Genomic DNA, 57,671 nt, shown 5'->3' with positions numbered 1-57,671 from the left:
GGCTGTGGGTTGTGCTGACTGTCGTATTGGGAGTCGTATTATGGTAACGAATCAGGCAAGCATCAAACGTAATGGTGTGCAGGACTTCGTCTCTTTGCGTGCGAGTGCTGCAATCATCGCCGCGTTTACTTTTTTTATCGCATGGTTTTTCATTTTTACTGATGAGATTACTTTCGCTGTTTGGCGCGGGTTGTTCTCTGGTCTGGCAATGAAGGTTTTCACTCTGACAACCTTGGTTGCTGTGATGATCCATGTGCGCATTGGTCTTTGGCAGGTGTTAACGGATTACGTTAAGGCACCGGGTGTTCGTGCCGTTATTCAGTTCATTCTGAATCTTATTGCGTTTGTCTACGTAGCCGTTGGTCTGTTTGTTTTGTGGGGTATTTAACATGAGTTTACCAGTACACGAATATGATGCCGTCGTAATCGGTGCAGGTGGTGCAGGTATGCGCGCCGCGCTGCAAATTTCCCAGTCCGGTAAATCATGTGCATTATTATCTAAAGTATTTCCGACCCGTTCTCACACGGTATCCGCCCAGGGTGGTATTACCGTAGCGCTGGGTAATTCCCATGAAGACAACTGGGAATGGCATATGTACGACACGGTAAAAGGGTCAGACTACATTGGTGACCAGGATGCCATCGAATACATGTGTAAAACCGGTCCTGACGCCATTATTGAAATGGAGAACATGGGCCTCCCATTTTCCCGCTTTGAAAACGGTAAGGTTTATCAGCGTCCGTTTGGCGGTCAGTCCAAAAACTTTGGTGGTGAGCAGGCAGCACGTACTGCTGCCGCTGCAGACCGCACCGGTCACGCACTCCTGCACCTGCTGTATCAGCAAAACGTTAAAAATAAAACCAAGGTGTTCAGCGAGTGGTATGCCCTCGATTTGGTCAAAAACCAAGACGGCGACGTAGTTGGCTGTACTGCCATCGACATTGAAACCGGCGAAGTAGTGTATTTTAAATCCCGCGCTGTAGTGCTTGCTACCGGCGGCGCTGGCCGAATTTTCGCCTCCACTACCAACGCTCACATTAATACCGGTGACGGTGTCGGTATGGCATTGCGTGCTGGCGTCAGTGTCCAGGATATGGAAATGTGGCAATTCCACCCAACCGGCATTGCGGGAGCCGGAACCCTGGTAACCGAAGGTTGCCGTGGGGAAGGTGGTTACCTGTTGAATAAAGACGGCGAACGCTTTATGGAGCGTTACGCACCAAACGCCAAAGACCTGGCCGGTCGTGACGTTGTGGCTCGTTCCATGATGACCGAAATTCGCGAAGGTCGCGGATGTGACGGCCCATGGGGTCCACACATCAAACTGAAGCTGGACCACCTGGGCAAAGACGTACTCGAATCCCGTTTGCCGGGCATTCTGGAGCTGTCCCGTACTTTTGCTCACGTTGATCCGGTGAAGGAACCCATCCCGGTTATTCCAACCTGTCACTATATGATGGGTGGTATTCCTACCAATGTTCATGGTCAGGCTCTGACGGTGGATGAAAACGGCAACGACAAGGTTGTAAATGGTCTGTTCGCCTGCGGTGAGATTGCCTGTGTGTCCGTGCATGGTGCGAATCGTCTGGGCGGTAACTCATTGCTTGATTTGGTGGTATTTGGCCGTGCGACCGGCTTGCACCTGGGTGAAACCCTGAGTGAAATGGCTCCGACCCGCGATGCTTCAGAATCCGATTTGGATGCAGCGATGGCCCGTTTCAATCGTTGGGAAAACTCCGAAAAAGGCAAGGGCGAAGATCCGGTTCAAATCAAGAAAGATATGCAGCAATGTATGCAGCTGAACTTCTCGGTATTCCGTGAAGGCGATGCCATGGCTGAAGGTCTGAGCCAGCTTAAGGAAATCCGTGAGCGTCTTCAGCATGCCCGTCTTGATGACAAAAGCTCTGATTTCAACACCCAGCGGATTGAATGTCTGGAACTGGACAACCTTATGGAAACGGCTTACAGCACTGCCGTTGCTGCTAACTTCCGTACTGAAAGCCGTGGTGCACACAGCCGCTTCGATTACCCGGATCGCGATGATGAAAACTGGCTGTGCCACAGCATCTATCGTCCGCAAACCGAATCCATGCTGAAACGAGACGTGAATATGGCGCCGAAGTTGCGGGAAGCCTTCCCGCCGAAAGTGCGTTCATATTAAGAGAGGCCGACACATGCAATTAACTTTTTCAGTATATCGTTATAATCCGGAAGTGGATAATGCTCCTCGCATGCAGGAGTATAAGCTGGAGGTTGAAGAAGGCCGCGATATGATGGTGCTTGATGCACTTCTGGCCCTGAAAGAACAGGATCCAACCCTGTCTTTCCGTCGTTCCTGCCGTGAAGGGGTGTGTGGCTCCGATGGTATGAATATGAACGGTAAGAACGGTCTGGCCTGTATCACACCGCTTTCAGCTTTGGGTAAAGGCAAAATTGTTATTCGCCCTCTGCCAGGTCTACCGGTAGTTCGAGACCTCGTGGTCGACATGACCCAATTCTACACCCAGTATGAGAAGATTAAGCCGTTCCTGATTAACGACAGCAAACAGCCTCCAGCCCGCGAGCATTTGCAGTCCCCTGAAGAACGCGCCAAGCTCGACGGATTGTACGAGTGTATTCTGTGTGCATGTTGCTCTACTTCATGCCCATCATTCTGGTGGAACCCGGACAAATTTATCGGGCCTGCAGGATTACTGCACGCATACCGATTCCTCATTGACAGTCGTGATACGGCAACTGAGGAACGTTTGAACGACCTGGACGATGCGTTCAGCGTATTCCGTTGCCACGGAATTATGAACTGCGTCAGCGTATGTCCGAAAGGATTGAACCCGACAAAAGCCATTGGCCAGATCAAGTCGATGCTTTTACAACGGGCTGTTTAGCATTATATTTCTGTCACCCTGAGAGTTGCAGATTATAATGCGATAAATGGCCATCCGCTCGGGGTGGCTATTTTTTTGTGTAAACAGGCTGACTGGTTGGTTCTGCTGTTCAGAACCGTCATAATAGATGTCTGTTTTAGTAGCTTTATAAAAAACGTAGCAAGGCACAATAATGCAAGAAAGCGTGATGAAAGCGTGGTGGGACTCTTCGCATATGGCGGGCGGCAATGCCGCATACGTTGAAGAGTTGTATGAGGCATATCTGGAAAACCCGCAAAGCGTTGCCGAGACCTGGCGCCAGGTCTTTGACAGTTTACCTAAAGTTGACGGCGTTGAACTGGAAAGCAATCACACCAGCATTCGGGACCAGTTTCGTAAACTTGCGTCGCTCGGTCCTATGGCACGAATGGGCGCACCTGTTGCGACGACAACCGGCGTTTCCGATGACAAACAGGTAAAGGTACTGCAACTTATCAACGCATACCGCTTCCGTGGTCATCAGCATGCCAACCTTGATCCGCTCGGGCTTTGGAAGCAAGAACGGGTAAGGGATCTTGAGCTGTCTCACCATTCACTGTCTGAGCAGGATTTTGACACTGTATTTAATGTCGGTTCCTATGCCATTGGCCAGGAAACCATGTCACTGGGCGAGTTGTTCAAGTCTCTCAACCGTACCTATTGTGAATCGATTGGTGCGGAATACATGCACATCACCGATACCGAACAGAAGCGCTGGATCCAGCAGCGTCTTGAATCGGTGCAGGCTGACCCGACCATTTCCAGAGAAGACAAGCTTAATATCCTCAAAGGCCTCACCGCCGCTGACGGCATGGAAAAGTATCTGGGTGCCAAATTTCCTGGCGCAAAACGCTTCTCGCTTGAAGGTGGCGATGCCCTGATCCCAATGCTCAAAGGGCTGATTACCGAAGCGGGCAAAGGCGGTACCAAGGAAGTGGTTATCGGTATGGCTCACCGTGGCCGTCTGAACGTTCTGGTTAACGTACTGGGTAAAAATCCTTCCGTACTGTTTGACGAGTTTTCCGGTAAACATGATGAAAGCCTGGGTTCCGGTGACGTTAAATACCACGCAGGTTTTTCTTCTGATTTCGCCACTCCTGGCGGAAATGTTCACCTGGCGCTGGCGTTTAACCCTTCTCACCTTGAAATCGTCAATCCGGTGGTTATGGGTTCTGTGCGTGCCCGTCTTGAGCGCCGCAACAACGACGCCAACATGGTATTGCCTGTGACTATTCACGGTGATTCCGCGATTGCCGGACAAGGGGTTGTTCAGGAAACCTTCAACATGTCCGAGACCCGAGGCTTTGCTGTAGGCGGTACGGTACGCATCGTTATCAACAACCAGGTCGGTTTCACTACCTCCAAAACCGAAGATACCCGTTCAACCCAGTACTGCACTGATATTGCCAAAATGGTTCAGGCGCCAATTTTCCACGTGAATTCGGATGATCCTGAAGCGGTACTTTTCGTCACCAAACTGGCGTTGGACTACCGTAACAAGTTCAAGAAAGATGTGGTCATTGATTTGGTGTGTTATCGCCGTCATGGTCACAACGAGGCAGATGAGCCGAATGCAACTCAGCCGCTGATGTATCAGAAAATTAAAAAGCATCCGGTGCCGCGTCAAATTTATGCGGACCAGCTGGTTGCCGAGGGCGTAATTGAAGCACGTGATTCTGAGAAAATGCTTGATGATTACCGCGCGGCATTGGATCACGGCGCCTGTGTGGTTGAAGAGTGGCGCCCAATGACGGAGCATTCTGTTGACTGGAGCCCGTTCCTGGGCCATGACTGGGATGCGCCTTACGATTCCGCCATCAGCGTAGAGAAGCTTAAGGAACTGGGTGAAAAGATCACCAGTTATCCGGAGTCGCACAAGTTGCAGTCCCGGGTGAACAAGCTGTATCAGGACCGCAAAGCCATGATCGCCGGTGACAAGCTGCTCGACTGGGGGATGGCTGAAACTCTGGCCTACGCCGACATCGTTGACCGTGGCAACGCCATTCGCATGACCGGCCAGGACTCGGGCCGAGGAACCTTCTTTCATCGTCATGCGGTATTGCACAACCAGACCGACGCCTCAACGTACATGCCACTGAAGCATGTACGTGAAGGCCAGGGTGATATCGATATTTACGATTCTGTTCTGTCCGAAGAAGCGGTTATGGCCTTTGAATACGGCTATGCCACCGCAGAGCCTACCTGTCTGACTATTTGGGAAGCCCAGTTTGGCGACTTTGCCAATGGCGCCCAGGTGGTGTTTGACCAGTTTTTGAGTTCCGGTGAAGCTAAGTGGGGCCGGCTTTGTGGTCTGACTGTATTGCTGCCACACGGGTACGAAGGTCAGGGACCAGAGCACAGCTCTGCACGCCTTGAGCGTTTCCTGCAATTGTGTGCTGATCACAACTGGCAGGTATGTATTCCTTCGACGCCTGCACAGGTGTTCAATATGTTGCGTCGTCAGGTGATTCGCCCGATGCGCAAGCCGTTGATTGTTATGTCGCCCAAATCCCTGTTACGTCACCCGTTGGCGACGTCTTCACTGGAAGATCTGTCAGATGGCGTGTTCCACAACGTGATTGGAGAAATTGACGAGCTGGATCCGAAAAAGGTTAAGCGCGTCGTAATGTGTTCAGGCAAGGTTTATTATGACCTGCTGGAACAGCGCCGTAAAAATGAGCAAACCGACGTAGCCATTATCCGTCTCGAGCAACTGTACCCGTTCCCTCAGGAGGAATGTGCGCAGGTGGTGGCCAATTACAGCCACGTTAAAGACTGGGTATGGTGTCAGGAAGAGCCGCAAAACCAGGGTGCCTGGTACAGCAGCCAGCATCACTTCTGGCAGGCGATTCCTGAAGGAGCCAAGTTAACCTATGCGGGTCGCCAAGCGTCGGCGTCGCCTGCAGTTGGATATGTTTCCGTTCACAACCAGCAACAAAAAGCCCTGGTTGAAGACGCACTCACGATTAAATAAGGAACAATGATGACAATTGAGATAAAAGTTCCGGTTCTACCAGAGTCAGTTGCCGATGCCACCATAGCAACCTGGCACGTGAAGGCCGGCGATTCGGTAAAACGCGATCAGAACCTGGTTGATATTGAAACAGATAAAGTGGTACTGGAAGTCGTTGCGCCTGCTGATGGTGTGATGGGCGAAATCATTGATGAAGAGGGTGCGACTGTTCTGGGTGAACAAGTGATAGCCAGGCTCGAGGAGGGTGGTGCTGCTGCCAGTACTTCAGCGGTGAAAGCCCAGCCAGCGGAAACATCTGCTGCTGCCACACCGGCTGCTGGCGGAAAAACCAGCGATATTAATGTGCCGGTTCTGCCTGAATCGGTAGCCGACGCGACCATTGCCACCTGGCATGTTCAGGTTGGTGAAGCGGTAAGCCGCGACCAGAATCTGGTTGATATTGAAACCGACAAAGTGGTCCTGGAAGTGGTAGCTCCGGCAGACGGCTCCATTTCTGAAATTTTGGCCGATGAAGGTGCCACGGTCACAGCTGAGCAAGTAATTGCGAAGTTTGTTGAAGGTGCAGGTAGCTCCGCTTCTGCGGCTCAGCCTGCTGCGGTGGAAGAAAGTGATGACAACGACGTGCTGACACCATCGGTTCGCCGTCTGTTGGCCGAGAAGGGCATTGATGCTTCTAAGGTAAAGGGCACTGGCAAAAATGGCCGCATCACCAAAGAAGATGTTGAGCAGTACCTGAAAGCGGATACCGGCTCAGCCAAACCTGCAGCTGCAGGAGCCGCTGCTGCTGAAAGCCTGCCAACTGGTGAGCGTACTGAAAAGCGTGTGCCAATGACCCGTCTGCGTAAGACCATTGCCAACCGCCTTCTGGAAGCAAAGAATTCCACAGCGATGCTGACGACATTTAACGAAGTTAACATGAAGCCCATTATGGACCTGCGTAAGCAGTACCAGGACAGCTTTGAAAAGCGCCATGGTATTCGTTTGGGCTTTATGTCTTTCTATGTGAAAGCGGTCACCGAAGCGCTTAAGCGTTTCCCTGAAGTGAATGCTTCCATTGATGGCGACGACATTGTTTATCACAACTATTTTGATATCTCGATCGCAGTGTCAACTCCGCGTGGCCTGGTAACACCGGTACTGAAAGATACCGACACCCTGGGTATGGCGGGTATTGAGAAAGGCATCAAAGACCTGGCGATCAAGGGCCGTGACGGCAAGCTGTCTATGGCTGATCTTCAGGGCGGAAACTTCACCATCACTAATGGTGGTGTGTTTGGCTCACTGATGTCTACGCCAATCATCAATCCTCCGCAAAGCGCCATTTTGGGTATGCATAAAATTCAGGATCGCCCAATGGCAGTGAATGGCAAGGTGGAAATTTTGCCGATGATGTACCTGGCATTGTCTTACGATCACAGAATCATTGACGGTAAGGAGTCGGTTGGCTTCCTGGTTACTGTCAAGGAAATGCTGGAAGATCCTACTCGTCTGTTACTGGACGTGTAAGGGCACTTCTTACTGCATTGTGACAGGGGGGCAGGTGGTCAGTCCTGATGGAGTGGCCCGTGGTAGCCCCCTAAAGCAACGCTGACATTCGCCCTCAAATGTCAGCCAATTAAATCAAGTCGCGAAAGCGGCTTTTGTCTAAATAAAAATCGGATAGAAACACCATGAATTTGCATGAATACCAAGGTAAGCAGCTATTCAGAGAATACGGTTTGCCTGTTTCTGAAGGATACGCAGCAGATACTCCTCAGGGTGCTGTAGAAGCAGCAGATCGCATCGGCGGTAGCGAGTGGGTTGTGAAATGTCAGGTCCACGCGGGTGGTCGCGGTAAAGCAGGCGGCGTTAAACTTGTTAAAAACAAGGATGAAATTCGTGGGTTTGCTGAAAAGTGGCTGGGCAAAAATCTGGTGACTTTCCAAACTGACGAGAAAGGTCAACCGGTTAGCAAGATCCTGGTTGAGTCCTGTACCGACATTGAAAATGAGTTGTACTTAGGTGCAGTGGTAGACCGTGGCAGCCGTCGTGTTGTTTTCATGGCTTCCACCGAAGGCGGTATGGAAATTGAGACTGTTGCCGAAGAAACGCCTGAGAAAATTCTGAAAGCGGAAATTGACCCAATTGTTGGTCCACAGCCTTATCAGGCACGTGAAATGGCTTTCAAACTGGGTCTGCAGGGTGTACAAATCAAGCAATTCGTTCAAATCTTCCTGGGTCTGGCGAAAATGTTTGAAGAGCTGGACGTAGCTCTGATTGAAATTAACCCGCTGGTTATCAAGACCGACGGTAATCTGCACTGCCTGGACGCCAAAGTAGGCATCGACGGCAATGCACTGTATCGTCAGCCTAAAATCAAAGACATGCACGATCCTTCACAGGAAGACGCTCGTGAAGCTCATGCAGCTCAGTGGGAACTGAACTACGTAGCTCTTGACGGTAACGTTGGCTGTATGGTGAACGGTGCAGGTCTGGCCATGGGTACCATGGACATCGTGAACCTGCATGGCGGAAAGCCGGCTAACTTCCTTGACGTAGGTGGTGGCGCGACCAAAGAGCGCGTGGCTGAAGCGTTCAAGATCATTCTGTCCGACGACAACGTTAAGGCTGTACTGGTTAATATCTTCGGCGGTATCGTTCGCTGTGACATGATCGCAGAAGGGATCATCGGTGCGGTGAAGGAAGTTGGCGTTAAAGTACCGGTAGTGGTTCGTCTGGAAGGCACAAACGCAGAACTGGGTCGTGACGTTCTGGCCAACTCAGGTCTGGATATCATTGCTGCTGAATCTCTGACTGATGCAGCGCAAAAAGTGGTTGCTGCAGCGGAGGGCAAATAATGTCTGTATTAATCAACAAAGACACCAAAGTAATCTGTCAGGGTTTCACCGGTGGACAGGGTACCTTCCACTCACAGCAAGCCATTGACTACGGAACGCAAATGGTTGGCGGTGTAACACCGGGTAAAGGTGGCACCGAGCATTTGGGCCTGCCTGTATTTAACACCGTGCGTGAAGCGGTTGAAGCGACTGGCGCAACGGCATCGGTTATCTATGTGCCTGCTCCGTTCTGTAAAGATTCTATCTGTGAAGCAGTAGACGCAGGCATTGAACTGATTGTTTGTATCACTGAAGGCATTCCAACCCTGGATATGCTGTACGTGAAAGAATACGTAAATGCCAAAGGCGTGCGTATGATTGGTCCTAACTGCCCGGGTGTGATCACTCCAGGTGAATGTAAGATTGGTATTATGCCAGGCCACATCCACAAGCCAGGTAAAGTAGGCATTGTTTCCCGTTCCGGTACGCTGACGTACGAAGCGGTTAAGCAAACTACTGACGAAGGTTTCGGCCAGTCTACCTGTGTAGGTATTGGTGGTGACCCAATCCCGGGTTCTAACTTCATCGATATCCTGAAAATGTTCCAGGAAGATCCGCAAACTGAAGCGATCGTAATGATCGGTGAAATTGGTGGAACGGCGGAAGAAGAAGCGGCTGCGTTCATTAAAGCTAACGTAACCAAGCCGGTTGTTTCTTACATCGCTGGTGTTACCGCTCCTCCTGGCAAGCGTATGGGCCACGCCGGTGCCATCATTGCCGGTGGTAAAGGTACTGCAGATGACAAGTTCGCAGCACTGGAAGCGGCAGGTGTGAAAACCGTACGTTCACTGGCCGACATCGGTAAAGCATTGCGTGAAGCTACTGGCTGGTAAGCCAGTCTGAAGCGAAGTGTTTAAAGGAACCCGCCATTTGGCGGGTTTTTTTATGTCACACGAGTATCTATCCCCGCAGGTAAACTATGGAGTTTTGAACTATGGTTAAAGCAGTGTAAAAATAGAATGTACTTTAATGACTGTCCGAAGAATCCTGAATGCAGTACTTGTCATTGTTTCACTCAGCTGTAGCTTTTCAGGCCTGGGCAATTCATCAGCCCCCTATGAACCTCGCCCTTATGTTCAAATCACCCACCCGGACTGGGCTAAAAATGCCACCATTTATCAAATTAACACCCGCCAGTTTACACCCCAGGGAACCTTTGCTGCTGCGCAGGAGCAGTTACCGCGGCTTAAAAAGCTTGGCGTAGACATACTCTGGTTAATGCCCGTACACCCGATAGGTGAAAAGAACCGTAAAGGTAAATTAGGAAGCCCGTATTCGGTTAAAGACTATTACGGTGTGAATCCGGAATTCGGCAATTTAGCCGACCTAAAAAGTTTTGTGAATGCGGCTCACAGTCAGGGCATGTACGTGATCCTTGATTGGGTAGCCAACCACACCGCGTGGGATAACCCTTTGGCAGAGAAGCATCCTGATTGGTATGAAAAGGATCCTGCCGGAAATTTCCGGCCTACCCCTTGGTGGGATTGGTCGGATATCATCGATCTCGACTACAGTCAGCCGGGGTTGAGGCAATATATGACTGAAGCCATGAAATACTGGGTGAAAGAGGCTGACATAGATGGTTATCGGGCGGACGTGGCTGGGTTTGTTCCGGTCGACTTTTGGGAAAATGTTCGTCGTGAACTCGATTCGATCAAGCCGGTTTTTATGCTGGCCGAGTGGGAGAGCCGCGATTTGCACGCGCGGGCATTTGATATGACCTACGCCTGGAGCTGGCATGAAGCCGTTATGCATACTGTGAGGCATGAAGGTGACCTCAATAAGTTGTTTATCTACTATTCCTGGAATGAAAGTGCCTATCCCAAAGCTGCCTATCGGATGACCTATATCGACAACCATGATGCAAACGCATGGGAGGGAACCATGTATGAACGCTTCGGTGAAGGGCTTGAAGCTGCCATGGTGTTGTCAGTAGTCGGAGAGGGCATGCCGCTGATTTACAATGGCGTTGAAGCAGGAAATGATAAGGCTCTGGCGTTCTTTGACAAGGATCCGATCGAATGGCGGGAACACCACTTTTCGCAACTGCTGACTCGCTTGAATCAGTTACTCGAGGGCAATACGGCACTGTGGCATGGTGAGCACGGCGCTACCATGGTTAGGGTCTGGAATGACCAGCCCAACCATGTGTTCAGTTTCTTACGTGAAAATGACAGGGATAAAGTGCTGGTTTTGATTAATTTCAGTTCTGCTGCACATACCGTTACCCTCGAGGGACAAAGGGCTGTGGGGGAATACACAGAGTATCTTCAGGGAGAGAAGTTCAGTCTCTCCAGGGCCCAGCGAATCGAGATGTCGCCCTGGTCATACAAAGTGCTGGTGCGTTAGTAGTTAGGCCTGAAAATATGATCAAACGTATAAGTTTTAACCTGAGTTTTATATCTGAATTAGTAATACTTCACGGCAATCAATTATTTACATTTGCCCGTTCCGTCCACTTCAAAAAACATTGGCAACTTCAATTTCGTGCGTTAACTGAGTGTTAATTCCATATGTAACTATCTATAAAACAAAGAATTCTTTAATTATTACCAAGTTTGCATGGAAATGTTAACCCTCTGAATTAATGTTAATTAACTGTATATAAATTTGAATGAATACGTATGCAGATGATTGAGCATTTAGAGGCTAAAAGATAGGATGCTTTCGACTATCAGTACTGTCTTCTAAATGTAATAACAATAATTGACGGTTCTAACCATCTGAATGGGACACCCACATGACACAATTTAAACCAAATTTAATTAAAGCCGCTTTTATTACCAGTGGATTTGCATTTGCATCTGTACCCGCAATTGCTCAGGAAGCATCCGCTGACGTACCGGACGAAAACCTGGTAGAAGTGATCCAGGTCTCTGGTATCCGTGGCAGTCTGCAACGTGCTCAGGCCATTAAAATGGACAATACCTCGATTGTTGAAGCACTTTCCGCAGAAGACATCGGTAAATTGCCTGACACCAGTATTGCCGAATCTCTTTCTCGCTTGCCTGGTCTGGCCGGTGAGCGACGTAACGGTCGTACCAGCGGTATCGCCGTACGTGGTTTCAATGAAAACTACGTAGGTACCTCGTTAAATGGCCGTGAACTGCTGGGCATGGGCGATAACCGTGGTGTGGAATTCGACCTTTACCCTACAGAATTCATCTCCAACATTCTGGTATACAAAACCCCTGAAGCGGGCATGACCACCCAGAACATCGGTGGTTCCATTGACCTGCAGACCGTTAAGCCTCTTACCGCCAGCAGCACTTTCACGCTAAATGGTACGTATGAGCAAAACAAAGAAGATTCCCTCAACCCGGATTTCGATAACGACGGTCACCGTATCTCCCTGAACTACGTCGATCAGTTTGCAGACGACACCCTGGGCTTTGCACTGACAATTGCTTCGATGGAATCACCGCGTCAGGAAAAACAATTCCGTGGCTGGGGTTATGCGAACGTTAATTTGACTCCTGAGGGTACCTTCAATGATAACGGTGACCCTCTGTGGAACCCTCGTCGTTTTGATGGAATGGACACTGTTGATGTACCAGATGGAAGCGTAGTTCTTGGTGGTCACGATTCATTTGCCCGTTCCGCCATGTTGGAACGTGATTCAATTGCCTCTGTTATCCAGTGGGCCCCAAGCGATCAGCTAACGGTTCAGCTGGATGCGTTGTACATTGACTTCACCGAAGACGACGTTCGTCGTGGCCTGGAAGAAGGCGGTGCCGAGTGGGGTACTGGCGCTTACACCATTACCGGTGTTGAAGATGGCCTTGTGACTTCCGGTTATCATGACGGTTTCTACAGCGTTGTGCGCAACGACGCCCGTCGTCAGGAAGCGGAACTGAAAACTTTCGGTCTGAACGTCGAGTACGTGATGAACGACAGCTGGACCATGCATGCTGACATTTCCAGTGGCAAAGTTGACAAAAACATTACAGACATCGAAAGCTACTCCGGTGTCGGACGTGCAGGTATCGATGGCCGCCCGCTGACTGCCCGTTCATGGGAAATGACGTCCACCGGCGTTATGTTTTCTGACCATCCAACCATTGCTGGTGTTGATTTGACCGACGAATCCCTGATCCGTCTGGCAGGCCCGCAAGCTTGGGGTTCTTCTCCGGTCCCGGGTAACCTGGCGCAGGACGGATTCGTTAATAATCCCGATTTTGAAGAGCAGCTGACCACCTACCGTTTTGACGTAGAAGGCTTCGTTGAATGGGGAATGTTCACCGGCGTTGAATTTGGTGCCATCTACTCTGACCGCACCAAGTCCAAAGACAACAATGGTGCTTACCTGACCGGCCCAAGCTATCCGGCCGATGACGCCATTCCAGACGTACTGGGAGTGGTTTCTCTGGACTTCATCGGTATTGACGGTGTTCTGGCCTATGATTCTTTGGGACTTTATAACAGCGGTTACTACACTGCAGTAGAAGCGGAACTGGTGCAGAACGATCGCCTGGGAGACACCTACACCGTAAATGAAAAACTGACTACCCTGTACGGTAAGCTGACGCTGGATACGGAGTTTGGCGGTGTTTATCTGCGCGGTAACGTGGGCCTGCAGGTTGTTCGTGCAGATCAGCAGTCTACCGGCTTCAGCACTACCTCCAACGCTAACGGCTACACTATCGCGACTCCGGTAGTTGGCGGAACTGATTACACTGACGTATTGCCAACCTTGAACCTGAGTGCCGAAGTTGCCGATAGCCAGTTTGTGCGCCTGGGTATGAGCAAAGTAATTTCGCGCCCCCGCATGGACGATATGCGCCCCAATACGCAAGCCACTTTCAGCTTTAACGATAACCAAATCCTGAGCACCGATATTGCCAATGGTCCTTGGGGTGGAAGCTCAGGTAACCCTGAACTCAAGCCACTGGAAGCAAACCAGTTTGATTTGGCTTACGAAAATTACTTTGCCGATTCAGGTTATGTAGCCGTGTCTTTCTTCTTCAAAGACATCAAAAACTGGCATCGTGACAACGCTGTAGTGGCTGACTTCTCAGACGTTTACGTACCTGGTCTGCACCAGACTTCAGACGGCCGTCCTCCAGTGTTGTTCGATGGGCAGGTTACTTCTGTAATGGATGGATTCGAAGGCTTTGTACGTGGCTGGGAACTGCAGGGCAGCTTGCCAGGCGATGTTATCCACGATTCTCTGGAAGGCTTTGGTGTGTTTGCCAGCGCAACCTTTATGGACGGCAGTGCAGATCCGGCTCCGGGGTCTACTGAAACCCGTATCCCTGGTCTGTCTGAAGAAAATTACAGTCTGACTTTCTTCTATGAAAAAGCCGGCTTCGAGTTCCGTGTTGCTACTACCAAGCGTAGTGACTACCTGACTGAAGAGCGTGGCCTGAGCCTGGCATTGCAGGATGCAACCAAGCAGGGTGGTACTCTGGTTGATGCGCAGATTGGTTACGACTTCAGCGAATCTGGCATCGATTACCTGGATGGTCTGCGTGTGACTCTACAAGGTCAGAACCTGACTGATGAAGACGACATTCAGGCATCCGGTACTGATCCGCGCCAGATCACTCAGTACCAGTCATTCGGTGCTAACTATCTGTTGAGCTTTAACTACGAGTTCTAAAACCCTGAGCAACGCCTGTGCCTCTGCAGGCGTTGTTTCAAGTGGTTTAGTCTGAAGATAACCACTGCTATAGTGCTCTGTAGCAGTGGTTTTTTTATTGGTGTTTAACACGATGAACAAAATTCAAAACGTTGTGGTTTTAGGCGGCGGTACCGCAGGGTGGATGAGCGCGGCACTGATCAAAAAGGTATTGGGTAACAGTGTCGGGTTGACGCTGGTGGAATCGGATTCTATTGGTACCGTTGGGGTCGGTGAAGCGACCATACCGCCAATTCGGCTGGTGAACAAGGTACTTGGCCTCAATGAAGGGGAATTCCTAAGAGAAACCAAAGCCACCATTAAGCTGGCTATTCGGTTTGAGAACTGGAAGCAGCAGGGTGAAAGTTATTACCACACGTTCGGTGCGCCCGGAAAATCCATGGCATTTTGCCATTTCCACCATATGTGGATGAAAGGCAGAGAGCAGGGAGTTGCCCGTGATCTGTGGGATTATGATCTCAATTACCTGTGTGCTGAAGCGGGCAAATTTGCCCAGATCCAAAGTGCCGATCCGATGCTTGAACTGCCGTTTGCGTACCATTTTGATGCGGGTTTGTACGCACAGTATTTACGCAAACTCAGTGAGAAGGCTGGCGTTAAACGGATTGAAGGGAAAGTTGAGCGGGTACTGAGAAATGAACGGGACGGCACGGTCAAAGCGTTGCAACTGGAAGGTGGTCAGTTGGTTGACGGGGATTTGTTTATTGATTGTTCAGGGTTCAGTGCGTTACTTATAGAGAAAGCGCTGGGAACCGGCTATGACGATTGGTCACATTTACTGCCATGTGACACGGCCATTGCGGTCCCTTCGGAACGGCGCGAAACAACCCGGCCATTTACCCGCTCAATGGCTCACAAGGCGGGGTGGCAGTGGCAGATCCCGTTGCAACACCGAAACGGCAACGGGCATGTATTCTGTTCCCGGTATATGAGCGATGATGAAGCACAATCCATATTGCTGAATAATCTCGAAACCAAACCGCTGGCCGATCCCAAGGTGATCCGTTTTACTACAGGCCGCCGTCGCAAGCAGTGGGTAAAGAACGTGGTGGCAATCGGTTTGTCGAGCGGATTTCTCGAACCGCTTGAGTCAACCAGCATTCATTTGATTCAGTCGGGTATTGTGCGTTTGTTGCAACTGTTCCCACATAATGGTCTGCATCCGGCTTCGGTCAATGAATACAATGAGCAGTCAGAACGTGAGTTCCTGCAGATACGGGATTTTCTGGTTTTGCATTACACGTTGAATGAACGCAACGACAGCCAGTTCTGGAAAGATATGCGTGAACTTGAACTGCCGCCTTTGCTGAAGCATAAAATGGATTTGTTCCGAGAAAATGGCAAGTTGTTTCGTGATCAGAACGACCTGTTTCTGGAAAGCTCCTGGTTGCAGGTGATGTTAGGGCAGGGGTTAATTCCCGGTGACTATCATCCGCTGGTTAATACCATGAGTGATGAACATATTCGAAACACTCTGAATCGCATTTCTGAAATTAAAGCGCAGCCAATAGCAGAACTGCCCTACCACGACGACTATCTGGCCCATGTTATGAGATCGGCCTGAATAGTGCCATCAGGCTGCTCTTCTGTGAGCAGCCAAGTACTGCATATTCTTGCAGATATCTCTTCATCTTGACCCCTTTGTTACGTTTTAAGCGATAAGAAGAATTATAACTGACTGTATATATTGTCTAATTTTCTTATATGTGAACCAAATGTGTCAAATTGTTAATGAATACGTATGCAATGGATTGCCCGCCTGTTTAACCAGCAGCTAGTATGGTTCTGTTGAAAAAAGAAGCGACGTAGTCGCCTGGCATAGTGCCGTGTGACACACTCGCTACAACAAGGAATGGGACCATGAAAACCTTTAAACCCAGCAGTATCACCTTGGCGCTGTTGGCGAGTGGGCTGGTAGGCACCAGCTTTAGCGTACTCGCGCAGCAAAACCCTCAATCTGCTGTTTCCGACCAAACCGCACCCGTAAGTTCACAGTCTGTGGAAGTGGGGGACGTGCAGTCTTCTCAGCCTTCAGCTAAAGCGGATGAAGCCATTGAACGTATTGAAGTGCGGGGGTTCAGTACCAGTCTGATCCAGTCGCTGAATCAGAAGCGTTTCAGCGATACCGTTACCGAACAGATTTCGGCTGATGATTTAGGGGGCTTGCCTGATGTGTCAATGGCAGATGCCCTTACCCGGTTGCCGGGTATTTCGGCGGTGCGAACCGGAGGTCAGGCCGCTGAAATCAACATTCGCGGTCTGGCCGGGGATTTTGTTTTTTCAACCCTCAATGGCCGTGAGCAGGTTTCTACCAGCGGTAGCCGGGCCATTGAGTTTGACCAGTATCCTTCAGAGCTGGTCAATTCGGCTGCGGTTTATAAGTCGCCCAAAGCGTCGCTTATTGAAGGCGGCGTTGCCGGAACGGTCGAACTGAAAACCGCCAGCCCGTTGGCCAACGATAAAACCCACACATTCAATGCCAATTTAAGGGGCATGTACAACGATCGTGCCGACGAAGTATCAGATGCCACCGAGTATGGCCATCGTGTGAGTTTTTCCTATCAGGGCAAATTTCTCGACGACACGCTGGGTTTATCTCTGGGTTATGCACGCCTGTTTCAACCGAGCGTTTCGACCCAGTTTATCGGTTTAGCCTACAACGGCCAGGTTGATGTAGACGGCGTTGAAGGCGATACCGACAACGCCAACCCGGATTGCCCGGAATGTGAATTGATCAGTGAAGGTTTTGAAATGCAGCACAAGGGTGGGGAAGAAACCCGCACTGGCTACATTGCCGCTGTTGAATGGGCCCCTGCGGAAAATTTCACCCTCAAGGCTGATGCTTTTATTTCCAAGTTTGATTCCGAGGCGTTCGCCCGCGGATTCAGGGTCAAACTTGGCGGCATTAATGCTGGCATTACCAACCCGGTTATTGTTAATAACAGCGTTATTGGCGGAACCTTTACCCGTACCGAAGACAGCTTCACCCGCGTTGAACTGGTTAATGACGACAACCAGGATTTTGACAAGGTGGAAAGTTATGGCGTAAAAGCCGAGTGGCAAATCACTGATAACCTTGCTGCCCAGTTCGATGTTTCTCTTTCCAAAGCTCAGAGCGATTTTAGAAATGGTTTGTTGTGGTCGCTGGTAGGCGAAGATGCCGATGCCGCGAGCCCGGTGTTCGACGAGAACGTACAAATCAGTTACCTGCTCAATGGCCTAAATCTGCCGGATCTGGCGTTTAACCAGGCCGATGCGTTTTCTGATATCGACCGGGTCATGGTCAGTAAATACGGCATTTACCCGTATGAAAACAAAGACGAACTGGACGCCTACCGGGCCGACTTCCAGTATTTTGTCGATATGCCACTGCTGTCGTCAGTGGAATTTGGCTATCGCTATTCCGACCGTGAATACAGTAATGATCGTTCTGTGTTTGAATACGGAAACGATGGCGCTTTCTCAGTCAGCCAGCCGCCACTACGCTTAACCGACGGTATGGTGGAGCAGGTTGACTGGTCAGGGGATTTTGCCTATTTCCCAAGTTATCTGTCGGTTGATTTGAATTCGGCGCTCAATGCCTGGTTCCCGAACGGTGCACCACAGCCGGTCCAAACCTGGGGGCCGGGAGCCGCCGGGGTAATTAACGGCCCGGGTATTGGCCCTTCCACTTCCTGGTCTGTGCAGGAGAGTGGTGATGTGTTTGAAACCGTGAATGCCGCTTACCTGATGGCCAACTTTGATACCGAACTTGGGGCTGTTTCGGTTACCGGTAACCTGGGCGTACGCTATGTGCGTTCCAAACAAAGTTCAACCACATTGCAACGTGCCACCCAGATCATTACCGATCCGGAAACCGGATTCAGTGTTGAAGTCAGCGACCCAACTGCGGGTGCGCAGAACATTACTGACGAAGCCGGCCTTATCAATAATTTCTATCGTCCGGCCATTCTGACCCATGAATTTGATGACGTTCTGCCAAGCCTGAACCTGAATTTCAAACTTACCGATAATACCCAGCTTCGGGTGGCGGCTGCGAAAGTAATGGGGCGGGCGCCGATTAACCGCTTTGCTGCCAATTCCTCAACCAATATCGAGGAAGTTGTCGCAATAATGGACCGGGATTCGGGTGAAATCTCTCTTTCGAACCCCACCGCGAAGATCAACGGCTCAGCCCGCAACAGCCCGTATCTTGAGCCGTTCTACGCAACCCAGTACGACATGTCCTACGAAATTTACTTCGAGGAAACCGACGGCGCCCTGATTGTGGCTGGCTTCTACAAAGACATAGAGTCGTTCATAGAAAATATTGCTATCGAGCCGTATGACTTTAATGCCAATGGTTTTACGGTCCCGGCAGAGGTGCAGATTCCGGTTTACTTAGAACCAGAATTCAGTAACCAGCCACCGCAGTTGGCCCGGGACGAAAACGGCGAGCCACTGCTCATCACCGTGCCGACCGAAAACGGCCGTTATGAGACCGCGGTAAATAACGCTGAGGGAGGTTACATTCGTGGTGTGGAAGTGGCTTACACACAAATTTACAGCATGCTGCCGGGATTACTTTCCGGACTGGGTATGAGTGCCAGTTACTCCTACACCGAAAGTGAAATTCAGCGCACCCTAAGTGATGGTGTGTATTCCAGCCGATTACCAGGCCTGTCGGAAAATGTGGCTACCGCTACATTGTTCTGGGAGTACGAAGGCTTCGAAACCCGGGTCTCTGCCCGCTATCGTGATGCGTTTGTATCCGAGCAGGTTGCTGTGAATGATCAAACCGTGAATTTTGATTCGGAGTTGGTGATTGATTATCAGGCATCCTACGAAATTAACGACAACATGAGTGTGCTGTTCCAGGTGAATAACCTCACCGACGAACCGACCAAGAGTTATTTCACCTCACCTGAGCAAACCGGCACCATTCAGTTCTTTGGTACCCAATACTTCCTGGGGGTCACATATTCGCTATGAAGTTCTTAACTCAAATTCAGCAAAAAACTAAAGCGAACGGTGAGCAATCTCCCTGCATGGAGCAAGTGATTATGAACAAGTTTAAGCAAACGTCAGCGCTGGCTGCCCTAATGCTGGCTACGGCCACGCTGGTGGCCTGCGGCGGTTCTGATGTGGAGCCTGGCTCCAACGATTTACTGACCTGTGATGCGCCCAATGTACCAGACGCCAGCGGCTCACAATGTGTGCCGCCACCGCCCATTCAGTGTGAGGCACCAACGGTACCCAACGAAACCAATGATGCGTGCGTAATTGGCGCGGATCCTTCGTTACCTGCACCGGTGTTTTTCCCGGCAGAGAATCAGGCAGTGTTGTATTACAACCGTGCCTCGGTGGATGCGGATAATTCCTCCAGCGACCCGGCCTATGATGGCTGGAAACTGCACACCTGGAACAATGATACCTGTGACGCTTATGCCGATCCGGATACCGACTGGGCCAACGGTCGGCAGCCAAATGGCATAGACCCTACCTACGGTGCCTACTGGGTGCTGGATTTGAAGGACGGCTACGGCAGTTGCCACAATTTCATTATCCACAAAGGCACTGACGATGCTGGCAAAGAAATGGGTGGCGGCGATTTCAAAGGCTCACTGGTACAGGATGATGAAACCTTTACCCGCATGAATTTCACCCTTTCCGGCGAAGCTACGGTGTTCGAATACCCTCTGGAGTCACTGGGCCCACAACCGGTAGCGATTGAGGGCTTTTCAGCCCACTGGCTGGATGCCCAGACGTTGCTGTGGGATGCCCCGGAGGCAGTACAAAGCGTGAAACTGCATTTTGCTGCTGATGGTGGCCTGAAAGCCTCGCTTGAGACTGGCCTGAACGGTGAAGCACTGGATTTGCAGCCTGCGGATTTAACTGAAGCGCAGAAAGCCATGGCTCCCCATCTCGCCAGCATGCCCGCTTACGAGGGGGTTTGGAGTGCAGAGGATGCCAAAGCAGTGCTGAAAACCCAGGCTGTGCTGGGTGGTTATGACAGCGAGGGAACTCTGGTTGCGGCCACAGGAATTCAAATTGCCAAGGCGCTGGATGCCATTTACACCGCTGGTGAAATGGATGCCGATGAAATGCCGCTGGGTGCTGTTTACGATGACGGCGGTATCCGTGTGAATTTGTGGGCGCCAACCGCCAGACAGGTTCGGTTACTTACTTACAACGAGAACAAAACCCTTGCCCAGGCTTTCGATATGGTGGAAGACCCGGCAACCGGTATCTGGAGTTACGCCGGTACGGATGCGCTCGATCGCACCCTCTACCGTTATGAAGTGACCGTATATCACCCCGTAACGGGTAAGGTTGAGGTGCTGGAAGTGACCGACCCCTATTCCGTGTCGGTATCCACTAATGGCCGTTTTTCCCGTTTTGTGAACCTGAGTGATGAAGACCTCAAGCCTGAAGGCTGGGATACTCAGAACATTCCTGAAGTGGTTAACCCGGAAGATGCGGTTATTTACGAAGGCCATATCCGTGATTTCAGTGCACGGGATGAATCCACTTCTGAAGCTAATCGCGGTAAGTATCTGGCGTTTACAGAGCAGGATACAGCACCGGTCATGCATTTGCAGAAGCTGGTTGAGGCCGGGTTAACCCATTTTCACCTGTTGCCGGCCAACGACATCGCCAGCATTGACGAAGACAGCAGCAAAACTGTGGATTTAAACAGCACGGTAGGCGATTTGTGCCGCCTTAACCGCAGTGCCGCGGTTTGCGGCGAAGAGTCATCCGGTGCTTTGTTGATTGACGTGTACAACAGTTATGGCGCGAGTACCGAGCCAACCAAAGCCCAGGAACTCACTGAGCAACTGCGCGGCTATGACACCTTTAACTGGGGCTACGATCCGCATCACTACAATGCACCGGAAGGCAGCTACTCGTCGGATCCGGAAGGCGTCGCGCGTATTGTGGAAATGCGCGCCATGAACCAGGCGTTGCATGAGATGGGGCTGCGGGTGGTTCTGGACGTGGTGTACAACCACACCAATGCCTCTGGCGTTTTCAGCAAGTCGGTGCTCGATAAAGTGGTACCAGGCTACTACCACCGCTATGAAACGGACACCGGTGCTATCGTACGCGAAACCTGCTGTGATGATACCGAGCCACGTAACGTAATGATGGAAAAGCTGATGCAGGATTCACTGCTGATGTGGACCGAGCATTACAAGTTCGACGGATTCCGTTTTGACATCATGAGCCAGGCTTCAAAAGACACCATGGTGCGCCTGCGTGACGCAGTACAGGCCGTTGACCCTGACAATTATTTTTACGGTGAAGGCTGGACCCGCATTGACCGTGGTTATGAACAGGCTAACCAGCTCAACATGGCCGGCACGGAAATTGGTACTTTCAATGACCGTATTCGCGAAGCAGTGCGTCAGGGCAATATTTTCAACCCCGAAAGCGACTCTGCGCTGAGCGATCAGGACAAGGTTAAGATGGGCCTGATTGGCTCTCTGCAGGACTATGTGCTGGAAACTTCCAGTGGTAATGCCACTAGTACCAGCAGCCTGGGTGGTTACACCCTGGACCCGGCGGACAGCATCAATTATGTTTCCAAGCACGACAATGAAACCCTGTGGGACCAGTTTAACTATGTATTGCCGGCCGATCTTACGCTTGAACAGCGGGTTCGAGCGCAAAACATCGGTATCGGCATTCCGATGATGGCCCAGGGCATACCGTTCCTGCAAATGGGTGGCGACATGCTGCGTTCCAAGTCGATGGACAGAAACACCTATGATGCCGGTGACTGGTTCAACTACGTCGATTTCACCTACATGAGCAACAACTGGCACGTTGGCTTGCCACTGGCCCAGGATAACCAGGGTAAATGGGACACCATTCTGGGTTTCGTGAATTCGCCGGAACGCGCCGCGTCGATGAGCGAAATCGAGTTCGCCTCAGAAGTGTTCAGTGAGTTTTTGAGTATCCGCAGCCAAAGCCCGCTGTTCCGCCTGACCAGCGCCGAGGACATCATTAACCGGGTAGGTTTTCACAATATTGGTGCGAGCCAGCAGCAGGGCCTGATTGCCATGAGCCTGGATGACGGTTACGACGAGACTACGGAAACCCCGCTGGACGATCTGGATCCTCTTGCCGATGCACTGATGGTGGTGATCAACAGCGGGTATGATGAAAAATCCATTACCGTGAATACGGCAACGGGCTTTGAGTTGCATCAAACCCAGATGAACTCCGTTGACCCGACGGTGCGCGGTGCTTATTTTACTGAAGGTGGTGACGGCAATGGTACTTTCACGGTGCCGGCTCTAACCATGGCGGTATTTGTTAAACCGCAAATGGGCGCTCAGGGCTACGGCTTGTCTGCCTATGCGACCGTCGGTGCACCAGATGTCGTACCGTTTGCCGACACCACAGTGTATCTACGGGGAGATATGAACGGCTGGAGCACCGATAACCCAATGAGTTATCTGGGCGACGGGAAATACCAGGTTGCTGTAAGTCTGACTGGCGGAACTCAATACCAGTTCAAGCTGGCGGATATGGATTGGGGCGGCGGCCCGACTCAACCTTCGGTTAATTTAGGTGCCCCGGATGGTGCGGACGTTAACGTTATTGAAGAGGAAGCCTTCAACGTTGGCTCCAGCAATAACAACCTGATATTTACTCCAGCTGAAGATGCGACCTACCTGTTTATACTGGATGCATCCGATAGCAACGCACCAGAGCTGACTATTGAAAACGAGCAACCCTACGATGGCACAGAGGTGTACCTGCGCGGTGGCTTCAATGGCTGGGGTACGGACGATCAAATGGTTTATCAGGGCAAACGTTTGTACACCTTCAGTAAGACACTGGCGGTGGGCAGCTACGAGTTTAAGGTTGCCTCCTCTGACTGGTCTACGGTTAACTATGGTGCACTTTCAGACAGCGACGCTGATCGGGTGGTAGAACTTGGTGAGGATACGGCGCTGGCAGCCACCAACTTCAACCTGATGATCAATGTGGAAAGTGAAGAGGAATACATCTTTGCTCTGGATGCCACTGATCCTGCTGCACCGATATTGCGAGTGTTTAAGGCACAGTTCTTCGGCTCTACCACCGTGTTTGTGCGCGGCGGTATGAATGGCTGGGGCGCGGTGGATACCCTCAGTTATCAGGGCAGCGGTGAATATGCCGTAACTCTTGACTACAGCGGTGGCGCGGTGGAATTCAAGGTAGCATCTGAGGATTGGTCTACCGTGAATCTGGGCAATCCGGATGGGGCTTCCTCCAACACAGTTGAGCTGGGCACACCGAAAGCAATAGAGGTGAGCAACAACAACCTGATGGCCGATTTGCCAGCCGGAAGCTATGAATTCAGAGTTAAGGGACCTGTGTTTGGTGCTGTGACGGTCACAGTGACAGCCTTGTAGGATTCGAGACGCTATAAAGCAAAAGCCGCCCAATTCGGGCGGCTTCAGACTGATGACAAACTACTGCGCTTGAAATTGCGGCGTCAAAAGTCTTCTCAAAATCCTCATTTACCATTTGTAAACTGCGGTTTTTCGGCGACTTTTTCCTTGCACTTTCTTCGCTCGCTACGTTTGTCCCCAGTCTGCAGAGTGTTTAATGTGAATAGCCAGACTTTATCAACACTAAAAAGCCGCCCAATTCGGGCGGCTTTTTCGATTGCCTGAGGCGGTATTTTTTGTTATCCGTGCATGGCGTTAGCCAGTTCAAAACCGATGCGCCCCGCCAGCCTCGCCGTTGCGCCCTGAATGTCAAAACCGGGGCTCAGTTCGGCAATATCCGACAGTACCCATTTCAGGCCGCGGGCCCGGCACTGGTTTCCCAGCCACTGAATGATTTGAACCGTGTCCTGTGGCGATATGCCCAGCGCTGACGGCGCACTAACACCTGGGGCAACACTGGCCGGAAAGGCATCCATACAAACGGTAACATAAAGATGTTCAACATTTTCCAGCATGGGTGTCAGGCACTCAATGGCACCTTCAACGCTGAACTGGGTGTCGGGCAACATCCGTGTGCCGGTGGTGCGGGCGTAGTCAAGAAGGGCCGGGGTGTTGGCTGCCAGCGACGCGCCCAGACAGGCGTAGTGAAAGGGTTTGTTGTTGCGCTGACTGAACTCGGCTATCTGACGAAACGGGGTTCCGGAAGAGGCAGAAGGCGCAGGTTTGCGTAAATCCAGATGGGCATCAAAATTGATGATGCCGATATTGCCGATACCATCCGTAGCCTTGTTAAGGCCCTGATAAGACGCCCATGCAATGTCATGGCCGCCGCCCAGGCCCAGAACCTTGTTGGCCCTGAGGGCTTCACTAACGCGGCTGGCATAATCCTGCTGCGTTTCGGCCAGTTCGCAATGAATGGTGCAGTTACCAATGTCAAACAGTTTGCCTGCCAGTATCCAGGGTAAGTTTGCCATGGCCTGACGCAGGGCATCGGGGCCCTGGGCTGCCCCAATGCGCCCCTTGTTGGCCTCAACGCCGCTGTCGTTGGGGTAGCCAACCAGGCATAAACCGCCTGCAGCTTTGTATGGAGTATCCTGAAATTCAACAACCTGATGCCAGCGACGGCCGGCATCTCCATCCTCGCTGTCGATACGGCCCTGCCAGAGAGATTTATATGACACGCTGACCTCCAACCCATTTGGCTACCGGGCGATAGCGGTTGATCTCGTACACCAGTTCGTCCGGGCTGTTAATCTGCCACAGGCACAGGTCGGCATCGGCCCCTTCTCTGAGTATACCTTTATTGGCAAGGTTCAAGGCTTTTGCGGCGTGGCAGGTTATTCCCCTTAGCGCCTCCTCGGTAGTGAGCCTGAATAGCACGCAGGCCATGTTTGCGCATGTCAACAGGGAAGCGATGGGGGATGTGCCTGGGTTCAAATCGGTGGAAATGGCCATGGGGATCTGGTGTTGTCGCAATGCCTCTACGGGAGGTAGCTGAGTTTCCCTGAGATAGTAAAAGGCCCCGGGCAGCAACACCGCAACCGTACCTGCATCGGCCAGAGCACTGACATCGCTGGGGTCAAGGTATTCAATATGATCGACGGAGAGGGCGGAATAACTGGCAGCCAGCAGGGCACCTTTACTGTCACTGAGCTGCTCGACATGGCCTTTTACCGGCAACCCGGCCTGGCGGGCAGCCTCAAACACCCGGCGGGTTTGTACTAAATCAAAGCCAACGGTTTCGCAAAACACATCCACCGCATCGGCCAGCTGATTTTCGGCGATGTAGGGGATCATGGTGTTGCAGACAAAATCGATGTAAGCGTCAGCATCTGTATCAGCCTCAGGGGGCAGGGCATGTGCACCCAGAAAAGTTCGCTGAATGTGGATACCGAGTTTTTCGCCCACCTGTTTGGCAGCGTTCAGCATGCGTACCTCAGTTTCTTTGTCGAGGCCGTAGCCGGATTTGATTTCGAGTGTGGTTACCCCTTCTTCTGCCAGACGGCTGGCACGTTGAATTGCGTGCTCAACCAGTTGCTGCTCGCTGGCTTCACGGGTTGCCCGCACCGTACTTTTTATGCCGCCGCCCTGGGCAGAAATGGCCTGATAGCTCACGCCTCTGAGGCGTTTGGCGAATTCGTCGGCGCGGTTCCCGGCGTAAACCAGATGAGTATGGCAGTCGATAAAGCCCGGCAGGCACCAGGCTGACTGGGCGTCGACAATTTCGGCTTCGTCCCGCACAGGAAGGCTGGTGCCAAGGGCAACGATTTTGCCTCTTTCCAGCAATATTTCACCGGCCGCCAGTTCGCCGTACGGGCGGCCGTTTTCCTGCATCGACGCAATGCGTACATTGCGGATCAGTGTCTGAGTCATAAAAACACCTTGCTAAAAAATTGTAAAATATTTTACTTGTACATACTTGTATATACAAGATGTTATCGCTACAGTGTGCGTCACTTTGGCACCCGTGGAACGAAAAAACCGATGCAACCCAGATACATGGCCATCAAGTCAGCGATACTGGAAAACATTGAAAGCGGAGCACTGGCCCCCGGCGATCAGGTTGAGTCTGAAAACCAGCTTGCAGAACAGTTTTCGGTCAGCCGTATGACGGCCCGTCGGGCGCTCACTGAACTGGTAGACGAGGGCATTCTTGCCCGCTCTCAGGGGTTAGGTACCTTTGTTTCAGACAGCCGCCCAATGAGTTCCATGCTGGCAATTGTGGGGATCCAGGAAGAAATCCGTGCCCGGGGGCATCGGTATGACTGTGTCCGGGTTTACCAGCAGTGTGTGGTGGCAAGTGACAAACACAGCCGCTGGCTCGGAGTTGAGACAGGCACTCAGCTTTTTCATACCAGCATAGTGCATCGGGAGAACGGCGTACCCGTGCAACTGGAAGATCGTCTGGTCAACCCACAGTGGGCACCCGAGTATCTGCAGCAGGATTTTTCCGTTACCACTGCCAATGAGTATCTGAGTATTGTGGCACCGCTCACCGAGGCGGACCACACCATTGAAGCCGTACTTCCAAGCCCGGAAGTGGCCGAATTGCTCGACATTCCGGCAACTCAACCTTGTCTGCAAATTCACCGCAGAACCTTTTCCGCACGAGGGATCGTCAGCGTCGCATCGCTGACCCATCCCGGTAATCGTTATCGTATTGGCGGCCACTTAAATTTTAGTTCCGGCCGTAAGGAGTAACCCATGAATCGACAGGATCCCAACCGTGTGATCCGTGCCCCTCGTGGCACTGAACTCAATGCCAAAAGCTGGCTGACCGAAGCGCCTTTGCGCATGCTGATGAACAACCTGGACCCGGAAGTGGCCGAGCACCCCCAGTCGCTGGTGGTCTATGGTGGTATTGGCCGTGCCGCCCGGGACTGGCCGGCGTATGACAAAATTGTCGAAGTGCTCAAGCGCCTCAACGACGATGAAACCCTGCTGGTTCAGTCGGGTAAACCGGTTGGGGTGTTTCCGACCCACAAAAATGCGCCGCGGGTTCTGATTGCCAACTCCAATCTGGTACCGCACTGGGCCAACTGGGAACACTTTAATGAACTGGATCGAAAAGGCCTGATGATGTATGGCCAGATGACAGCCGGTTCTTGGATTTACATTGGTTCACAGGGCATTGTGCAGGGCACCTATGAGACTTTTGTCAGTGTGGCGAAAACCCACTTCAACGGTGATGCCAGTGGTCGCTGGGTCCTGACCGGAGGCCTGGGTGGTATGGGCGGTGCCCAACCGCTAGCCGCGACTATGGCTGGCTTCTCAATGATTGCGGTGGAAGTGGATGAAACCCGCATCGATTTTCGCTTGAAGACCGGTTATGTGGACAAGAAAGCCATGTCACTGGATGAAGCTCTGGCGATGATTGATGACGCCAAGGCTAACGGTCAGGCCGTTTCTGTTGGTTTGCTGGGCAACGCTGCAGACATATTCCCGCAATTGCTGGAGCGTGGCGTTATCCCGGATGTGGTGACCGACCAGACCAGCGCCCATGATCCGCTCAATGGCTACCTGCCTAAAGGCTGGACCATGGCGCAGGCCGCCGAGCGCCGACTGAGTGACGAAGCCGCGGTGGTAAAAGCCGCCAAGCAGTCGATGGCGATTCAGGTTCAGGCCATGCTGGGCTTGCAGGCAAAGGGTGCTGCTACACTGGATTACGGAAACAACATTCGCCAGATGGCACTGGAAGAAGGGGTGACTAACGCCTTTGACTTCCCAGGCTTTGTACCTGCGTACATTCGGCCGCTGTTCTGCCAAGGCATTGGCCCGTTCCGCTGGGCGGCGTTGTCTGGTGACCCGGAAGACATCTACAAGACCGACGCCAAAGTCAAAGAACTGATCCCCGACAACCGGCATCTGCACAACTGGCTGGATATGGCACGGGAGCGCATTCAGTTTCAGGGCTTACCGGCACGGATCTGCTGGGTTGGTCTGGGCGAGCGTCAAAAGCTGGGGCTGGCTTTCAACGAAATGGTGCGCAGCGGTGAGCTGTCGGCACCGGTTGTCATCGGTCGCGATCATCTGGATTCCGGTTCGGTGGCATCACCAAACCGTGAAACCGAAGCCATGCAGGACGGTTCTGACGCTGTTTCCGACTGGCCATTACTGAACGCAATGTTGAATACTGCGGGCGGGGCAACCTGGGTGAGCCTGCATCACGGTGGTGGTGTGGGCATGGGATTCAGCCAGCACTCCGGTGTGGTGATTGTGTGTGACGGCACTGACGAGGCGGCCGAGCGCATTGCCCGCGTGCTGCACAACGACCCGGCTACTGGCGTAATGCGCCATGCCGATGCCGGATACGACATAGCCAGGGAATGTGCCCGTAAGCACAATCTGGATTTGCCCATGCTGGATCAGGAGTAATCAAGATGACACAAACATTTATCCTGCGTCCTGGCCAACTCAGCCTGGACGATTGCCGCGCCTGTTTCCGCAAGCACACGCCAATTGTACTGGACGAATCCGCTTATGCTGGCATCGATGCGGCAGAACAAACCGTGCGTGATGTGCTTAAAGAAGGGCGCACCGTATACGGCATCAACACCGGCTTTGGGCTGCTGGCCAACACCCGCATTGCGGAAGACGAACTGGAACTGTTGCAGCGCAGTATTGTGTTGTCCCATGCCGCCGGTATTGGCGAATGCATGCAGGAGTCCACCGTTCGCCTGTTGATGCTGCTGAAAATTAACTCGTTGGCCCGGGGTTTTTCTGGCATTCGCCGGCAAGTAATTGAAGCCCTGATTACCCTGTTCAACCATCAGGTGTGGCCGGCGGTTCCGCAAAAAGGTTCAGTAGGAGCTTCTGGTGACCTGGCACCACTGGCGCACATGAGTGCGGTGTTGCTGGGTGAGGGTGAAGTGCTGATTGATGGTAAAAAGCTGCCGGCCAGCGAAGGCCTGATAAGAGCCGGGCTGGAGCCCATCGCTCTGGCGCCCAAAGAAGGCCTGGCTTTGCTGAACGGTACCCAGGCGTCCACCGCATTTGCGCTTGAAGGCCTGTTCTATGCAGAAAATGCCTTGCTAAGTGGTATCGCCATCGGCTCATTGTCGGTAGAAGCGGCATTGGGTTCTCGGGTGCCATTTGATGATCGTATCCATGCGGTGCGTGGACATCAGACCCAGCGCGATGTGGCTACAGCCTACCGTACTCTGCTGGATACTTCCGCTATCGGAGAGTCTCACGAGGGCTGTGCAAAGGTGCAGGATCCTTACTCGCTGCGCTGCCAGCCCCAGGTGATGGGGGCGTGTCTGCAGCAAATCCGCTTCGCTGCGCAAACCCTGGTAACTGAAGCCAATGGTGTATCCGACAACCCGTTGGTTTTTGCCGACAGCCAGGACATTCTTTCAGGTGGCAACTTCCACGCCGAAACCGTGGCCATGGCGGCAGATATGCTGGCTATTGCGCTGTCTGAAATCGGTTCTTTGTCCGAGCGCCGTATGGCTCTGCTGATCGATTCCAACCTGAGTGGCCTGCCACCGTTCCTGGTTGAAAACGGCGGGGTTAATTCAGGCTTTATGATTGCCCAAGTCACGTCTGCGGCGCTGGCGAGTGAAAACAAAACCCTGGCCCATCCGGCCAGCATTGATTCATTGCCGACGTCGGCCAACCAGGAAGATCACGTGTCGATGGCTACCTTCGCCGGGCGCAGGCTCAAAGACATCTTTGAAAACGTTGCCGGGATCCTTGCTATCGAATGGCTGGCTGCGAGCCAGGGCCTGGATTTCCGTGCGCCGCTGAAAACTAGTGCAGCGCTGGAAAAAGTGCATGCGTTGCTGCGAGGTGCGGTACCGTTTTACGACAAGGACCGTTACTTTGCACCGGATATTGAAAATGCCTGCCGTTTGATCACCAGTCACCAGCTGGCCGATTTGGCCCAAATGCTGATTGATGAGCCAATGGTAGAGGTTTGAAACCGAACCAAGAATGAGTGCCGCAGAAGTGAATAATGCGGAAATTTGAATGGCGGCGGCCCGGATCCCGAGGCCGCTTTTTTTGTGGGCCCTAGCAATGCGGGTTGTAATCTAAGATTTCGCTGGTATAAAGTACCGCCGTCAATCCTATCTAACCTCGATCAAAACGCCAAGCCTATGTCTAAGTTGCAACCGGTCAGCATTGGGCTGATCAATCCAAAGTCCGCCGTCAATGTGGCTTCTGTCTTACGGGCGGCCGGCTGTTATGGCGTCAGCAGCGTGTTCTATACCGGCCAGCGCTACCGTTACGCCAAAGCGTTCAACGCCGATACCAAGGCGATGCACAAAATCATTCCTACGGTAGGCGTGGATGACCTGCAAGCCGTTAAGCCAGCAGGTGCAAGGGTTGTGGCGGTGGAACTGATAGAAGGCGCGATCCCGCTGCCGGCTTATCAGCATCATGACAACAGCTTCTATGTATTTGGCCCCGAAGACGGCAGCATTGGTAAGGATGCACTGCAGTGGGTTGACGATGTGGTTTACATACCCACCCGTGGCTGCATGAATCTGGCTGCAACCGTCAATGTGGTTCTTTATGACCGGCTGGCCAAAAGCGATTATGTCGCATCAGACGCACTCATCCGGGGATCCCGCGATAACAATAACCAGGTTAGTTTATCTACACTGACGCATAATTGAGCACTGGCTCAATTATGGTGGTATAGCACCATGTACCATTGTATGAATGAAAACATTGACTTAGCCGTTCCCGCTTAAATTTAACCCGATCCCGGTTTACATTTTGTTCAATTTCAGGCATCTTACGCGCCCTTGGCGATCCGCTTCCGATCCTTCAGGCTCGCCACAATTCTAAATGTCGCAATGCTTCGCGCAGTCGTTATGGTGGTAAGTAGTTTTCGGGAGTCTGAGTGAGACGACGTATTGGCAAATTGCTAAAAAAGGCACGCTACCTGCCTGGTGTCGGCCGAATTATGCGACCGGTTATCAACCACCGTATCAGTAAAACCGTTGACGAAGTCACCGATCATTTTTTTAGCCATTTTTCTTTAGTGGTTGCTACCAGTGAACAGCAACGCCAGGTTTGTTATCAGACCCGACACAAAGTCTACTGCGAGGAAATGCAGTTCGAACCCTGTTGTGCAGACAGGATAGAGCAGGACGACTTTGATGCCTACGCGATCAGCTGTTATATCACTCACAAGGCCACGGGGGATTGTGCTGGCACCATACGCCTGGTAATACCGCAAACTTCGGAGCAGGTACTTCCGCTGGAACAGGTCTGGTCTGAGGCGGGCCATGCGTCTTTGTCTTTGTCCTCCAGTGTCGGGCCTTACTGTGAATTGTCCCGACTTGCCATTCCAAGGCGCTTTCGCCGACGCCAATCGGATTGCCAGTTTTCTGCGGTAGCCGGTAAAGGCGATGAAGCAACGTTCAAAACCCTTGAGCCTGGCCGACATTTTCCATACCTTTCAGTGGCGCTCTACTTCCTGGCGGCGTGCCTGTGCATGCAAAAAGGAATTGAGCAGGTTTACGTAATGATGGAACCAAAACTCGCGCGTCGACTGAAAATGCTGGGAGTTAATTTTGTCCAGATTGGCAAACCCATACAATATCGTGGTATCCGCGCACCCTACATGTTGTCAGTGGATGAGTTTCAGGCACAGATACCGGTATCCCTGCAGCGCTTTCAACAGCGCATTATGGATTACCTGCAAGCCACATACGAACCCGCTCTCGTTGACGCCTTGCCCAGGCTTGCCAGTTCGTTTAAGTCACAAAATGCAGCCTGACATCCCGCTCGGGTAAAAATCGTTCAACGAGCCAGTTAATTGCATTGAATACGAATGGAATGCCGTTAACATTCTTTTAAACTCGTGCGCACAGGCGGTATTCTATAATCACCGAAAACCTGCAATGTCACACAAGTTTACTAATATGGCTTCATCATTTATCCCACAAGGCGCTTCTTTTGCTTTTACGGCTGCGCTGGTATCCACACTGATTGCCTGTTCGCCTACATCAAAGCAAGGTAGCGTTATGACTCCTGAATCCATCGAATCGCCCGGCAGCATGTCGTATTTGTCTGAGGAGCGCGCCAAACCGGTGGTGTACCAGGTGTTCACCCGGTTATTTGGCAATACCAATGACACCAATCAGCCCTGGGGAACCTTAGAACAGAATGGTGTGGGGAAATTCAGTGATTTTACCGATACGGCGCTGGCCGGTATTCGTGAGCTTGGGGTTTCTCACATATGGTACACAGGCGTGCCGCATCATGCGGTCGTTACCGATTACACTGCTTACGGCATATCCAATGATGATCCGGATGTGGTCAAAGGGCGGGCGGGTTCTCCCTATGCGGTAAAGGATTATTACAATGTGAACCCGGATTTGGCTGATGATCCCAGCCAGCGTTTGCAGGAATTTGAAGCCTTGATTGATCGCACCCACCGCAATGGCATGAAAGTGATCATTGATATCGTACCGAATCATGTTGCGAGGCGCTATGAGTCGCTAACGCTACCGGCGGGAGAAGAAAATTTCGGCGCATCCGATGACACCTCGGTGGCTTACGCAAGAGACAATAACTTCTACTATGTGGTGGGTGAATCCTTTCAGGTGCCAGAGGCCGCTAACGGTTACCGGCCATTGGGAGGAGAGCCGCATCCGCTAGCGGATGGTCAGTTCGAAGAAATCCCGGCCAAGTGGACAGGTAACGGTGCCAGGGCAGCACGCCCCGACGCTAATGACTGGTACGAAACGGTTAAAATCAATTATGGCGTGAGGCCGGACGGAAGCTACGATTTTGACCGCTTGCCGCATTCCTACCGCTTTGAACCTTATCAAAAGCACGCCGTGTTCTGGGCTGACAAAACGGTACCAGACTCGTGGAAAAAGTTTCGCGCCATTACCCAGTACTGGCTGGCGAAGGGGGTTGATGGTTTTCGTTATGACATGGCCGAGATGGTTCCGGTGGAGTTCTGGTCATACTTAAACTCTGCCATAAAAATGACCAACCCTGACGCTTTCCTGTTGGCAGAGGTCTATCAGCCGGATTTATACCGGGATTACCTGTTACTGGGTAAAATGGACTATCTGTACGACAAGGTGGAATTTTACGACAATCTGAAATGGGTGATGCAGGGAACGGGTGACGCGGCAGCGCTGGCAGAGACTCAGCAGCGTATGCAGGACATTGAACCCCATATGCTGCATTTTCTCGAGAACCACGATGAACAGCGTATTGCCAGCCCGGAATTTGCTGGTAATGCTGATAAAGGCCGCCCTGCAATGGTGGTTTCGGCCCTGATCAGCCGTTCTCCAACCATGGTCTATTTCGGTCAGGAAGTGGGTGAGGATGGCAGCGAAGAGACAGGCTTTGGTGATCCGTCCCGCACCACCATTTTTGATTATGCCGGCGTTCCTGCGCACCAGCGCTGGATGAATGGCGGTAAGTTTGATGGCGGCATGCTCAGTGAAAGTGAAAAATCCTTGCGTGAGTTTTACCGTCAGGTGCTGAATATTTCTGCATTCCATCCTGCAATGAAGGGTGAATACCAAAGTTTGCACCAGGCCAGTCTGGAACTCGACGGAAACTACAGTAAACAGCAGTTCGCGTTTGTGCGCTGGCATAACGATCGTCGCCTGCTGGTTGTCAGTCATTTTGGTGAACAGGCGGTTAACAACGTTAAGGTTGCCATTCCCGGTGCGTTGATACAGCAATGGCAACCTGAGGGAGCGCTAACGCTTTGGGATCTTTTGGAAGACGAGCCTCAGCCGATCAAGTTGGAAGCGGGTGAAAATACCCTGAGCATAGATTTTGCGCCACTGGAATCGAAAGTGTATGAAATCCGTTAACACCAAACTGCAGTTTATGGCCCGCTTGCGGTTGGTTTTTGGGTCAGTCGGACTGCTTTTTTCTCTGGTTGGGTGCCAGCCTGACACGCAGGAGCCCAAAGCGGTAGACAAGGAGGCTTCTTCGGATCAGGAAGTTAAGGCTGTTGAGTCCACCAAAGCGCCCAACGTACAGGTATTGGCTGAACGGTTTGTGTTTGGCGGTCAGCATCGAAGGGTGTGGGTTTACCTGCCGCCAGATTACGAAGTGAGCGGTCAGCGCTATTCGGTTCTGTACCTGCAGGACGGGCAAAACCTGTTTGATGCTGCGACCAGTTTTGCCGGTGAATGGGAGGTGGATGAAACCCTCAACCGCCTGGCAGCACGTGGAGCCAAAGTTCCGATAGTGGTTGGCATAGACCATGGCGGAGACTCCCGTACCAACGAGTTGAGCCCCTGGACCAACCAACAATACGGCCCAGCCAGAGGCGAAGCCTACCTGAATTTCATTATTGATGATGTCAAACCTTACATCGACACACATTTTCGCACTTTACCGGATGTGGCCAATACCGCGATTGGCGGCAGTTCCATGGGAGGCTTGCTTAGTCACTACGGGATTGTGGCGCGCCCTGATGTGTTTTCCAAAGCGCTGATATTTTCGCCGTCTTTCTGGTACAGCAGTGAAGTGTATGTATTTACCGAGGCGAATCCATTACCCGCTGCGCATCGTCTCTATTATGCCGTAGGTGAAGGGGAAGACCGGGGAATGGTCAATGGAGTTGCCAATATGGCGTTGTTATTGCGTGCTCAGCAACATCCGGAGGCACACTTGAAAGAAGTGGCAGTAGAGGGTGCTCAGCATAATGAAGCTTTTTGGCGTTCGCAGTTAAATGAAGCGCTGATCTGGCTCGAAATGGTGGAAGAAAACAATGAGTAACGCAATTTTTAATGGCGCCAGGATATTATTGTGGTTGCTGCTTCCGCTCAGTGTGGCAGCGCAGGGGGCATCCCTGTCCGAATATCAGGCCTATGACAAAGGGGTAGTGTTTACGCTGGACAACCAGGTTCAGGTTTATGTATCCCCACAGGGTGAGGGCACCGTTGAAGTGCACTATCAGCTTGCCGGGCAGCCCGAGTTTCCGGGCCAGGCATTGTCGGAACGACCGGCTCAGCGCTTTGAATTACTGACCGAAAAAACCGACAGCATTCAGCTCGATGGCGCAGGGATCCGGGTCATTGCAGCCAAATCCCCGTTTCGGTTGAGCTTCCTGTCGGGTGATGAAGTCAAAGTGGCCGAAGCCGGGGGCTTTTATCATTTTGATGACAAACTTGGGTTTCGCTTTGCACTCAAGCCGGGCGAAAAACTGATGGGGGGTGGCGAACGTGTGCTCGGTATGGACCGGCGTGGCCACAGAATGCCACTTTATAACCGTGCCCACTATGGTTACACAACTCAATCCGAACAGATGTATTACAGTTTGCCTGCGGTGATGTCGTCAGATAACTACGCCCTGGTATTTGATAACACCGCTCGCGGGTTTCTTGATATCGGCCATACCGAGTCTGATGTGCTGCAATTTGAAGCCGTGGGCGGCCGCAGTGCTTACATCGTTACTGTAGGCAATTCTCTGGCCGAGGTCAGTCAGCGTCTGGTGGCCGTTACCGGGCGCCAGCCACTGCCGCCCCGATGGGCGCTGGGGAACTTTGCCTCCCGGTTTGGTTATCGAAGCCAGAACCAAACAGAGGAGGTCGTTGAGATGTTTAACCAGCAGGATATACCACTGGATGCGGTGGTGCTCGACCTGTACTGGTTTGGCCCGGAAGTAAAAGGGCACATGGGGAATCTCAATTGGGACAAACAGGCCTTCCCTGAGCCGGAATCCATGATCAAGGGGTTTCAGGAACAGGGCGTTCAAACGGTGCTGATTACCGAGCCATTTATCCTGACCACATCGTCACAATTTGAATCTGCTGCTAACAGCAACGCGCTGGCATTGGGGCAGGACGGGAAGCCGAAAACCTTTGAATTTTTCTTTGGTAATACGGGCCTGGTTGATGTTTTCAGTGAACCGGCCAGAGACTGGTTCTGGCAATATTACCAGCGTCTGGGTAACCAGGGTGTGGCTGGCTGGTGGGGAGATTTGGGTGAGCCGGAAGTGCACCCGGCCGAAACTCTTCATAGCTGGCAGGGCCAGCAGGTCAGTGCTGACATGGTGCATAACGCATTCGGTCATCAGTGGGCTAAAATGCTGTATTCCAGAACTTTAAAGCAGTGGCCCAAGCGGCGCCCTCTGGTGTTGATGCGCTCAGGCTTTATAGGCTCCCAGCGCTACGGCATGATCCCCTGGACGGGTGATGTCAGCCGAAGCTGGGGAGGCCTTAAACCGCAAATTGAACTCAGCCTGCAGATGGGTATGTTTGGGCTGGCGTATACCCATAGCGATCTGGGTGGTTTTGCCGGTGGCGAGCAGTTTGACCCGGAACTGTATTTGCGCTGGTTGCAATTAGGGGTGTTCCAACCGGTATTTCGCCCACACGCCCAGGAGGACATTGCTCCCGAACCGGTGTTTCACAGCGAGGATGTCATCAGGCAGGCAAGGGACCTGATCCGGCTGCGTTACCAGTTGTTGCCGTATAACTATTCACTGGTGTATGAAAACAGCCTGTTTGGGCGGCCTCTGATGCGCCCGCTAGCCTACCATTATGATCCCAAAATCTGGTTTGAAGAGAAAGATCAGTTCCTGTGGGGGGAATCCCTTTTGGTCAGCCCGGTTACAGAGCCGGGTGTTGAGCAATGGCCGATGGATTTGCCTGAAGGCCACTGGTATAACTATTTTACTGATAGGATGCACGCGGGCGGGCAAATCGTCGAACTGCCGGTAGATCAGGAGCGTTTTGGGCTGATGGTTAAAGCCGGTGCGATCCTCCCCTTGATAGATGCAGTCAATAGGACGTCAAAGGCAGATTTTAGCAGGCTTAATGTTCACCACTGGTATGATCCCGAAGGTCAAAGCAGTCAGTTTCGTTATTTTGAGGACGACGGAAAGAATCCTAAAGCCATCGAGAAGGAACAGTTCGCGGTGCTGAATTTCAATGCAGGATACGCGGAGAAACTATTGCGTTTGGGTGTGATGCCTGAAGGTGGTTACAAGGGGATGCCCACAAAGCGCACCATCAACTGGCAGATTCACGGATTACCCGCTACTCCAAAGCGAATACAGTTAGGTGCAGCGGTGATTGCACAGGAACAGTTTGCCCAGCATTCGGTGTTGTGGGACGCCGATAATCGTTTGTTGTCGTTGAGCTTACCCGTGTCGTCTGATGGGGAGCATTCAGTAACATTATACTGGGATTAGAAAGGAAAGCCGGCCATGACCACATTGATCAGTTGGCAGTCGTTGCTTTGGTGTCTGGTGCCGGCGTTACTGGTAGCCGGCATCTTTGCCCGCTGGTGCCGGGATGACCTCACGGAGCTGCTGGTTGCTGTTGCAAGAATGGTGGTGCAGTTGTCGGCAATTGGGTTCGTATTGCTGTGGCTGTTCCAGAAACCGTCGGCCTGGATAAGCCTGGCGATTATGGCATTAATGATGACGCTGGCGGCGTGGATTGCCGTCAGGCCATTGCGAAGGCTGGAACAGTTTACATCGCAGTGTTTCAGCGGAGCATTGGTTGCACTAATGGTAAGCGTTGGCATTCATCTGGTGCTGACCCTTTGGCTGGTCCTGGATGTCCAGCCCTGGTATACCCCCAGCTTTATCATTCCGCTGGCCGGAATGTATTTTGCCAATACCATGAATACCATCAGCCTCTCTGCAGAACGATATTTTGCCGAAAGTACCAATTCCGTGCCATGGAAGGAGGCGCGTAAACGCGCGTTTCGTGCCTGCATGATTCCGCAAATCAATGGCCTGCTGGCGGTAGGTCTGGTTGCTTTGCCGGGTATGATGACCGGGCAGATTCTGGCCGGAGTTGAGCCACTGGTAGCGGTGCGTTATCAAATTATGATCATGGCTATGCTACTGGGGGCCACTGGCGTAGGAGCCGCTATTATGCTGTCCTGGCTGGGCTACGCGCAAAAAAACTGCGACTGATACGGTTACGCATAACCTAAAGGCCTGAATACGTATGCAGTTGGTTGGTCTGAAGCCAATAAAAAAGTTACTATCGGCTATTATCTTAACGTCCTGTTAACAGATTGCGCCAATGATTAGACTTTCAGCTGACACTGCCATCCTGCAACTATTGCGTGTTGCCATTCCAGCGGTGGTGTTGAGCCTTACTTTACTGTCAAACTCAAGTGCTTCCGAATCTGCCGTGTCGGTATCTTCGCCGGATGGGAAACTAGCCTTCAAACTGGAAGTGCTGGAGCAGGGGCTGTCGTATTCAGTTCGCCGCCATGAGCGCAATGTTATTGCACCGTCCCGCCTCGGGCTGAGGTTCCTTAGCCAAACCAGTTTTGCCGACGATTTGCAAATTGAAGCGGTAGAGCGAAATACCATGAACGAAGTGTGGGAGCAGCCCTGGGGTGAGCAGCGTCTGATTCGGGACCATCACAACGAGATTCTGGTTAAATTCTTACAGCGGGGTGTTACGGCACCCGTGGCGTTACGTGTTCGGGTTTTTAACGACGGAATTGGTTTTCGATATGAAGGCCAGGGCGATGCCAAAACGCCCTTGGTGATCATGGATGACCTTACCGAATTTCGTTTTGAACGGCCGGATTCAACCGAGGCTTGGTGGATACCGGCCAAGGGTTGGAACCGATACGAGTATGAGTACCGTCACACTGCATTGAACCAGTTGGACCGGGTTCATACGCCGGTGACCCTGAAACTGGATGATGGTACACATGTAGCAATTCATGAAGCGGCGCTGGTGGACTTTGCCTCAATGACCCTCGACCAGAGGCGGGACGGTGTGCTCAAGTCTGAGCTGGTGGAACGTGCTGATGGTGCCAGGGTTCGCACTCATGCTGCCTTTGTATCGCCGTGGCGAACACTTCAGATTGGAGGTGAGGCCACCGATCTGCTCAATTCCTATCTGATTCTTAATCTTAATGAACCCAATAAACTGGGTGATGTCAGCTGGGTTAAACCAGGCAAGTACATTGGCATCTGGTGGGGGATGCACCTGAATGTCCACACCTGGGGTACTGATGGCGAGCATGGTGCCACGACCGAAAGGACCAAGCAATATATGGATTTTGCCGCCCTGCATGGTTTCAATGGGGTGCTGGTAGAAGGCTGGAACATCGGTTGGGACGGCAGCTGGTTCCACAACGGTGACGTATTCAGCTTTACCGCAAGTTACCCCGATTTTGATATCAAAGCGGTGACCGATTACGGTGCGCAATTGGGGGTGGAACTGATTGGCCACCACGAAACCTCCGGCAGCATCACCAATTACGAGCGTCAGATGGAGGCGGCGTATCAGTTGTATGCGAAGCATGGTGTAACCCAGATTAAAACCGGCTATGTAGCCGATGGTGGTGACACCAAGTGGGTGGATGAAAACGGCAAAATCATTTACCAGTGGCATGACAGCCAGCCGATGGTGAACCATTATTTGCATAGCGTAAAAACCGCCGCAAAGCATAAAATCAGCATCAATACCCATGAGCCTGTCAAGGCCACTGGCCTGCGGCGCACCTACCCAAACTGGATCAGCCGTGAAGGGGCCCGGGGGCAGGAGTTTAATGCCTGGGGTTCACCGCCCAATTCTCCGGAACACACGGCAACGCTGCCTTTTACCCGACTGCTCGGTGGGCCTATGGACTTCACCCCTGGCATTGTCAATCTGGCCTTTGAAGGTCTGGATGCAGAAAACCGCGTACAAACCACGCTGGCAAAGCAGCTCGCATTGTATGTTGTGTTGTACAGCCCAATTCAGATGGCTGCAGATCTGCCGGAACATTATGAACAACAACCCGAAGCCCTGCGCTTTATTGAAGCGGTGCCAACCGATTGGGAACAGTCACTCGCACTTGCCGGTGAAGTGGGCGAGTTTGTGGTTACCGCCCGGCAGCAAAGGGGCAGCGAGGACTGGTTTGTTGGTGGCCTGACGAATTCCCAGGCGAGAAGTGTGCAAATAAGCCTGTCATTTCTTAAGCCGGGCTCCCGCTATCGGGCCACGCTCTGGCAGGACGGCAGTGAAGCTGACTGGCGTAAACGGCCTTATGATATGGAAGTGGTCGATCTCGAAGTGACCGCCGAATCCGCTGTTACACTGAACATGGCAACCAGCGGCGGCGTCGCCATAAAGTTGCAAAAGCTCGATTGATACGATTGCGGGCAACAAATTAAGTGCAAGTGGGCGCAGAGCCAGATCCAGTGACTGGCTGCTGTTAAGACAAGTGACACCTGAACGGCTTTTATAAGCACAATAACGAAGAGAAAATTATGCTATCAAAACAACCCAAACTCTCTTTCTGGCAAATCTGGAATGTCAGCTTTGGTTTCCTGGGAGTGCAGTTTGGATTTGCGCTGCAAAATGCGAACGTCAGCCGGATATTGTCCGATTTAGGGGCAGACCTGCACTCGTTGTCACTGTTTTGGCTGGTGGCGCCCATTATGGGCCTGATTGTGCAGCCCATAGTGGGCTCTGCATCTGACCGTACCTGGAACCGCTTGGGCCGCCGACGCCCGTTTATTCTGGCCGGCGCCATTGCTGCAGCGTTGGGCATGCTGTTAATGCCAAATGCGCCTTTGTTTGTGGCGATCATGGCGCCTATGCTGTTTGGTGCGCTGATGCTGGCGTTAATGGATGCCTCGTTCAATGTCTGTTTTCAGCCTTTCCGCTCACTGGTATCCGATATGGTTCCGCCACAGCAGCGCAATATTGGCTACTCAGTGCAGTCACTGCTGATTAATCTAGGAGCGGTAATTGGCTCGATTCTGCCCTTTGTACTTACCAACGTTGTCGGCCTTGAAAACACAGCCCGGTTGGGTGAAGTAGCGCCTTCTGTAACCTGGGCCTTTTATCTTGGTGCGACTGTGTTGCTTGGGTCGGTTATCTGGACCGTAGTGCGCACCAAAGAATATGCGCCAGACGAATATTACCGCTTCAAAGGCATGGATCCTGAGCAAGTGCTGGAAGAGTCCAGCCAAAAACTCACGCTTGGGCAACGTCTTTTGGGCTTTGGGCAGTTGGTGAAAGACATGCCTGTAACCATGAAACAACTGGCTTTGGTGCAGTTTTTCTCCTGGTTTGCTCTGTTCATCATGTGGGTGTACACCACGCCAGCGATAACCCAGCACATCTGGAATGTAGCGCCACAATGGTTCGACCCTGAATACATCGCTAGCGTAGGTGAAGTGCCGCAACACGTTATTCAGGCAAAAGGCGCTGCGGGAGACTGGGTGGGCATACTGTTCGCTGCATATTCAGTGTTTGCTGCACTGTTTTCTGTGGTGTTGGCAAAACTGGCAGACTCGTTAGGGCGGAAAACCGTTTATGCCAGTGCGCTGGCACTGGGTGGGTTGAGTTACATCAGCTTTTTGTATTTCCAGGATTTGACACTGGTGAACGTAAATCTGTTCATCACTGAGGTAACGGTTCCGGCTGGCGCGGTCAATTTGCTGTTTCCAATGATTGGTGTCGGTATTGCCTGGGCGGCCATTCTGGCTATGCCCTACGCGATGCTGGCAGGGGCTTTGCCGGCCAATAAAACCGGTGTGTACATGGGGATTTTCAATTTTACCGTAGCGGCGCCGCAAATTGTTTCGGGCCTGCTTTCTGGGCTGATTCTTAAGGTGGCCTTTGATAACGAAGCCAAATACATCATTGTGCTGGCAGGTGTTTCCATGCTGCTTGGTGCAGTATCGGTGTTTTTTGTCAGGGAACCGGAATCGATGATGACGCCGGTAGCTGAAGGAGAAAAATAATGAATAGAGCAAAAATAAGCTTATTGGCCGCCGCTGTTGCAGCCGTCACCGGGTGTGCGTCTAAGGCGCCACAGCAAACAGTGTCCGATCAGTTCTATGGCACCCAGGAACCCTTTGCAGCCGAAGCCATCTACTTTGTAATGACTGACCGGTTTGTGGATGGTGACCCCCAGAACAACTACCCGGAGCAGGGGGGCGATCACCCTACCTGGGAATTACGCCTGAACGGGCCTGACGGAAAGTATGCCAACGTGGGTTATATGGGTGGTGACCTCAAGGGCGTTCTGAAAAACGGTGAATACATTGCCGATATGGGCTTTACTGCCGTCTGGCTGACGCCGGTGGTGGACAATCCCGACCAGGCCTTTACCGGTGACGAGCAAATAACTTACGGCGGCAAATTCAAGGACGGTGGTAAAACCGGTTATCATGGTTACTGGGCAACCAATTTTTACCGTGCTGACGAACACCTGATCAGCGAAGATTTGAGTTTTAGCGATTACACCCAGGCGATGAAGTCAAACTATGGTCTGAAAACCGTATTCGACATTGTCGCCAACCACGGTTCCCCATCCTGGACCATGCCAGTGGACCAGCCTGGTTACGGAGAATTGTATGATGCCGAGGGTAATCTGGTGGCAGATCACCTGAATTTGCCTCCAGAGGAACTGGATACAACCCAACCGTTGCAGGCGTTCTACCATAATTTTCCCGATCTGGTAAAACTGTCTAACCTGAATGAAAGCAATCCCGCGGTTCAGGATTATCTGATTAACAGTTACCTGCATTGGATAGAGCAGGGTGCCGATGCGTTTCGTATCGATACCATTCGCCATGTGCCGCATTCTTTCTGGCGCGTAATGTCCGATCGCATCCGCGCTGAGCACCCGGGCTTTTATATGTTTGGTGAAAGTTTTCAGTACGATGCCAACTTCATCGCTCAGCACACGCTGCCTAAAAATGGTGGCATCAGTGTTCTGGACTTCCCGATGCAAAAGGCTATGGTTTCGGTTTTTGAGAACCCTGAAAGCGATTACGCCGAGTTAGAACCAGTGCTGTTTCTGACTCATGGGCCGTATAACAATCCATATGATCTGACTACCTTCTACGACAACCATGATATGGCCCGAATGAATGCTTCAGATACGGGTTTCATTGATGCACATAACTGGCTCTTTACTGCCCGTGGGATACCTGTGGTGTATCAGGGTTCAGAAATTGGCTTTATGCGAGGAACAGAAGAGCATCAGGGCAATCGCAATTACCTCGGCCAGGAAAACATTGAGCTGGCGAAACAACATCCTATCCGGGCTGCGCTGAAACAGATTGCCCAGGTCAGAAAAGTAACTCCGGCCTTGCAGCGGGGCTTGCAGCTGAACCTTGAACTGTCCGGCAATACCGCCAGTTTCTACCGGATTGTGCAGGACGGCGACGCAGCCCAGACGGCGCTGGTTCTGCTCAACAAAGGGGAGGAAGCAGAAAGCTTTTCCGTAAGTCAGTATATTCAGGCGGGTACCTGGCGCGAACAATTGTCGGGTGAAGCGCAGACACTTGAGCCTGGTCAGGCCCTCAATGCTGTTGTCACTGCGCATGGTGTTGAGGTTTGGGTGCGTGAAGGCAGGGTTGACGATCCGCTGCTGGCAGACGCACTGCGCAGCCAGATGGCCGCACAGTAACCGTTGTTTTACTTACTGCCGCAGGACTGACGCACAATCAGTTCTGCCGGCATCAGGTAGTCTTCAACGGGTTCCTTGTTGATGGCTTTGATCAGCGTAGTTACCAGCAGTTCACCGGCACGTTTGGTATTCTGCCGCACGGTGGTCAGGGCCGGTGTTGCAAATGCCGAAACGGGAATGTTGTCGTATCCGACTACCGCGACATCCTCCGGTACCCGAAACGAGGTTTGCCGCAAGGCTTTCAGAACACCCAGTGCAATCAAATCTGAGGCACACACAATCACATCGGGCAGGTTGTCCTCGTTGAGCAGCAATTGCGACGCTTCGTAACCTGCGTCCTCAGTAGAAATGGCGTTAAACTGGCGATGGTTTGCACACAGCAGACCATGCTTTTTCAGTGCATCCTGATACCCCATAAAGCGGGCCTGGAATTCCGGTGCATGGCTTTGCGCATCCCCAATGAAGGCAAAGGTTTTATGGCCAAGGCCAATCAGGTGTTCGGTTACGTCCCGGCCACCCTGATAATTGTCACAGCCAATGCTCACACCAGGATGATTTTCATCGTGGGCACCCCAGCGCACGAAATGGGTGCCCTGTTCCTCGAGCTGGGCAAGCTTGGTACGGTAGGCCGTATAGTCTCCGTACCCCAGCAAAATGATCCCATCGGCCTTGTTGGAATCTTCAAATTCTGCATGCCAGTCGTCGTCCAGGTTCTGGAATGACACCAGCAAGTCATAGCCTGCGGTTGCACAGGCCCGGGTAATGCTGCCAAGCATGGACAGAAAGAACGGGTTTATCATGGAATCGTCAGAGGTGGGGTCCTCAAACAACAACAGTGCGATGGTGTTACTTTTCTGTTTTCTCAGGTTGCTGGCGTTTTTGTCGACTTTGTAGTTGAGATCACGGGCTATCTGCTGGATCCGTTGACGGGTTTCCAGGTTTACCAGCGGGCTGTTATTCAACGCACGGGATACCGTAGACTGAGAAACACCGGCAATGTGGGCAATATCAAAGGAGGTTGCTTTTTCTTTCATGAACACCATTTCTGAACGGCTGACGGCATCAACGACAAAAAAGTATACACCAGAGCGGGTACGACCCAAGTATTTTTTGTTTACGCCAGCGTATTGATGTAATTTTCATCACTTAAGAATGCTCAGGCCAATAAAACACTAGAGCAGCCAAGGGGCAGTGGTATACTTGCCCGGATATACTCAATTACAAATTTATTAAAGGGGAATTCGCGAATGGCCGAGACTGAACATCGTCCGACCAACTTTATTCGGCAGATCATTGATAAGGATCTTGCTGCAGGCATTCATGACACGGTTAAAACGCGATTTCCACCCGAGCCAAACGGGTTTCTTCATATCGGTCACGCCAAATCGATTTGTCTGAATTTTGGGATTGCAGAAGATTACAAGGGAACTTGCAATCTGAGGTTTGACGATACCAACCCGGCCAAGGAAGACATTACTTACGTTAATGCCATCGAGCAGGACGTGCAGTGGCTGGGTTTTGAATGGGACGGTAAGCCCCGTTACTCTTCCGATTACTTTGACCAATTGCATGCCTACGCCAATGAACTGATTGATAAAGGGTTGGCATATGTGGATTTCTCAAGTCAGGAAGCCATGCGCGAAATGCGCGGGACACTGACTGAACCCGGCAGCAACAGCCCGTTTCGGGATACCTCACCAGAGGTAAATAAGCAGGAATTCGCCAAAATGACGGCCGGTGAATACGGCGAAGGTGAATGCTGTCTGCGTGCAAAGATCGATATGGCATCGCCGTTTATGTGCATGCGCGATCCGGTGATCTACCGGGTGAAATTTGCGCACCATCACCAAACCGGTGAAAAGTGGTGTGTATACCCCATGTACGATTTCACCCACTGTATTTCGGATGCGATTGAAGGGATCACTCATTCATTGTGTACCCTTGAGTTTCAGGATAATCGTCGTTTGTATGACTGGGTAATTGAAAACATCTCCATTGAATGCACTCCGCGTCAGTATGAATTCTCCCGTTTGAATCTTGAGTACACCGTACTCAGCAAGCGTCGCCTTATCCAACTGGTTGATGAGGGCCATGTTGCCGGCTGGGACGACCCACGGATGCCAACCATTGCCGGGCTGCGTCGCCGCGGTTACACACCGGGCTCCATTCGCGAGTTTTGTAAACGCATTGGCGTAACAAAAATGGACAACATGGTCGAGATGGGTATGCTGGAAGCGTGTATTCGTGACGACCTCAACACCGCTGCTCCCCGTGCAATGGCTGTGCTGGACCCAATTAAACTGGTTATTGAAAACTACCCGGAAAGTCAGTCTGAAGAGTTAACTGCCGCCAATCATCCCAATGATGAAAGCATGGGATCACGCACGCTGCCGTTTTCCCGTGAAGTGTGGATAGAAGCGGAAGACTTCCGCGAGTCTGCAAACAAGAAATTCAAGCGTCTGGTGCTGGACAAGGAAGTGCGCCTGCGCAATGCCTATGTGGTGAAGGCGGAGCGCGTTGAGAAAGACGCTGAAGGTAATGTCACTACCGTATACTGTACCTACGATCCGGACACACTGGGTAAAGACCCGGCCGATGGGCGCAAGGTTAAAGGTGTGATCCATTGGGTTGATGGTAATTCCGGCCTGCCGGCGGAGTTTCGTTTGTATGATCGCCTGTTCAATGTGCCAAACCCCGCTGCGCAGGACGATTTTGTTTCTTCCATTAACCCCGATTCACTGACAGTCAAAAAGGGGTGGGTTGAACCTTCTGTGACTTTGTCTGCACCGGAATGTGGTGGCTGGCAATTTGAACGCACCGGTTATTTCTGTGTCGACAAAGATTCAACCGAACAGCAACTGGTATTCAATCAAACGGTTGGCCTGCGTGATACCTGGGCGAAAATTGCCGACTAATCTGCGCTAGCAACACTGGCCGGTAATACATTGAAACGGGAGCTTTTTGCTCCCGTTTTTGATGCCATTTGAAATGGATCAATTGGCGGCTCCGAATTTTTCTCCCTACCCAATTTCATTTAGTAAGTGCACAGCCTTCTAAAAAGCATCCAATTATTAAAAAAAAGCAACCTACAAGGTTTTTCCCCATTTATGTACTACCTTTTTATTCACCTGTGGCGGACAGCGCTACGAAATCCCCTCTGCGGAATCGTTGTTTTCCGAAATCCGTTGCTCATGCTGTGTCATTGAGGGTGCCAAGTTGAGGCATGGCCTGATTGGTGTTTTGATGAAAAGCACTGTGCCAGACGTTCGTTCAAGTACCTGCCTGGGTAACTACTGTGTTTTAACGCTGAGAGGTGCACGTTTGGAATATTCATTGACTTGCTGATGCGTGCCTGGCGTTGTGTTTTTCTTATAGACACCAAAGGAGGTGTGAGATGGCAGGAAAATTTGAGCTGTATGTGGATAAGGCAGGAGAGTTTCGTTTTCGTCTTAAAGCCGCCAATGGGCAGAATATACTTGCAAGTCAGGGGTATAATGCCAAAAGCAGTTGTGTGAATGGTATCGAGTCGGTTAAAACCAACGCACCTAACGATGACATGTTTGAACGTAAGGTAACTGAAGCCGGAAAATTTCTGTTTAACCTTAAGTCTCCCAATCATCAGGTGATTGGCACAAGCCAGTCGTATGAATCTGAAGCGTCTATGGAGAAAGGTATTGAGTCAGTGAAAAACAATGCCCCGGATGCGGAAGTGGTTGAAATAACTGAGTGAGCAAAATTAAAAAGGCCGCCCTGTATCGCTTTAATGTTCAGGGCGGCCTTTTTATTGTCTCGGGAAACTTTATCAGGGGGCCGGATAACCGTAGTTTGCCTGAATTCCCAATGGAATGCCGAGCCACCAGTAAAGCATTAAAAACAGGGTCCAAACCAACAGGAAGCTGATTGAAAAGGGCAGCATCATCGCAGTAAGGGTGCCAATTCCTGTACTCGTTACATAGCGTTGGCAAAAAACCACAACCAGGGGAAAGTAGGGCATCAATGGCGTAATAATATTCGTGCTTGAGTCCCCAATCCGATACGCTGCCTGGGCCAAATCCGGCGATATGCCCAATTGCATCAGCATGGGGATAAAAATTGGTGAAAGAAGGGCCCATTTGGCCGATGCCGACCCAACAAACAAATTGATGATGCCGGTCAGAACAATGATACCGCTAATGGTTATCCCTGCTGGTAATGCCATTGCCTTGAGAAAATCGGCGCCTTTCACAGCCAGTAAAACCCCAAGATTCGACTGTCCGAACGCATAGATAAACTGGGCAATGCAAAACATTATCACCAGATAATAACCCATGCTCTGCATGGCTTTGCTCATGCCTTCAACAAACTGTTTTGAGCTTCGGATGGTACCGATAATCGCGCCGTAAACCACTCCGGGGATAAGAAAAAGTAAAAAGATCAGGGGAACGATGGATTTCATCAGCGGGGCAGAAAAGGCGGTAAGCGAGCCATCTTCACCGCGCCACGGAGAACTGGCATAAGAAGCACTGAGTGCAAGTAACAGCAAGCCAACAACTACCGAGATGAGCGCCCAGCGAAGTGCTTTGCGTTCCTTGGTGCTTAGCGGTTCCATTGTGGGCAAATCAGACATATCGCCGTCAACAGGATTGCTCTGAAGCTTGGGTTCCACCAGTTTATCAGTAATCAGCCAGCCCACGGCAGTTACTATAAGGGCTGAGGCCGTGGTGAAATAGTAATTGTTCAGGGGGTTGAGAGTGACAGTGGGATCGAGAATTTGTGCACCAGCCTGGGATATGCCCTGGAGCATCGGGTCCAGCGCTGAGGGCACAAAGTTGGCGGAAAAACCACCCGACACACCGGCAAATGCCGCGGCAATTCCTGCCAGTGGGTGTCGGCCGGCAGCATAGAAAATAACACCACCAAGCGGGATAACAAGTACATAACCTGCATCGACGGCAGAATGACTGACAATGCCTATCAGGATTGTCATCGGCGTCAGCAGCCATTTGGCGGTTACCGCCAGCAGTGAGCGTAGCCCTGCGTTAATGAACCCGGAATATTCCGCAACGCCAATACCCAGCATGGCAACCAGTACTACGCCTACCGGATGAAAGTGGGAAAAATTGGTTACCATAGAAGACATGAGGCGGGTGAGGGCGTCACCGCTGAGTTGGTTGTTGATGGTAAGCGGGTTTCCGGTTCTTGGGTCTGCCACATTGAAGTCGATACCGGACAGCAACCAGGACAACAGTCCCACTGCGGCCAGCAGGTACAAAAACAAAACTGCAGGGTCGGGGAGTTTGTTCCCCCAAACTTCAACCCTGTTGAGGATACGTTGTACAAGAGATACTGATGGTGTGTTCATGACATGGCTTATGCTTAACTTGAGTCAGGTTAAACCAAGTTACTGTATATTGTGCCCGAATGACAGAGGGGAACCATTCATGAACAGGAAAAGCCGCTTACGAGACCTTTCCCGATTTACCGGCCATGAAATTAAATGTAATCGAGTACTGGAGCCCAGTGTAAGCTGAGTGGGTTTTGATAGGGATTGCTGTGCGCCAGGTGCTCAACCCTGAATTCTACCTTTAAGGTTTGTTTAATTTGTTCGGCCCGGTTTGCGTACCCCGCGGAGTTCAGGACCTGGTACTTGAGTGTCAGAAGGCGAATGGCTTCTTGTGGGCCGTTGGACGCAAGACGCTGATCAATCAGGTTCAATGCCGTTTCGTAGTCTCCTAGCTTGCTGTAAGTATCTGCTCTGACTAACGTTACTCCCAGTGGGGTTTGCCTGTCTCCAGAATCCAGTTGCTGTAACATCTCGCTGGCTGTCTCGGTTTGATGCAATTGGCTCAAAGCCACTGCAGTACGGTGCTTGAGGCCCTTTGGAACCAGATCCAAAGTGCCATATCGGGCCATAATCAAGTCAACAATTTCGCTGTTTTTACCCTGCTTCTGCAAAAGAAAAATTTGCACAGAAACGGTATGAAACAACAGGCTTTCTTCCTTTCGTCCCGTCAGTGTTGAGCGATTGTCAAACCAGTTTTCAATTTGGCTGTATTGCTGGTTCAGTTCATCTACATTGCTGCTTAATGCGTTCTTGCTTAATGCCACCAGTTCCTGCGTCTGCTGGTTGAACTCCCGGTTTTCCTCATTATTCGGGCGGAATATAACCATTTTCTTCTGGTTTGCTCGAAACGCTTTCATTTGCAGTGCGACTTCATGAAGGTCAGTCGATTGTCGCTTGTTTACTTCGATGTCATAGGCGTTCAGCTTATTAGTCTGAGCATGGGTAATCGATGTGGACAATAGGCACGTAAAGGTCAGGGCCATCAATTGAATCGCTAGTGGCTTAATAGTGGTGGTTATCATTGGAGATCCTCGTTTTGGTATAAAGGAAACTACGTTTGTAGTATTTTTGTAACTACGAATGTAGTTTTTGGCCGAGATGTTGTCAAGATCCCCAACTGGACAAGGTACTATTTCGTGATGAATGAATCAGTGTTCTGCCTGCAGGAAGATCGCTTCGGGATCAAAAGCGCCCCGAAGCGGATATCAGCGAACGCTGACGGTAGTGTGTTTCATTGTTGGTAAAGTGGGCTATTTGGGTTGGCAATCCAGAGACTGGCCGTTGACCCCTTTACTGTCCGGGCCCATGAGATACAAATACAATGGCATGATCTCAGCAGGCGTTTTGAGCTTGGTGGCATCTTCTGCAGGGAAGGCTTTTGCCCGCATCTGGGTGCGGGTGGCGCCCGGGTTGATGCAATTGAAGCGCACATTACGATTGGTGTATTCAGCAGCCAATACCTGCATCATGCCTTCGGTGGCAAACTTTGAAACACTGTAGGTGCCCCAGAACGCGCGCCCTACACGCCCGACACTGGAGGTGGTAAATACTACGGAAGCATCGGCTGATTTGCGCAGTACACCCATTAATGCCTGAGTCATGTATGCCGCTGCACTTACGTTAACCTGCATGACCTGCTGCCATTCTTCGGGTTTGATTTCTTCAAACGGGCACAGTTCGCCCAGCAGCGAAGCATTGTGCAATACGCCATCAAGGCATCCGAACTGGTCTTCGATGGTTCTGGCCATATCCTGATAGTGCTTGGGGGTTGCACCGTTTAAATCCAACGGCACAATGGCGGGTTCCGGGCCCCCGGCTGAAATTATCTCGTCGTATACTTTTTCAAGTTTTGAAACGGTGCGGCCCAGCAATATGCAGGAGGCACCATGGGATGCAAAGGTTTTTGCCGCTTCGGCACCAATGCCATCTCCGGCACCGGAGATTAGGATAGTTCGGTTTGTAAGCAGGCCTTCAGGCGCTTGGTACTGGTTCATGATAACTCTTATCCAAAAATGCCCGCCCTGATTCCGGGAAACAGAGCGAAGCAGATAAACTGCCCAGATGATACTGGCCTCAGCGCGGTTGTAAACTGCCGCGTGACAAAAATCGCAGTGAAAAATATTGATTACAAAGTGTTAACAAACCTTTGCAAAGTTGCATTAAAGTCAATAATATTAATCTATCAATAACTGGTCATACTTGTTTGAAAAATCACCTATGTAGGCGTGAATAGCCGCCAATGTGTCGCGACCAGCCTGTAACGACGAACAATTAATGAACAATAATTAGAAGAATTAAAGGGAGAAATAATGAGAAAACTCTTACTCAGCTCTAGTGTTGCTCTGGCACTGGGCCTAGTTGGGTGCGGTGGTTCTGAGACCATTGAGGACATTCAGAATGACACCCAAGTGATAAGCCCTATCTCTCGTGTACTGTTTGACCCGGGCAATGGCGACCTGAATGTTCCCAATGATTTGCTCATGCTGCCCGGTGATGACGGATTTTTTGATTACACCCTGAACATTCCGGTTGCCGATCCGGAAAATTTTGGTGATCCGCAAAATGCCCTGAATGTGCTTGATGGCTGGTCAACCTTGCAACCCTTTGTGATTGATGTCGTCACGGCTTCGGGAGTCTCCCTTGATGCGTCGAGTCTTGCTGCAGGTGTGCACATTTTCGAAGCGACACTGGGGCTGGATCAGTCAGACCCAGACTGCGCTCAGATAAGCATTCCTTCTGCCGGCTGCAAAGTAGGCGAAAAGCTGCAGTACGGTGAAGATTTTGTGTTGTCTCTGGTTGATGACAACACCATTGCCGTGGTACCTCTGAAACCGTTAAAACCGGCCCATGGTTATATGCTGGTAATGACCACCGATCTTAAGGACTCCAGTGGTACGTCAGTTCAGGGTTCTACCAGCTGGGAGCTGGTTCGTCAGGACATCAACAGCAATCCGTTGAGCAGTGAAGACCAGCTTAGTTTGCAGGGTTTGGTAAACTCATTGATCAATCCGTTGCTGGGTATTGGCTACGAGCGTGAAGAACTGACGTACGTTGCGGCATTCACCACCCAGTCTACCGACATTGCTTTACAGTCAATCAAAAAGACCATGGTTGCCGAATATGCAGCTCGTGCTGCCGCCGGAGATCCAACTGCCGGTCAGGCATTGCCCGCCATTGTAGTGAGCGATGTGGATTCCGCGCCTAATGCGATGGAAGCGTTAGGCCTGGTCAGCGATGAAACACTGGCCGGTGCAATTCAGCAAGGTGTTGCAGGCCTGCCACCCGAAGGTGAGGTTCTGATCCCACTGATTGAAGCACAGGATTTCTCCGCGTTGCAGACCTGTGACGGATTACTTGGAACGGCGTCTGGCGCAATGAGTGCGGTTTGGGGCCCATTGAATGATTTTGCTGTAGCGGTTTCAACCGGCATACTTGGCCAGGCAGGGCCGTTCTGTGCGGCATCACGTTATCAGGCGTCCATCTCATTGCCATATTATTCTGGTGTTCCCCGTGCAGAAAACCCGCTGGCACCGGTTAATGAATTTTGGCAGGCTGCGTGCGACAGTGGAGTTGTTTTAGCTCAGGCTTCTCAGGAAGTTCTGGCTTCTGCCACGCCTGGGCCGAATCACATGATGTGTCAGCAGGTTGGGCTGGTTGATTTGCGGGTTAATGGTGAAATGCTTGACCCGGCGCGAAACATCACCCGCTATAACCCCATTCCTCAAACTATGGGTGGAAATCAGGGTTTTGAAACTCTGGATGTACAGGTAACTGTACCCAATCCGGCCGTGGCAACTGCATTAGGGTACCCCATTAGTAAACCCGAAGCTGGCTGGCCGGTGGCGATATTGGCCCACGGTATTACCCGCAGCAAAGAAGACATGCTTGCCCTGAGTGGTGCACTGTCTCTGGCGGGCGTGGCTTCAGTGGCAATCGACTTGCCTCTGCACGGCAGTCGCGGTTTTGACCTCAATGGTGACGGTGTTGATGAGATTAATGCGACCACTGTGAGCGCCACGCACTTCATGAACCTGGGCAGTCTGCCAACCGCGCGTGACAACACCCGTCAGAGTTCTTCTGACTGGCTTGGGCTGCGCCTGGGCCTGAATGCGCTGGTGGATACTACAGCCAGTGGTGACGTGGATTTTGACCTTTCCAAAGTTTCCTTTATGGGGGTTTCCCTGGGGGCAATCACTGGCATGAATGCAGTAGCGGTTGCGAATAGTACTATGGGGGGGCAACTGGCGGCACTGGACCCATTGTTCAAGGTACAGCAGGCCTCACTGGAATCGCCGGGCGGCGGTCTTTCACAGTTCCTGATTGAATCCCCGTCGTTTGGCCCACTTATCCAGGGTTTGCTGCTAACCGAGTCCTCGAGTGAATTTGTTGCCTTGCTGGAGCAGCTTTATGGCACCAGCGATGTGAGTGAGGCACAGCTTCGTGAAGCGGTTGGTATCTTCAAGGCTAACCTTACTGCCGAACAGCTGGCGGAAGTGAACAGTACGCTGGCACAATTTTCATTTGCGGCGCAAACCGTGCTTGATGCAGCGGATCCTAACAACCATGCTGAGATCCTCGGCGCCAATACGCCGGTACATATGATGTCAGTGGTAGGGGATGGAAGTGCTGAGAATCTGCCAGACCAGGTGATTCCAATCAGCACCACCGTGCCGTTGTCAGGGCAGCAATCACTTGCTGCGACCATCGGTCTGGAGCAGGTTTCCAGCACGGTTTCCGGAACTGAACCGGTCAGCGGCTGGGTGCAATTTCTGCAGGGTGGTCATGGCTCCAGCTTGAGCCCTGAGGCCAGTGCAGCGGTGACGATGGAAATGCAGCGCCAGATTGCAGGCTTTATGGCTTCGAACGGCCTGGTGATCTCTGTGACCAACGAAGCGGTTGTGAAAAACTAAAACTGATCACAATCCATGCGAAAAAGGCCAGCGAAATGCTGGCTTTTTTTGTTTACATGAGAAATGCGAATAAAACGTTAACGCCTTGTTAACTTGTCTGACCTGTGATAAATCTGAGTGGATTTTTCAGATATCATCAAATTTAGGAGTTCGGATGATTTTCAAGCATTTAGCGAATAAAAATGCATCAAAAACCCTGCCTTCCAGGATCCCTCACGCCAAACCATTGCTTACCCTCTCAGTTTTACTTGCTCTTGGTGGTTGTGGCGACAATCAAAACTCGTTTGACTCAGTAAACAAACCATTGCCAGAGCCGGTTGAGCCACCGGAACCAGTTGCAGAGCCCATCCCTGCGTTTGACGAAGACGGTGTACTGACGGCCGATATCCGCTGGACCGATTATGGGGTGCCACATATTACTGCCGATAATCTTGAAAGCATGTCCTACGGCGTCGGTTATGCATTTGCCAGGGATAATCTGTGTGTTCTGGCTGACCAGATAGTCAAATACAACTCCCAGCGTGCAAAGTTTTTTGGCCCTGACGAAGTGCCGGGAAGCGGTGATGCAAAAAATTTGATCAACGATTTTGGCTACCTGACTCTGGGTATCCGTGAACTTGCAGAGCAGAATCTGGCCGGGCTTTCTGCCAATAGTCGTGCCATGTTCCAGGGTTATACCCAAGGCTATAACCAGTATCTGGCCGATACGCCCCAGGATGAACTGGATCCTGCCTGCGCCGGTCAGCCGTGGGTAACCGATATCGACAGTGTTGATCTGTTGACTTACTCACTGGGTGTGGCGTTACTGCCCGGCGCAGCCAATTTCCTCGGGCCGATGTTTCTGGCAGCCCCTCCGGGTGAAGATTACGCCCCCGTACCGGTTGCGCAGCCTGTAGCCAGTGCCACCCATATTGAGGTATCTCCCGCTGTCACTGTACCCGAACTTAACCGTCAGGAGCTGGGCTCAAACGGTTGGGGGCTGGGCAGTGACAAAACCGAAAACGGAATGGGTATGGTATTGGCCAACCCGCACTTCCCGCATACGGGTAACTTACGTTTCTGGCAGTTCCACACTACTGTTCCCGGCCACCTCAACGTAATGGGCGGCTCACTTTCCGGTTTGCCCGGTGCGGTAAATATCGGGTTTAATGAAAATGTGGCCTGGACGCATACGTTCTCAACCGCAGAACACTTTGTTGTGTATCAGTTGCAGCTTGATTCTTCAGACAGTCAGCATTTGACTCATAAGGTCGACGGAAGCCGTCGTACCATTTACAGCAAAGATCTCACTATCGAAGTGGCCACCGGTCCGGGGTCCAGCATCACCATGGGGAAAAAGGCCTATTACACCAACTACGGCCCTATCATTGAAGTTCCCGGCAGCTTTGACTGGAGCGAAACCAACGCCTTTGCCATTAAAGACGCTAATTTGCCTAATTTTGATGTTGTCGATCACTGGTTGGCCATGAACATGGCCGGCAATATGGAAGAGTTTAAACAGGCCTTCAAAGATTACGACGGCGTGATCTTCAACAACACCATGGCGGCTTCCCGAGAAGGGGAAGTGTTCTATATCGATGACTCGACGGTGCCACACCTGACCAGCACGGCAATCAACGAACTGACTACCAACCCGCTGTTGATAGGCATCAAGCAGCAGGCTGGCTTTACAGTATTGCCCGGCTATTTGTCGGCGTTTGATTATAACCGTCCGGTGCCGTATGAACTCGCACCCAAGTATGAAGGTACCGATTCGGTTCAAAACTCCAATGACAGTTTCTGGCTGACTAACCTGGACTCACCCATAACAGGTGTGTCACCGCTGTATGGCAAAACTGGCAATCAGCAGTCGCTTCGTTCACGTCTGGGGCAAATTTTCATGCAGTCTGCGGGGGGCAGTGACGGCAAGTTTAACCCGGTTGAACTGGAAGACATGCTGGTTAATAACCAGAGTTTTCTGGCCAACGAAATCAAAGAGCAACTGCTGGCTATATGCGAGGCCCAGGGCGGCACGCCGGTTGATGTTGATGGCACCAGCGTGAGCCTGGTTGAGGCCTGCTCGGCGTTGGCGCTTTGGGACGGTACCATGAATACCCAAAGTGTGGGTGCACATCTTTTCCGTGAGTTCGCCTTCCAGTTTGCCAAGGCGCCGCAGTGGCAAACGCCATTTGATCCGGAGCAGCCGGTGGCAACGCCAAGCGGATTGCTGGCGAATGACACCACCTTAATGCAGCTGGCAACGGCAGTTAAGCTGGTTAATGATGCAGGCATCGAAGCAGATGCAACGCTCGGTCAGGTGCAGTTTGTTGAACGCAGTCTGCCTGATGGCAGCGCTACCGGGGTTAAATTACCGTGGGGTGGGGCGCACAACATCGAAGGAGGCTTTAACGTGTTTAATATTGCAACGGGCAATAACGGTACTTTGCTGCCCAGACACACTTACGCTCCGCTCAATGCTGATACTATCCTGAGTGCCGAAGGCAAGGGGTATCACATCAACTATGGCAGCAGCTGGATGATGGTGGTGAACTTTACTGAGGACGGACCCAAAGCGAGAGGTCTGCTGTCTTACTCACAGAACAGCGCTTATGGTAAGGAGCACAGCCAGGATCAGACCGAACTGTATTCTCAGCAGCCGCAATTGCGCGACATCGTATTCACCGAGCAGGAAATTGCCGAAAATACGTTGCAACAAATCCGGTTGTCGTCACAATAAACAATCGCTGGTAGACTAGCGCAATAAATTGATAATGAGTAAAAAGGGCGGCCTTTTCAGGCGCCCTTGGATGCTTTTTTGTTTTAGTGGGAGACACGTTTGGATTTTTTGTACGAATATGGCCTGTTTTTGGCCAAAGCCCTGACCCTGGTTGTGGCAATTGTAGTGGTATTGTCATCCATGGTGGCACTGGCTCATAAGCAGAAGCACGGCAAAGGCCAGCTTGAAATATTGTCATTATCTGAACAGTTAAAAGATATCACCCATTACGCCCGTTCTGTGCTGCTCGACAAAGCGGCCATGAAACAGCTGGCCAAGCAGCAAAAGAAGGAAAACAAGCAGCTTAAAAAATCCAACGACACAAGCAATAAACCGCGTTTGTTTGTGGTTGAATTCAAAGGCTCAATGGACGCCCATGAAGTGGAAAGGCTGCGGGAAGAGATTACCGCCATTCTGTGTGTAGCGGAAAAGCAGGACGAAGTGCTGGTGCGGCTGGAAAGTGGCGGTGGTGTTGTACACGGATACGGACTGGCGGCTTCGCAACTTCAGCGAATCAAGGATAAGGGCCTGACTCTTACCGTTGCCGTTGACAAAGTGGCTGCCAGTGGCGGATACATGATGGCCTGTGTGGCGGATAAACTTCTCGCCTCGCAGTTTGCTTATATTGGCTCTATTGGGGTGATTGCCCAAATGCCCAACTTTAATAAATTGCTGAAAAAGAACGACATCGATTTTGAACAGCATACCGCAGGCGATTTCAAACGCACATTAACCATGTTTGGTGAAAACACCGATGCCGGGCGTGAAAAATTCCGTCAGGAACTGGAAGACATTCACCATTTGTTTAAAGATTTTGTTCATTCCCAGCGCCAGTCTCTGGACATCGAAAAGGTTGCTACTGGTGAATACTGGCCGGGTGTGAAAGCCAAAGAACTTGGCCTGATAGACGAAATCATGACCTCTGACGACTATGTGTTGCAGGCGTATCCGGAACGCGAAATCTACAGTGTGAAATACTCGCTGAAGAAAAATTTTGCCGAACGTATGGGGATGTCTTTTG

Annotated in this window: 36 protein-coding genes (2 of these 36 running past the window's edge); 30 read left to right on the top strand and 6 right to left on the bottom strand. The window is 51.6% G+C overall.

The features are described 5' to 3' along the window. The 13 genes from sdhC to DXV75_RS08230 all read left to right on the top strand — a co-directional run. A protein-coding gene (gene sdhC / locus DXV75_RS08290; RefSeq protein WP_115592938.1) for a succinate dehydrogenase, cytochrome b556 subunit crosses the window boundary here: on the top strand, window positions 1-47 show its 3' end. 328 nt of this gene lie to the left of the window's left edge; 47 of the gene's 375 nt are visible here — the last part of the coding sequence; its start codon lies off the left edge, out of view; its stop codon occupies window positions 45-47. Continuing rightward, the gene (sdhD, locus tag DXV75_RS08285; RefSeq protein ID WP_115592937.1) at window positions 41-388 is read left to right on the top strand and encodes a succinate dehydrogenase, hydrophobic membrane anchor protein; all 348 of its coding nucleotides are present in this window, start codon (window positions 41-43) and stop codon (window positions 386-388) included. The genes sdhC and sdhD overlap by 7 nt, the downstream gene beginning before the upstream one ends. Window position 389: 1 nt before the next feature. Then, window positions 390-2,162: a succinate dehydrogenase flavoprotein subunit gene (gene sdhA / locus DXV75_RS08280; protein ID WP_115592936.1), complete on the top strand. Its 1,773-nt coding sequence runs from the start codon at window positions 390-392 to the stop codon at window positions 2,160-2,162. Between the two features lie 13 nt (window positions 2,163-2,175). Beyond that, window positions 2,176-2,886 carry a succinate dehydrogenase iron-sulfur subunit gene (locus tag DXV75_RS08275; protein ID WP_115592935.1) on the top strand — a complete coding sequence of 237 codons (711 nt, stop codon included), beginning with the start codon at window positions 2,176-2,178 and terminating at the stop codon, window positions 2,884-2,886. A 172-nt stretch (window positions 2,887-3,058) separates the two neighbouring features. Continuing rightward, window positions 3,059-5,878 carry a 2-oxoglutarate dehydrogenase E1 component gene (locus DXV75_RS08270; RefSeq protein WP_115592934.1) on the top strand — a complete coding sequence of 940 codons (2,820 nt, stop codon included), beginning with the start codon at window positions 3,059-3,061 and terminating at the stop codon, window positions 5,876-5,878. A 9-nt stretch (window positions 5,879-5,887) separates the two neighbouring features. Then, entirely contained in the window at window positions 5,888-7,384 is a 1,497-nt protein-coding gene (odhB, locus tag DXV75_RS08265; protein ID WP_115592933.1) for a 2-oxoglutarate dehydrogenase complex dihydrolipoyllysine-residue succinyltransferase, read from the top strand. A gap of 164 nt (window positions 7,385-7,548) precedes the next feature. Continuing rightward, window positions 7,549-8,715 carry an ADP-forming succinate--CoA ligase subunit beta gene (sucC, locus tag DXV75_RS08260; protein WP_115592932.1) on the top strand — a complete coding sequence of 389 codons (1,167 nt, stop codon included), beginning with the start codon at window positions 7,549-7,551 and terminating at the stop codon, window positions 8,713-8,715. Next, window positions 8,715-9,587, top strand: coding sequence for a succinate--CoA ligase subunit alpha (gene sucD, locus DXV75_RS08255; RefSeq protein ID WP_115592931.1), 873 nt, complete (start codon window positions 8,715-8,717; stop codon window positions 9,585-9,587). The genes sucC and sucD overlap by 1 nt, the downstream gene beginning before the upstream one ends. Window positions 9,588-9,723: 136 nt before the next feature. Further along, on the top strand, window positions 9,724-11,103 hold the full coding sequence (locus tag DXV75_RS08250; RefSeq protein WP_115592930.1) for an alpha-amylase family glycosyl hydrolase: 1,380 nt from the start codon (window positions 9,724-9,726) through the stop codon (window positions 11,101-11,103). Window positions 11,104-11,494: 391 nt separating this feature from the next. After that, a complete protein-coding gene (locus DXV75_RS08245; RefSeq protein WP_115592929.1) occupies window positions 11,495-14,356 on the top strand; it encodes a TonB-dependent receptor in 2,862 nt (953 codons plus the stop codon). A 112-nt stretch (window positions 14,357-14,468) separates the two neighbouring features. Then, window positions 14,469-15,959, top strand: coding sequence for a tryptophan halogenase family protein (locus DXV75_RS08240; RefSeq protein WP_115592928.1), 1,491 nt, complete (start codon window positions 14,469-14,471; stop codon window positions 15,957-15,959). A 296-nt stretch (window positions 15,960-16,255) separates the two neighbouring features. Beyond that, window positions 16,256-19,366, top strand: coding sequence for a TonB-dependent receptor (locus tag DXV75_RS08235; RefSeq protein WP_115592927.1), 3,111 nt, complete (start codon window positions 16,256-16,258; stop codon window positions 19,364-19,366). Window positions 19,367-19,437: 71 nt separating this feature from the next. Beyond that, window positions 19,438-23,784 (top strand): alpha-1,6-glucosidase domain-containing protein, encoded by a 4,347-nt coding sequence (locus DXV75_RS08230; RefSeq protein WP_115593068.1) that lies wholly within the window; start codon window positions 19,438-19,440, stop codon window positions 23,782-23,784. A gap of 278 nt (window positions 23,785-24,062) precedes the next feature. Here DXV75_RS08230 and hutG read toward each other — a convergent pair whose 3' ends face one another. Both hutG and hutI read right to left on the bottom strand, forming a co-directional pair. Then, window positions 24,063-25,004, bottom strand: a complete 942-nt coding sequence (gene hutG, locus DXV75_RS08225) for a formimidoylglutamase (RefSeq protein ID WP_115592926.1) — start codon at window positions 25,002-25,004, stop codon at window positions 24,063-24,065. After that, the gene (gene hutI, locus DXV75_RS08220) at window positions 24,994-26,196 is read right to left on the bottom strand and encodes an imidazolonepropionase (RefSeq protein WP_115592925.1); all 1,203 of its coding nucleotides are present in this window, start codon (window positions 26,194-26,196) and stop codon (window positions 24,994-24,996) included. The genes hutG and hutI overlap by 11 nt, the downstream gene beginning before the upstream one ends. A 111-nt stretch (window positions 26,197-26,307) precedes the next feature. On the opposite strand from hutI, the gene hutC reads away from it, so the two are divergent. The 12 genes from hutC to DXV75_RS08160 all read left to right on the top strand — a co-directional run bounded on the left by hutC (window position 26,308) and on the right by DXV75_RS08160 (window position 43,662). Then, on the top strand, window positions 26,308-27,024 hold the full coding sequence (gene hutC, locus DXV75_RS08215) for a histidine utilization transcriptional repressor HutC (RefSeq protein ID WP_115592924.1): 717 nt from the start codon (window positions 26,308-26,310) through the stop codon (window positions 27,022-27,024). 3 nt (window positions 27,025-27,027) lie between these two features. Continuing rightward, window positions 27,028-28,698, top strand: a complete 1,671-nt coding sequence (gene hutU / locus DXV75_RS08210) for a urocanate hydratase (protein ID WP_115592923.1) — start codon at window positions 27,028-27,030, stop codon at window positions 28,696-28,698. A 5-nt stretch (window positions 28,699-28,703) separates the two neighbouring features. Then, window positions 28,704-30,245, top strand: coding sequence for a histidine ammonia-lyase (gene hutH / locus DXV75_RS08205; RefSeq protein WP_115592922.1), 1,542 nt, complete (start codon window positions 28,704-28,706; stop codon window positions 30,243-30,245). A 177-nt stretch (window positions 30,246-30,422) separates the two neighbouring features. Continuing rightward, window positions 30,423-30,944: an RNA methyltransferase gene (locus DXV75_RS08200; RefSeq protein ID WP_115592921.1), complete on the top strand. Its 522-nt coding sequence runs from the start codon at window positions 30,423-30,425 to the stop codon at window positions 30,942-30,944. A 230-nt stretch (window positions 30,945-31,174) separates the two neighbouring features. Then, window positions 31,175-32,056: a PEP-CTERM/exosortase system-associated acyltransferase gene (locus tag DXV75_RS08195; RefSeq protein WP_147291810.1), complete on the top strand. Its 882-nt coding sequence runs from the start codon at window positions 31,175-31,177 to the stop codon at window positions 32,054-32,056. A 247-nt stretch (window positions 32,057-32,303) separates the two neighbouring features. Beyond that, window positions 32,304-34,124, top strand: a complete 1,821-nt coding sequence (locus DXV75_RS08190) for an alpha-amylase family protein (protein ID WP_245953155.1) — start codon at window positions 32,304-32,306, stop codon at window positions 34,122-34,124. Then, complete coding sequence (locus DXV75_RS08185) at window positions 34,111-35,040, top strand: alpha/beta hydrolase (protein WP_245953151.1); 930 nt, start codon at window positions 34,111-34,113, stop codon at window positions 35,038-35,040. Before DXV75_RS08190 ends, DXV75_RS08185 begins: the two co-directional genes overlap by 14 nt. Beyond that, window positions 35,033-37,459: a TIM-barrel domain-containing protein gene (locus DXV75_RS08180; protein WP_115592919.1), complete on the top strand. Its 2,427-nt coding sequence runs from the start codon at window positions 35,033-35,035 to the stop codon at window positions 37,457-37,459. The genes DXV75_RS08185 and DXV75_RS08180 overlap by 8 nt, the downstream gene beginning before the upstream one ends. Before the next feature lie 15 nt (window positions 37,460-37,474). Continuing rightward, a complete protein-coding gene (locus tag DXV75_RS08175; RefSeq protein WP_115592918.1) occupies window positions 37,475-38,194 on the top strand; it encodes an ABC transporter permease in 720 nt (239 codons plus the stop codon). Window positions 38,195-38,306: 112 nt separating this feature from the next. After that, entirely contained in the window at window positions 38,307-40,382 is a 2,076-nt protein-coding gene (locus tag DXV75_RS08170; protein ID WP_115592917.1) for a glycoside hydrolase family 97 protein, read from the top strand. A gap of 119 nt (window positions 40,383-40,501) precedes the next feature. Continuing rightward, window positions 40,502-41,986: an MFS transporter gene (locus DXV75_RS08165; protein ID WP_115592916.1), complete on the top strand. Its 1,485-nt coding sequence runs from the start codon at window positions 40,502-40,504 to the stop codon at window positions 41,984-41,986. Continuing rightward, on the top strand, window positions 41,986-43,662 hold the full coding sequence (locus DXV75_RS08160) for an alpha-amylase family glycosyl hydrolase (RefSeq protein ID WP_115592915.1): 1,677 nt from the start codon (window positions 41,986-41,988) through the stop codon (window positions 43,660-43,662). The genes DXV75_RS08165 and DXV75_RS08160 overlap by 1 nt, the downstream gene beginning before the upstream one ends. Window positions 43,663-43,670: 8 nt before the next feature. Here the strand turns inward: DXV75_RS08160 and DXV75_RS08155 are convergent, their stop codons facing one another. After that, entirely contained in the window at window positions 43,671-44,696 is a 1,026-nt protein-coding gene (locus tag DXV75_RS08155) for a LacI family DNA-binding transcriptional regulator (protein ID WP_115593065.1), read from the bottom strand. Between the two features lie 213 nt (window positions 44,697-44,909). Between DXV75_RS08155 and glnS the strand changes: the two genes are divergently transcribed. Next, on the top strand, window positions 44,910-46,577 hold the full coding sequence (gene glnS, locus DXV75_RS08150; protein ID WP_115592914.1) for a glutamine--tRNA ligase: 1,668 nt from the start codon (window positions 44,910-44,912) through the stop codon (window positions 46,575-46,577). A gap of 479 nt (window positions 46,578-47,056) precedes the next feature. Continuing rightward, window positions 47,057-47,392: a YegP family protein gene (locus tag DXV75_RS08145; protein WP_115592913.1), complete on the top strand. Its 336-nt coding sequence runs from the start codon at window positions 47,057-47,059 to the stop codon at window positions 47,390-47,392. A 72-nt stretch (window positions 47,393-47,464) separates the two neighbouring features. Here DXV75_RS08145 and DXV75_RS08140 read toward each other — a convergent pair whose 3' ends face one another. From DXV75_RS08140 to DXV75_RS08130, 3 genes are all read right to left on the bottom strand, one after another. Then, a complete protein-coding gene (locus tag DXV75_RS08140; protein WP_115592912.1) occupies window positions 47,465-49,003 on the bottom strand; it encodes an AbgT family transporter in 1,539 nt (512 codons plus the stop codon). A gap of 131 nt (window positions 49,004-49,134) precedes the next feature. After that, complete coding sequence (locus tag DXV75_RS08135) at window positions 49,135-50,007, bottom strand: hypothetical protein (protein WP_115592911.1); 873 nt, start codon at window positions 50,005-50,007, stop codon at window positions 49,135-49,137. Between the two features lie 228 nt (window positions 50,008-50,235). After that, window positions 50,236-50,979: a YciK family oxidoreductase gene (locus DXV75_RS08130; RefSeq protein WP_115592910.1), complete on the bottom strand. Its 744-nt coding sequence runs from the start codon at window positions 50,977-50,979 to the stop codon at window positions 50,236-50,238. A 315-nt stretch (window positions 50,980-51,294) separates the two neighbouring features. Here DXV75_RS08130 and DXV75_RS08125 point away from each other — a divergent pair, with 315 nt between their 5' ends. From DXV75_RS08125 to sohB, 3 genes are all read left to right on the top strand, one after another. Further along, window positions 51,295-53,895 (top strand): VolA/Pla-1 family phospholipase, encoded by a 2,601-nt coding sequence (locus DXV75_RS08125; protein WP_115592909.1) that lies wholly within the window; start codon window positions 51,295-51,297, stop codon window positions 53,893-53,895. A gap of 154 nt (window positions 53,896-54,049) precedes the next feature. Then, a complete protein-coding gene (locus DXV75_RS08120; RefSeq protein ID WP_115592908.1) occupies window positions 54,050-56,611 on the top strand; it encodes an acylase in 2,562 nt (853 codons plus the stop codon). A 99-nt stretch (window positions 56,612-56,710) separates the two neighbouring features. Beyond that, window positions 56,711-57,671 carry the 5' portion of a protease SohB gene (sohB, locus tag DXV75_RS08115; protein ID WP_115592907.1) on the top strand. 62 nt of this gene lie beyond the right edge of the window, so the window shows 961 of its 1,023 coding nt (coding positions 1-961); the start codon lies at window positions 56,711-56,713; the stop codon falls past the right edge of the window.

It is taken from the genome of Alteromonas aestuariivivens (assembly GCF_003367475.1).
In the GTDB taxonomy this organism is placed as follows: Bacteria; Pseudomonadota; Gammaproteobacteria; order Enterobacterales; family Alteromonadaceae; genus Alteromonas; species Alteromonas aestuariivivens.
The sequence above is the reverse complement of the archived record's forward strand: the minus strand, read 5'-3'. Positions and strand labels throughout refer to the sequence as shown.

What these genes read in the sequence shown, in the direction of transcription:
- sdhD (WP_115592937.1), top strand. Translation starts at nt 41, where the DNA reads ATGGTAACGAATCAGGCAAGCATCAAACGTAATGGTGTGCAGGACTTC.
- sdhA (WP_115592936.1), top strand. Translation starts at nt 390, where the DNA reads ATGAGTTTACCAGTACACGAATATGATGCCGTCGTAATCGGTGCAGGT.
- DXV75_RS08275 (WP_115592935.1), top strand. Translation starts at nt 2,176, where the DNA reads ATGCAATTAACTTTTTCAGTATATCGTTATAATCCGGAAGTGGATAAT.
- DXV75_RS08270 (WP_115592934.1), top strand. Translation starts at nt 3,059, where the DNA reads ATGCAAGAAAGCGTGATGAAAGCGTGGTGGGACTCTTCGCATATGGCG.
- odhB (WP_115592933.1), top strand. Translation starts at nt 5,888, where the DNA reads ATGACAATTGAGATAAAAGTTCCGGTTCTACCAGAGTCAGTTGCCGAT.
- sucC (WP_115592932.1), top strand. Translation starts at nt 7,549, where the DNA reads ATGAATTTGCATGAATACCAAGGTAAGCAGCTATTCAGAGAATACGGT.
- sucD (WP_115592931.1), top strand. Translation starts at nt 8,715, where the DNA reads ATGTCTGTATTAATCAACAAAGACACCAAAGTAATCTGTCAGGGTTTC.
- DXV75_RS08250 (WP_115592930.1), top strand. Translation starts at nt 9,724, where the DNA reads ATGACTGTCCGAAGAATCCTGAATGCAGTACTTGTCATTGTTTCACTC.
- DXV75_RS08245 (WP_115592929.1), top strand. Translation starts at nt 11,495, where the DNA reads ATGACACAATTTAAACCAAATTTAATTAAAGCCGCTTTTATTACCAGT.
- DXV75_RS08240 (WP_115592928.1), top strand. Translation starts at nt 14,469, where the DNA reads ATGAACAAAATTCAAAACGTTGTGGTTTTAGGCGGCGGTACCGCAGGG.
- DXV75_RS08235 (WP_115592927.1), top strand. Translation starts at nt 16,256, where the DNA reads ATGAAAACCTTTAAACCCAGCAGTATCACCTTGGCGCTGTTGGCGAGT.
- DXV75_RS08230 (WP_115593068.1), top strand. Translation starts at nt 19,438, where the DNA reads ATGAACAAGTTTAAGCAAACGTCAGCGCTGGCTGCCCTAATGCTGGCT.
- hutI (WP_115592925.1), bottom strand. Translation starts at nt 26,196, where the DNA reads ATGACTCAGACACTGATCCGCAATGTACGCATTGCGTCGATGCAGGAA.
- hutC (WP_115592924.1), top strand. Translation starts at nt 26,308, where the DNA reads ATGCAACCCAGATACATGGCCATCAAGTCAGCGATACTGGAAAACATT.
- hutU (WP_115592923.1), top strand. Translation starts at nt 27,028, where the DNA reads ATGAATCGACAGGATCCCAACCGTGTGATCCGTGCCCCTCGTGGCACT.
- hutH (WP_115592922.1), top strand. Translation starts at nt 28,704, where the DNA reads ATGACACAAACATTTATCCTGCGTCCTGGCCAACTCAGCCTGGACGAT.
- DXV75_RS08200 (WP_115592921.1), top strand. Translation starts at nt 30,423, where the DNA reads ATGTCTAAGTTGCAACCGGTCAGCATTGGGCTGATCAATCCAAAGTCC.
- DXV75_RS08190 (WP_245953155.1), top strand. Translation starts at nt 32,304, where the DNA reads ATGACTCCTGAATCCATCGAATCGCCCGGCAGCATGTCGTATTTGTCT.
- DXV75_RS08185 (WP_245953151.1), top strand. Translation starts at nt 34,111, where the DNA reads ATGAAATCCGTTAACACCAAACTGCAGTTTATGGCCCGCTTGCGGTTG.
- DXV75_RS08180 (WP_115592919.1), top strand. Translation starts at nt 35,033, where the DNA reads ATGAGTAACGCAATTTTTAATGGCGCCAGGATATTATTGTGGTTGCTG.
- DXV75_RS08175 (WP_115592918.1), top strand. Translation starts at nt 37,475, where the DNA reads ATGACCACATTGATCAGTTGGCAGTCGTTGCTTTGGTGTCTGGTGCCG.
- DXV75_RS08170 (WP_115592917.1), top strand. Translation starts at nt 38,307, where the DNA reads ATGATTAGACTTTCAGCTGACACTGCCATCCTGCAACTATTGCGTGTT.
- DXV75_RS08165 (WP_115592916.1), top strand. Translation starts at nt 40,502, where the DNA reads ATGCTATCAAAACAACCCAAACTCTCTTTCTGGCAAATCTGGAATGTC.
- DXV75_RS08160 (WP_115592915.1), top strand. Translation starts at nt 41,986, where the DNA reads ATGAATAGAGCAAAAATAAGCTTATTGGCCGCCGCTGTTGCAGCCGTC.
- DXV75_RS08155 (WP_115593065.1), bottom strand. Translation starts at nt 44,696, where the DNA reads ATGAAAGAAAAAGCAACCTCCTTTGATATTGCCCACATTGCCGGTGTT.
- glnS (WP_115592914.1), top strand. Translation starts at nt 44,910, where the DNA reads ATGGCCGAGACTGAACATCGTCCGACCAACTTTATTCGGCAGATCATT.
- DXV75_RS08145 (WP_115592913.1), top strand. Translation starts at nt 47,057, where the DNA reads ATGGCAGGAAAATTTGAGCTGTATGTGGATAAGGCAGGAGAGTTTCGT.
- DXV75_RS08140 (WP_115592912.1), bottom strand. Translation starts at nt 49,003, where the DNA reads ATGAACACACCATCAGTATCTCTTGTACAACGTATCCTCAACAGGGTT.
- DXV75_RS08135 (WP_115592911.1), bottom strand. Translation starts at nt 50,007, where the DNA reads ATGATAACCACCACTATTAAGCCACTAGCGATTCAATTGATGGCCCTG.
- DXV75_RS08130 (WP_115592910.1), bottom strand. Translation starts at nt 50,979, where the DNA reads ATGAACCAGTACCAAGCGCCTGAAGGCCTGCTTACAAACCGAACTATC.
- DXV75_RS08125 (WP_115592909.1), top strand. Translation starts at nt 51,295, where the DNA reads ATGAGAAAACTCTTACTCAGCTCTAGTGTTGCTCTGGCACTGGGCCTA.
- DXV75_RS08120 (WP_115592908.1), top strand. Translation starts at nt 54,050, where the DNA reads ATGATTTTCAAGCATTTAGCGAATAAAAATGCATCAAAAACCCTGCCT.